A 41,557-nucleotide genomic window follows, 5' to 3' on the forward strand; every position below is an offset into this window, starting at 1 on the left:
ACGTCTTGCTCTTCGTTTACCGCAGCCGTTTTTGTTTCTGTGGCTGGCTCATCATTTCCGATGGCGGGTGGCATTGTAGCCTGCTCATTGCTGGTCTGTTCCAGAGAGTCTTGCTGCAGCGGCATATCGCCGCTGTTTTCAGAGTATTCCTCAGTTGCCTTTGAAGCTTCTGCCATCACTTCAGTGGATTCGGTTGGCTCAATGCTGACATTTGCAGGACTGTCATCGGGAGAAGGAATGTTTATCGGGGCGCTGGCAGGCAATTCCTTGTTATCTGCGAGTACGGCTTTGGGGTACAGGCGTGCCCGGGTTGCCTGCAGTTCTTCATTTGCCTGCGCCAACATGGGTGTCAGTCCCAGATGAGAGTCGGGGGTGAAAAAACTGTGGCCGGTTAGCACTCGTTGAGGTTCAAGCTTTCGTGCAAACTGCTTGCGAAGCCGGGTGACAAGTGAATCAAGATTGGCTTCACTGTCCACGAACGCAAGCAGTATTATCTGATCGTCCACCCGGGCAGCCAAATCCGCTTCACGTAGATTATCGAATACCACCTGAGCCAGTGCTCTCATGCTGTCTTCTTTAGCATGCCCCTGGTACTGGGTACCGTTTTCCATTACGACCAGTCCGGCGTGAGAACCCAGTCGGCGACTAAGATTCAATTGCCTTGGCGCCATGAGGTTAAAGCCATGGCTGTTGAGCATTTGTGTGGCGTCGTCCTGTAGTGACAATCGCTCCATTTGTTTGGCCTGGCGATATAGTTTTAATTGCGCCTGCATAAAATCAACGATGGGCGCAGCGAGAGTCTGACAGGTTTCAATATTGGGCGGCAATCTGTCACATACCAGCAACACGGCACCGAACATCTGACCACCGGGCCAGTACAAAGGCAGTTGTATTAGTCCGTGCTGCCAAATTCCTTCAGATGGCAGTGACGGATTGGCCAGACGTGACATCAGACTTTCAACGGATTCAATGGAACCTTGGGTAAGCCCAACGTTTTTGTTTTGTTTGACAGACAATAATCTGGCATCGCCATCTTGATACTGTGCCAGTGCGCCGGCACTGGCTTTGAATAACTGACACAGCAACTGTGTCAGCTGATGCCAACGGGTTTCATCTATGGCCGAATGGGGGGTAATAAACATCCATTCGGGAGCTGGGGTTGAAGACATGAGAATTCACATAATCTAATTTTCGTTATTGCACCATAAGTTAGCTATCAAATTGTTAAAAATCCAGCTTAAAAACAACTGCAACTTATTCGACCAGTGTTTCTGTAGTGTTTTCTGTCGCTGCTTGCGCCTTTATTTTTTGCTCTTGCTGCCAGCTGTGCAGGTTCTCTTTAGCAAGTGTCAGCATAGGTCCGAGCTTGGTGCTGGTATCCGGTGTAAAGAACCGGAAGCTGTGATCTACTTTCAGATTGGGATCCTGTTGTTCCAGTTGTTTTTCTACTCTGTGAACAATATGCCGAAGGTCCCGCTCGTTATCCAAAAAGGCCAAAACGACGAACAGAGTTTCGGTATAGTGAGCTGCTATATCTGCGGTTCTGATAGTGTGCTGCACTATATTACCCAGCATTCGGTGGTGTCTTTCAGTAATGGTCTGTGATTTGTTTGGCTCGCTAAGCAATTCAAAAAAGATAATCCCTGCATGGGCTCCGAAACGCCTGCCCAAATTCAATTGTCTGGGCGCCATCATGATAAAACCGTAATGGTTGAGCATGCCGGTTTCCCGGTCTCGCATCGACAGCGACTCTACCCGATGGCTTTGACACAGCAGAGCCAGATCCTGTTGTAACAAAATCTGGAAAGGCTCCAGCATCAGGCTGTTCAGACTTTGGTTTTCTACCTTGTTATGGGATAGAACACACAGACAACCAAAAATCGAACCATCTGGCCACAGAATTGGCCTGGCGAGCAGTCCAACGCAGTCATCAAATTCCACTGGCAGTTCGCCGGTGGCGTAGCGGCTGAGATCCAGCGACACACCATCTGGCATGGCATTAACCAAATCGAGAAACAAGGGGGTATCCCGGTCGAAGGTTTGCCCTGACGTAAAGTGTGGAATTTCGCTGATGGCGCTGACGAGAATTTCAAAGCCTGAGGTGATTTTCTGTACAACGAATACATAATCGGCTTCGTAGTATCGTTTGATAAGTTCGCATTGATGCATCCAGCGAACCAAATTTATCTGAGGGCTGTCCGATTCGAGTAAGCTTGCATGGGGATTGACTGTTTCTGGCAGCATAAAGGATAGCGCCTAATTTGTTTGAGACTCAGTAAAGTGTGGTTGCCAAGTGGCAAAACCGCAAATATTACGTGTATTTCTCTGTGACACAGTAATGCTCAGGAACTCAGGTATAATGCGTTTTTTACCCTGAGGATAAGACTGATGATTCGACCGGCCACGCAGAATGATGTCTGTGCATTGTTAGCCTTGGAGCAGCGCCATGGCCGGGATGAGCTTGATAGTGATAACCCGTCACTGGAAGCGCAGTTGTTCGACCAGAGCGACTTCATAAAGCTGATTGATAATGAGCTTTTATTGCTGGCATTGCATGACGACACTATTGTTGGTTATGCCATCGTAGTGGGTGAAACCTTTTATCGGGGAATTCCATTTTATCGACGGCTGTTTTCCAGGGCGCGACGAGTCGCACAGGAATCGAATATACGCTGTGCCAGTTTTGGCTGTTATGGCCCTGTGTGGGTAGACCCCAAATATCGTGGCAAAGGCGTTTTTAGGCCGCTGGTGTCGGAAGTGATTTCGCTCGCTGCACGAAGATATGAGAGTCTGTTTACCTTTATTGCTGAAGAAAATGAGCATTCCCTTAATGCCCATGTTCAGGGGGCAAAAATGCAGGTAGTGGATTTTTTTGAAGATGATCAAAGGGGCTTTTATCTGTTGTTTAAATCATGCTGAAGTGTTTACCTTCCCTAAGCCTATTATAGTTAGGAGTATTGCTATCTGGGTGAGGCTCTTTTGCAATGGCGGGCAGGTTTCAGTTAGTCGACCGTAGCTTTCTTCTGGCGGTGCGCGAATCCTTTATTGCGCTGCTGCCGTGTATTAACGTGATCTTGGGGTGGTCAGTCATTCAAACCGGATTGTTGCATTTTGAAGGTAAGATCTTCCCTTGGGTGACACCCATATTTCTCAATGGCTGGATTGCTTCAGGTGGGATTGAAGTGGTGTTGGTGCAGATGCTGTTGCTGGTAATCGGCGTACTTGTCTATCGTCCCTTTATCAGGCAGTACAATGTTTTTGCCGATGCCGGCGATTTTGACAAGGAACTGATAAAGCGCGCCGAACTCCAGTATGATTTTGAGCGTCTGTCCGAGCGACAATATAGTCGTAATCAATCAGAAGCCCTTGCCGCAAATCGAAACCTGGAAAAAACAGTTAAAGAAGTGCTTTCAGGTGAACTACAGGTTTATTACCAGCCAAAATTGACGTTGCCAGACTGTTCCGTGGTGGGCTTTGAGGCCTTGTTGCGTCTGCAGGATGCACAGGGGCAGATAAAAGGGCCATGGTTTATTGATGCTTTTCAAAAAGCGGGTTACTCCCACGTCATTGATCGTTTTGTCACAGCGGCTGTGGCGGATGATCTGCAACAATGGAAGCAGTTGGGTTTCACCCCCAGGGTGAGCATTAATCTGGATCCCAATAACCTGAATGATGTCCAGGTAATGGAGCGATTACGGACTACTCTGGGGGAGTTTGCTTCGCAGGTTGAAGTGGAAATTCTGGAAACAGCTTTTATGAGGGATTTAGACGGCATAAATAAATCCATCCGTGATTTACAATCCCTGGGCTTTCGCTTTCTATTGGATGATTTTGGTACCGGCTTTTCGAGTTTGAGTTTACTCAGCCAAATCAGGGTAGACGGGATCAAATTGGATCGCACTATTCTGGCAAAGGCAGAAACAGAAAAAGGACAGGTACTTTATCAGCAGGTCTGCAATTTATGTCTCAATCTGGGTTTTACCCTGGTGGCGGAAGGGGGGGAAACTGACAAGGAGGCGCAATTTGTAGCAGATGCCGGCGTCAATTATGTGCAGGGCTGGTTGTATGCCAAGGCAATGCCAGCGAAGATGGCGATGGATTTTGCATTGGAACATAACAAGGGAAAAATGTCCGGTCGAATGTTGAATAGCGGAGCATGATGAGTATCAACGTTGAGAGTTTACTGCAGCCCTTTAATCACCACCCTCTTAGTGCCTGGGATAAACTCAGGTTTGCTTATAGTTTGTGTCATCATAACGGCATAAGCGTAAAGGCTTTTCAGGGGGGTGAACCCAGGGAGGGTTATTGGTTAGAGGCGCATGGAATGACTGTGTTTTGTGGCCATGTAAACCATTGGTCGGGGTGTTGGGACTTTCGGGCGCTGCCGGCCAATATTCAGCTGACTGAGTTGGAGCTCAGTGCAGTACCTGAGTCACAACTGGCATTTATGCTGGTGGAAACGGCGCATTTTGATCACTGCTGAAGTAACCTGGATATCTGTTGCAGGTACAAAAAAACCGCCTTTCGGCGGTTTTTTTTCGGGCAAAACCGGATTACAGACCTGAGTCTGAGCGCAGGGCTTCGGCTTTGTCGGTTTGCTCCCAAGGGAACTCGTTGCGGCCGAAGTGGCCGTATGCGGCGGTCGCCTGGTAAATCGGACGCGTCAGGTTCAGCATTTCAGTCAGACCATATGGGCGCAGGTCGAAGTGCTGGCGTACCAGTTGAATAAGCTTTTCTTCTGGCAGTCTGCCGGTACCAAAGGTTTCGATACTGATAGAGGTTGGCTCGGCCACGCCAATGGCATAAGAAACCTGAATTTCACAGCGGTCAGCCAGACCGGCTGCAACCAGGTTTTTGGCAACATAACGGGCCGCATAGGCTGCAGAGCGGTCAACCTTGGATGGGTCTTTACCGGAGAAAGCGCCACCGCCGTGACGGGCCATACCGCCGTAGGTGTCAACGATGATCTTGCGGCCAGTCAGACCACAGTCACCCATTGGGCCACCAATTACGAAACGGCCGGTTGGGTTGATAAAGAACTTGGTGTCCTTGTTCAGCCACTGGGCAGGTACCACAGGCTTGATGATGGTTTCCATCACGCCTTCTACCAGGTCGGCCTGAGATACTGTATCGCAGTGCTGGGTAGACAACACGATGGCATCGATACCGACAATCTTGCCTTCATCGTAAGCAAAAGTGACCTGTGACTTGGCGTCTGGGCGCAACCATGGCAGGGTGCCATCTTTACGTACTTCTGATTGACGTTTCACCAGTGCATGAGCATAGGTAATTGGGGCTGGCATCAGTACGTCAGTTTCGTTGCTGGCGTAGCCGAACATCAGACCCTGGTCACCGGCGCCCTGTTCACGAGGGTCGGCACGGTCAACACCCTGGTTGATGTCAGGAGACTGCTTACCGATGGCGCTCAGTACCGCGCAGGAATCGGCATCGAAGCCCATGTCTGAATGCACATAACCGATTTCACGTACGGTTTTACGGGTCAGCTCTTCGATATCAACCCAGGCGGAGGTAGTGATTTCACCACCTACCATCACCATACCGGTTTTTACGTAAGTTTCGCAGGCAACGCGGGCCTTTGGATCCTGAGCCAGGATGGCGTCGAGTACTGCATCGGAGATCTGGTCTGCGATTTTATCGGGATGACCTTCTGAGACCGACTCAGAGGTAAACAAGTGTTTTGCCATGTTTGGAAAATCTCGTCTTTAAGCGTTAAACGTGTAGAAGCATCTACATCTAGACGGCCATTTTAGTTGAATTTCTCTCCACAATCATCCCCCGTATGGGAAAATTAGTATCATTTGTGACCCTGATGCCAGAGTCTTATGCAGCTGTTTTGATTGTGACACTTATTAATCGTAATAAATTCATGCTGATACACTGCATTGTTATCGGAGGGGGGGTGGGGGAGTTTGCTATAGCGACCGTTGAAAGCTGGGAGTTGTGGTTTTTATACAGCATTGGTGGAAATTTAAATTTGCGTCCACAACCCCTGTTAAGGGAAAATATGTGCCCACAATTGCCCGAAACGCCTCAATACAAGCAGGAGAGAGCATGTCTCGTAAAGAACTCGCCAACGCTATCCGTGTCCTCAGCATGGACGCCGTTCAAAAGGCCAACTCCGGTCACCCCGGTGCCCCAATGGGGATGGCTGATATTGCCGAAGTCCTTTGGCGCGGTCATCTGAAGCACAACCCCACCAACCCACAGTGGGCCGATCGCGACCGTTTCATCCTCTCCAATGGCCACGGCTCCATGCTGCACTACTCGCTGCTGCACCTGGCCGGCTATGACCTGTCTATTGAAGATCTCAAGCAGTTCCGTCAGTTGCACTCCCGTACCCCGGGTCACCCTGAGTACGGTTATGCCCCAGGCATCGAAACCACCACGGGTCCTCTGGGTCAGGGCATCACCAACGGTGTGGGTATGGCGATTGCTGAGAAAGTGCTGGCTGCCCAGTTCAACCGTGACGGCCACGACATCGTTGACCACTACACCTACGTATTCATGGGCGATGGCTGCTTGATGGAAGGTATCTCCCACGAGGCTTGCTCTTTGGCTGGCACTCTGGGTCTGGGCAAACTGATTGCCTTCTGGGATGACAACGGCATCTCTATCGACGGTCACGTTGAAGGTTGGTTCACCGACGACACGCCAAAGCGTTTCGAATCTTACGGCTGGCACGTGATTGCCGCTGTTGACGGTCACGATGCCGACGCCATCGATGCTGCCATCAAGGCGGCCAAGGCTGACCCTCGTCCAACCCTCATCTGCTGTAAGACTGTGATTGGTTACGGCTCTCCCAACAAGTCAGGTTCACACGACTGCCACGGCGCGCCACTGGGCGATGCTGAAATCGCAGCCGCCCGTGAATTCCTTGGCTGGAAGCACGACCCGTTCGTTATTCCTGCTGACGTATATGCCGAGTGGGATGCCAAAGAAGCCGGTAGCGCTTCTGAAAAAGCCTGGGATGCCAAGTTTGCCGCTTACGCCGCTGCTTACCCAGAGCTGGCTGCTGAATACCAGCGCCGCGTGAACGGTGAACTGCCTGCCAACTTCGGCGCACAAGCTCAGGCCTACATCGAGAAGCTGCAGAACAACCCTGCCAACATCGCTTCCCGTAAAGCCTCACAAAACGCCCTGGAAGCCTTCGGCGCCATGCTGCCTGAATTCCTCGGCGGCAGTGCTGACCTGGCCCCATCCAACCTGACCATGTACTCGGCTTCCAAGTCCATCACAGGTGACGACGCCAGCGGTAACTACCTGCACTACGGTGTGCGTGAGTTCGGTATGACCGCCATCATCAACGGTATCGCTCTGCACGGCGGCTTCGTGCCTTACGGCGCTACCTTCCTGATGTTTATGGAATATGCCCGTAACGCCATGCGTATGGCTGCACTGATGAAGGTGCAGAACATCCAGGTTTACACCCACGACTCAATCGGTCTGGGTGAAGACGGCCCGACTCACCAGCCTGTTGAGCAAATCGCTTCTCTGCGCGTGACCCCGAACATGAGCACCTGGCGCCCATGTGACCAGGTTGAGTCTGCCGTTGCCTGGAAATACGCCATCGAGCGCAAAGACGGCCCGACTTCGCTTATCTTCTCCCGTCAGAACCTGGCACAAATGCCACGTACTGCAGAGCAGCTGGCGAACGTCACCAAGGGCGGATATGTGCTGGTAGACAGCGCTGCTGCGCCTGAGCTCATCATCATCGCCACTGGCTCTGAAGTTGAGCTGGCCGTGAAAGCCCAGGCCGAACTGACCGCCAAGGGCAAACAGGTGCGCGTGGTGTCCATGCCATCTACTGATGCCTTCGACAAGCAGGATGCGGCCTATAAAGAAGCCGTTCTGCCCGCCGGCGTCACAAAACGCGTGGCCGTGGAAGCGGGTATTGCCGATTACTGGTATAAGTATGTGGGTCTGAACGGCCGCATCATCGGCATGACCAGCTTCGGCGAGTCAGCACCAGCCAATCAGCTGTTTGAAATGTTCGGCTTCACCGTCGACAAGGTGGTTGCCGCCGCCGAAGAGCTGCTGGGTTAATACTGACGCGAGCAAGGTGGCAGCCTGGCTGCCACCAGTCTGACCGGCGTTGCCGGTCAGCCTCTGTCGGCAGGGGAGCCGACAGGGTTTTCACCCTCCCCAGAGGAATTGCTCACCACTATGATCCGTGTTGCTATCAATGGTTATGGCCGTATCGGTCGCTCCGTGCTTCGGGCGCTTTATGAGTCCGGCAAACGGGGGCAGATACAGCTGGTCGCCATTAATGAACTGGCCAAGCCCGAGGCCATAGTTCACCTGACCAATTACGACACCACCCACGGCCGTTTCCATACCCGTGCCAGCCTCGATGAAGGCATGATGCACCTTGGAGATGACGCCATCCGCTTGCTGGCCATTGAAGATGCCGCCACGCTGCCCTGGCACGAGCTGGATGTGGATTTGGTGTTTGAATGCACTGGCGCCCTCAATGACAGGCAAAGCGCCGAAGCGCATATTCAGGCTGGTGCCGGCAAGGTACTGATAAGCCACCCGTCCTCTGCTGATGTTGATGCCACCATTGTGTATGGGGTTAACGATGCCAGCCTAAAAGCCACAGATACCGTTGTCTCCAACGCCTCCTGTACCACCAATTGTCTGGTACCGGTCATCGACGTACTTGACCGCCACTTTGGGGTGAAGAGCGGCGCCATCACCACCATTCACTCGGCCATGAACGATCAGCAGGTAATTGATGCCTACCATGACGACCTGCGTCGTACCCGCGCTGCCAGTCAGTCGATTATTCCGGTGGACACCAAACTTGCCAGAGGGATTGAGCGCATCCTGCCGCAGATGAAAGACAAGTTTGAGGCGATTTCGGTACGGGTGCCTACAATAAATGTCACTGCCATCGACCTCTCAGTGACCCTGGATACCCGGGTGGATATCGCCACCATCAACGCCGCGCTCAAGGCCGCCGCCGATGGCAGTGCCAGCGGCATACTGGGCTATACAGATGAGCCTCTGGTATCATGTGACTTTAACCATGACCCGCGCTCCAGCGTGGTGGATGGTACCCAGACCCGTGTCAGTGCCGGGCATCTGGTGAAAATGCTGCTGTGGTGCGACAACGAGTGGGGTTTTGCCAACCGCATGCTCGATACTGCCCTGGCCATGGCCGCCACAGAAGCTGATTGACCTTACAGAATAATTGAAGAAGAGCAGGGACAGGCTTTTCTCACAAGAATTTGTTTTTGATTAAAAATAAGGAAGCAATACCATGACAATTATCAAAATGTCAGACCTGGATCTTAACGGCAAGCGCGTGCTTATCCGTGAAGATCTGAACGTGCCTGTGGCCGATGGCGTTGTCACCAGTGATGCCCGCTTGCGTGCATCCCTGCCAACTATCAGGCTGGCACTGGAAAAAGGCGCAGCGGTAATGGTGATGTCTCACCTGGGCCGTCCGACCGAAGGCGAGTACAACGAAGAGTTCTCCATGAAGCCTGTGGTGAACTACCTGACTGCCGCGCTGGATTGCCCTGTGCGTCTGGTCAGCGACTACCTCGATGGCGTCGATGTTGCCGTTGGCGAAGTGGTTGTGTTCGAAAACGTGCGCTTTAACAAAGGCGAGAAGAAGAACGACGAGGCGCTGTCGAAGAAGATGGCAGCCCTGTGTGACGTTTACGTGATGGATGCCTTCGGTACTGCACACCGCGCCGAAGCCTCCACCAACGGTGTTGGCCTGTATGCGCCAATCGCCTGCGCGGGCCCTTTGCTTGCTGCTGAGCTTGACGCCCTGGGTAAGGCGCTGGACAACCCGGCCCGTCCGCTGGTGGCTATCGTGGGTGGTTCCAAGGTATCAACCAAGCTGACCGTGCTCGAGTCACTTTCCGGCATCGTTGACCAGTTGGTGGTTGGCGGCGGTATCGCCAACACCTTTATTGCCGCTGCCGGTAATCAGGTAGGCAAGTCGCTGTATGAAGCCGACCTGATTGATGAAGCCAAGCGTCTGGTGGCCAATGCCCAGAGCCGCGGCGGCGATATCCCTGTGCCTACTGATGTGGTAGTGGGTAAAGAGTTCAGCCCAACCGCCGTTGCTACTCTGAAAGATGTGAGCGACGTGGCCGCAGACGATATGATTTTCGATATCGGCCCAGACAGCGCCGAGGCCCTGGCCGCCATCCTCAAGAACGCCGGTACCATAGTCTGGAACGGCCCTGTGGGTGTGTTCGAGTTTGACCAGTTCGGTGAAGGTACCAAGCGTATCGCCCAGGCGATTGCTGAGTCTTCAGCGTTTTCTATCGCCGGTGGTGGCGATACCCTGGCGGCCGTGGACAAGTACGGCATTGCCGACAAGGTGTCTTACATCTCTACCGGTGGCGGCGCCTTCCTTGAGTTCCTCGAAGGCAAGGAGCTGCCCGCCGTGGCCATGCTCACCGCCCGTGGTGCCAAGGCATAACACTGCAACACATTACTATTATTAGAAGAAACCGCCTCCCGGGACACCGGGAGGCATAAAAATCAGTCCAAACGATAGCGACCTCGGTGACCCTCATTCAGCATGGATGTCACCCTATTAATGGAGTAAAAAATGGCCCTTATTTCCCTACGTCAACTGCTGGACCACGCTGCAGAGCATGGTTACGGTGTGCCTGCGTTCAACGTGAACAACCTTGAGCAGATGCGCGCCATCATGCAGGCGGCCGAAGCCACCGACAGCCCTGTGATTGTTCAGGCCTCTGCCGGTGCCCGCAAGTACGCCCGTCCTCAGTTCCTCAAGTATCTGATGAACGCCGCCCTCGAGCAGTATCCTGATATCCCTGTGTGTATTCACCAGGACCACGGCACCCACCCCGACGTGTGCCAGCGTTCTATCCAGCTGGGTATGAGCTCAGTGATGATGGATGGCTCTTTGATGTCAGACGGTAAAACCCCGGCTTCTTACGATTACAACGTTGATGTGACCCGCAAGACTGTGGCATTTGCCCACGCCTGTGGTGTGTCTGTTGAAGGTGAAATCGGCTGTCTGGGTAGCCTGGAAACCGGTACTGCCGGTGAAGAAGATGGTATCGGTGCCGCTGGCGTACTGAGCCACGACCAGCTGCTCACCACCGCCGAAGAAGCTGCCCGCTTTGTAGCCGACACCCACGTGGATGCCCTGGCCATTGCCATCGGTACCAGCCACGGTGCCTACAAGTTCAGCCGTAAGCCTACCGGCGATGTGCTGCGTATCGACCGCATCAAAGAAATCCACGCCCGCATCCCCAACACTCACCTAGTAATGCACGGCTCTTCTTCTGTGCCCCAGTACTGGCTGGAAATCATCAACCAATACGGTGGTGACATCCCTGAGACCTATGGTGTGCCGCTGGAAGAAATCGTGGAAGGCATCAAGCACGGCGTGCGTAAGGTGAACATCGATACCGACCTGCGTCTGGCCTCTACCGGCGCGGTACGTAAGTTCCTCGCAGAGAACCCAAGTGAGTTCGACCCACGTAAGTTCCTCAAGGCCTCCATGGAAGCCATGGCCGATATCTGTACCGAGCGCTACGAAGCCTTTGGCTGTGCCGGTATGGCATCGAAAATCAAGCCGCTGTCACTGCAGGCCATGTACAAGCGTTATCAGACCGGCGAGCTGGATCCGAAGATCAACCTCTAATTCCGCTGATAACAACAAGCCCGCAATTGCGGGCTTTTTTACTGTTTAACAATACCCCCTGGATGGACTAAGCGAGAGTACTGTCGCACACTTTGTGCTGCAAGCCTTTGTCTTTGGAGTCTTTAATGACGCAAGAATTTGCCCCTTTTTCTTTTGATAACAGTTTTGTACGTGAACTTCCCGAATGTTACGAACGCTGGCAGGGAGCAAGGGTGCCGGATCCGGCGCTGGTGTGTTTTAACCTGCAGCTTGCTGAATCATTGGGAATGGACTTGACTCTGGCGCCGGATCCAAGATTGCCGGCATTTTTTGCTGGTATGTTGCCGGCACAGGGCAGCGAACCTGTGGCATTGATTTATGCCGGACACCAATTTGGCGGTTTTTCACCGCGGCTTGGTGATGGGCGTGCACTCCTGTTGGGTGAGGTGATTGATAACCAGGGGCAACGTAAAGATATACATCTGAAAGGTTCGGGGCGAACAAACTTTTCCCGTGGCGGCGACGGTAAGGCGGTATTGGGGCCGGTGCTGCGTGAGTATTTAATGGGGGAGGCCATGTACGCCCTTGGCATTCCAACGACCCGGGCCCTTGCGGCCATGAGAACCGGCGAAAATGTACATCGTGATGGTATTAAACCGGGGGCAATACTGGTACGGGTGGCCGCCAGTCATATACGAGTGGGGACCTTTGAATATTTTGCGGCCAGGGGCGAGTTTGAAGTGGTTGAGCAGTTGGTTGCATACAGTCTCAGGCGTCATTATCCCCAACGACAGCATGACCCGCTACCGGCGATGTCGTTGCTCGAGGAAGTGTCAAAAGCTCAGGCCAAACTGGTAGCGCAGTGGATGGGAGTCGGCTTTATCCATGGGGTGATGAATACCGACAATGTAACCATTTCCGGCGAAACCATCGACTATGGTCCCTGCGCCTTTATGGACAGGTACGATGCCCGCACCGTGTTCAGTTCCATCGATCATCAGGGGCGCTATGCGTACGGAAACCAGCCCGGGATCGCCCGTTGGAATTTAGCGCGTTTTGCAGAAGCCTTGCTGCCATTGTTATCGACCAATGAAGCCGAGGCTCAGGCAAGGGCTCATGGGGTGTTGGATGCATTCGCCGAGGACTATACACAGGCATGGCTTGAGGTATTTGCGGCTAAATTTGGCCTTGTCGATACCCAGGATGGCGACCTGGATCTGTTCATGGATTTTCTTAAGCTGTTGGGGGAGCTTAATTTGGACTTTACCCAGGCTTTCAGAGCACTGTCCAAGAGTCTGATACCGGGCGATGACCATGGAATAGTGAGCCTGAGTGGGCAAGACTCTGCAAGTCTCGAGTCCTGGCTGGAACGTTGGCGTTTGCGTTTGGCTGGAAGCTCTCCAGATAAGGTGCAACAGCGCCTGCTTGCCAATAATCCGGTTTACATTCCCCGGAATCACCTGTTGCAGGCGGCATTGGATGCTGCCGAAAGCGGCGATATGATGCCATTTGAACAATTGCTTAAGTTGGTGTCCCATCCTTTTACAGAGCAAGAAGGTTTCCAGTCATTTGCATTGCCTGCACCCGATGATTTTGGTTCATTCCAAACGTTTTGTGGTACCTGATGGTGGCGATGTTTTCTGACGTTTTCACTTAATCTGGCATTGATGGCTGTTGGTTTAATGTGAGGAATTTTTCATTCTCTGGCTCAGGTGTTACCATGTGCGCCGATTTTTGAAGCGAAAACATCTGATAAGGAAAAGAGAATGATGAACAAACTGCTGATTGCCGCGGCCTTGTCAGCGGCAATGCCTTTAACCGCCATTGCCGGTGCAGACTTTGTGGAAGGGGATAAGACTTTCGCCGGTGAAGCTGAGCTTGGTGCCACTCTTACCACGGGTAATACCGATACTTCATCACTGAAAGGCCGCCTTGGCTTGAAACATGAGTTGGGTAACTGGGAAAACCAGTACACATTAGAAGCGCTTTACAAAGAAGATACCGATGAGGTGACTGCCGAGCGTTACTTCGCTGGTGCTCAGGGTAACTACAAGTTTGATGATGACGACTATCTGTTTGTTAATGCCAACTACGAGCAGGATCCCTTTACCGGTTATGACTACAAGTTCACTGCCGCCATGGGTTATGGTCACCACCTGATAGATACAGATAAAACGACTCTCTCACTAGAAGCAGGTCCGGGTTTTCAATACAAACGCCTTGATGATGTGCAGGCTGCGCTGCTGGGCGATACATCTGAAAGCAATGTAGTTGCCCACGGTGTAATGAATTTTGAGACTGAAATCAGTGAATCTTCCAAGTTTAAGCAGCTCATTGTGGCCGACTATGGTGACAAGCTGGAGGCTCGTTCAGAGTCATCGTTGACTGCGAATATTATAGGTTCGCTGGCGATGAAATTTGCTGTGGTGGTTCGATATAACAGCGATCCATTAGACGGTAAAAAGAGCACAGATACTGAAACCAATATGACTCTGCTTTACGCATTCTGAAAATAGTTCGCGATGGATTAAAAGGCGCCCTCAGGCGCCTTTTTGTTTTTTTATTACCACCTTGTGGGTAAATGTTAAAAATAACTGCAAATTTTTGTGATTCAGGCAAAGCTTATTCTATGAAAGTTGCGCTCAATCAACATTTGTACCACGTCCGGCATGCTACTTTCTGCGCAGTTTCCACCGAGTAAGGCTAACTATGAGAACAAAGCATTTGGTTGGGGGAGTCCAGCGCACAGCGGGACTTGCGATTGCATTATTAATGACGACATTGTTTGCACCCATGGCATGGGCGAGCAGTGGCGGTGGCGGCGAGTGGCTGGATCTGACCCACTCGGGCGTAGGGTATGTTGCATTGGTTATTTTTGTGCTGGCTTACACCCTGGTGATGCTGGAAGAAAAGTTACACCTGCGCAAGTCAAAGCCGGTACTGGTTGCTGCGGGTATTATCTGGGGTATGCTGGGGTTTGTGTACAGCCAAAATGGCATGTCAGATGTTGCTGAGATGGCGTTTAAGCATAACTTGCTGGAGTATGCCGAGTTATTGCTGTTTTTGCTGGTTGCCATGACCTACATTAACGCCATGGAGGAACGCAGCTTGTTTGATGCACTGCGTGCCTGGATGGTGAGCCGGGGCTTCAGTCTCAGGCAGGTATTCTGGCTTTCTGGTATTCTGGCATTCTTTATCTCTCCTGTGGCCGACAACCTGACCACGGCACTGCTGATGTGTGCCGTTGTGATGAAGGTGGGGGGAGAAAATCACCGTTTTATTACGCTGTCGTGTATCAATATTGTGGTGGCGGCAAATGCCGGCGGTGCTTTCAGTCCCTTCGGTGATATCACCACCCTGATGGTCTGGCAAAAAGGTATAGTGCCTTTTGTAGAGTTCTTCGACCTCTTTGTCCCGTCTGCGGTGAATTTCCTCGTGCCTGCATTTATCATGAGCTTTTTCATCGGCAACGAGCGTCCGGCAGCCATGTCGGAGCGGGTCTACATGCGCCGTGGGGCAAAACGTATTGTCGGTCTGTTTTTGCTGACTATTGCGTCCGCTGTGATGGCTCACTCTTTCCTGGGCATGCCACCGGTACTGGGCATGATGACAGGTTTGGGATTACTGCAGTTTTTCGGTTACTTCCTGCGTAAAACCTTTAACCATTCGGTTGAAAAGGCCAAAGCACTGGCTGAAGCGCGTCAGGATCAAGAACGCCTGAAGTATCTGGGTAACGTTGTGCCATTTGATGTGTTCAGCCGGGTTGCCCGTGCTGAATGGGATACACTGCTGTTTTTCTACGGTGTGGTGCTCTGTGTAGGCGGCCTTGGTTTTATGGGATACCTGACCCTGGTATCTGAGGCCATGTACACCCACTGGGATCCAACCTATGCCAATATTGCAGTTGGTGTGTTGTCAGCGATTGTTGATAACATCCCCGTGATGTTTGCCGTGCTGACCATGAATCCTGACATGGCATTGGGTCAGTGGCTGCTCGTGACCCTGACCGCAGGGGTAGGCGGCAGCATGCTTTCTATTGGCAGTGCCGCTGGTGTGGCCCTGATGGGGCAAGCCCGGGGGATTTATACCTTTGGAGCGCACCTGAAGTGGACGCCGGTGATAGCCCTGGGTTATGTCGCCAGCATTCTGGTGCACCTGTGGATAAATTCAGGCACCTTCTGATCACATTTACATTATCGTGGTTACTTTTGTAAGTGATTGAATCAACAGTAATCCATTATCGCTCACGTTTTTGAATGATATCTCTGTTCAGGCCGTGCGGATCACATATCCGCGCGGCCTTTGCCTTTTATACTGCCCCACCTTTTTCTTATTCAAGATGGCGGTATGCAGATAGGTCAGGCCCGCTTTTCTCCAAACACGCTCACACTTGTATTTATTGATGGCCGGGAGCAAAGGCTTTCTGCATCTCAGGGGGCGTTGCTGTTGATGCTTGTGAATGAACGTGACCGGGTAGTATCACGTTCGAGCTTGCATGCTGCGCTGCTGTGTATTGGCGTTGACGAACCCAGACTCGACAGGGAAATAAATGCGCTGGGAAAAGTGATGGGTAAGGATTGGCCCATGTTGTTCGAAACTGTCGGCTGTCAGGGATTTATCTTGCATTCACAACCAAAACGGGGGCGTCTGCGTTTTGGAAGTCCTGTCGGCGAAGTGCCAATAGTGGCGTTTTTGGGAGTAGTCAGCGCAGTTGTGCTGGTTCTGGGCTTGGTGATGCAGGCTATGCCTGCCAGTGTTGGGCTGCCTTTTGAGACAGTTCATACATTTCCCCTGGCTGGCGGAAATTCAGTAGAGTTACGCCGTTATGGTCAGCAAGAAGCGATGTTACAACAACTCGAATCAGCGTTATCCGAGTGCAGCCAGCGCCATTGGGAGCAAATATCCGTGTCCGCTTCGAGCGCTGGCGACGTGCTTCATTTGGTGATTCAGGGCGGTGATGTCACCGGGGCTACTAACGTCAAGTTGCTGGGATTGAACCAAGCGTCAGATCAAAAAACCTTGGAGATGCTGCGGGAGGCCGGGATTTGTGATTAACAGAAACACCGCTGTTCGTGTCGGTCTTATTTCCATCGTGCTGGCAGTTTTGTTCACTTTTGCCATTCTGTCGCTTTTGCGAAGCTGGAGTGAGCAGCGGGGAAATCTTAACCTGAAATGTCACGCTCAGATGTATGTGGCAGCAGAGCCCGGAGTGAAGCAATTAGAGCTTGAGGTGAATATCAGGGATGGCCAGGTTTTGCTTTTATACGGTATGAATCACGAAGGTAAAACGCGTGAACAGCTGCAACTGAAAGGTGCATTGACGCACTGGGAACCTGCTTCGTTAACGTACCATATGGCACTCGACCAAGGTCAATTGCTGGTGGATGTTACTCAGGCAGAATTATCAACGCATCTGCAGCAAGTCATGCTGGCCGGGCGGGCTCCGTTACTGCGGGGCGAAGCTATTATTTTGAGCTTTCAGTTACTTGAAAAGCTTGCTGACAGAGCGCTGCTGGGATTTCCTGACAGCAGCGCCCTGTGGAATTGTGACGTTAAAAAAAGCGGGGGCTTATGATTTGGATGGATACTGATTAAGCCCCCGATGTCGCATTACGGCGCTTCTGCGACAAATTGCATGTCACTGCTGGCCTTGGCTCCGTGGAAGGTGATGGCAAGCCGGTATCGGGCAAGCGTGCCATCAGGTGCGTCCTGGCTCCAATCCAGACCCTGTGCCCGGAACAGATATCGGCCCTTGGTATTGGATTCTGTCAGAACGCCTTCGCAATTTGCCGGAATATCGGCGCATGCGAAGCTTTGGGTTACATGCCAGCGTTTCCAGGCTTTGGGATTATTCGATGCCTTACCTTCAGCAGGCAGACCAAAATAAATCAGCTCGTACTGTTTGGCTTCGGTCACGGCAAGGCCGTTGTTATCTTTGAGAGTAAACTCCACCTCTCCGGTCTGAGGCTCAAAGCTGACAACCTCAAGACTCAGTGCTTCAGCTTCATCAATGTGAACCGTGGTCGCGACAGGCGGCTCTGGCGGAGTCACCTCGGGACTGTCGTTATCACTGCCACAGGCGCCCAGCAGTAAGGTGCCCAGCAGGGGATAGAGTAATTTTGCGTTCATGGCGCCTCCTTAGTTGAAGTGGCCGGTGTGACAGGTGGTGCATTCCATGTCTGTCTTAACGCTGGCCGCCGGCCCCATGGTTTCTGTGGTGCCATGACAGGTCTGGCAACGCTGGGCTTCATCAGAAGGTTTGGCTTCCGGCGTACCGGCAATCACTTCGCCTTTGTAAGCACGGTTAAGCAGTTCCACCAGGTGGTAGGCCATGGAAGCCGACAACCGATAACAGCGCTCGCCTTTTTGGCTGAAGGTTTTACCCGATGCCTTGGACCAGTTACTGATGGAAGAGTGGCACATGACACTGTTGGCGACAGAGGAGCTGCCAACCAATGCTGTCTTCTCAGCGGTTGAACCAATACCAGCAATAAATTCAGGGGTTTCCAGCGGTAGCATGGTATTTTCATACCAACGGAAGGCAGCGCCAATCACGGCTGAATTCTGACCGTTGATGTCATCGAGCAGGTTAACCAGCATACCAATAGCATTGAGGTTGCCGCATAGGGTGCCCTGACCTGTCACTCCGGCAAAGCCATATCCGGCCAGCGCAGTGGGGATGGACTTGAACTTGTCGGCGTCGACACTGGCTGATGCGGCCAGCATGGTGACTGTTGCGTGGAATACCTGATGCATACAGCCACCGCCTGTCTCATAAGCCAGCTTGGCCGTTGCCATGGGATCTAAAGGTACATATTTAAGCTTTTCACCAAGGGCGAGGCGGTAGTTGCCGTTTTCGTCAGTTGCCGCCATCAGAGAGGTGCTGACCAGACCAAGACCGGCTGCACTGCCGAGGCCGATGATTTGTCCAAGTGCCTGTCGTCTGTCGATTTTCATATTGTTATTCCTTTTATTGTGATGCCAGGGCCGGATGGCCATTGGGGGCAGTATGGCTTGCTCATCTGTGAAGACTGTGATTTGCCTCCCTTGAACCCGGCTGATTGCAAATCGGGGTTGTTATCGGTAACTGCGGGCGGCGAGATGTTGATTAATAGGAAAAAGCGGGTAAGAAAGGGGCTGGATCACGGCATTTGTAATATTCATGTAAATTTATCGGCTTTTATTTCTATTCATTGGCATCACCGGCGGTATTCAACCTTTTGCCGGGAATCACAATTTGCATTAATACCTCTTAAGGGATGGGGAAAGGTGCTGGTCTTAATCCAGATCACAGTTGATTTGTGCCCGCTCCGTTACAATCTTCCCATGCAACTGTTGAGGATTTGGAATGCAATTGGGAGATTGCTGGTTTGATGAGGCCAGAGGTGAGTTGACCAAGAGCAGCTCAGGAGACGTTTGGCATCTCCCCCGAGCTGAACTACAGGTACTTCGAATGTTGGTTCAGCATCCCGAACAGGTTGTAGCAAAATCGGATTTGCGTCGTGGTGATGAATCTCATGACGATTTAAGTGATTCCTCTGTCGCCAGGGCAATTTTTATGATCCGCTCCTTTATTGGTCCCGGCAGCGAACTCTTGATTGAAACGGTAAAGGGGCAGGGATATGTGCTGCGGATGCCTAAAATAGGCCCGCCGGGTGCCAGGCCTTCCTCCCCGTACAGACTATCGGGGCGTTTCAGCAGCATGCCGTTATGGTTATTGGCGTTAATGATGTTACTCGCCGTTTGTGCCAGTGCCTATTACGTCTACCGTATAGGTGAGATGTCGCCCACAGCGCCATTGAGAGTACAGACCCTGACTCAGATGGATGGCCAGTTGGTTAAATTGGTACTCTTTGCTCATTCGCGCAGTAACAACACCTTACTGCTGGAAAAGGCGACTCTGATAGGCAGCGCACTGACTCAATGTCGCGGATCGCGATGGCGTGATGTGTTTGTTTCTTTAAGCCATGATTCCCGGGTACTGAATCTGACTATGCGGGGTGACTATATGGGCCAGGCTGTAGTGAGAAATCTCAAAATCAGCGATGGTCGTGAACCCAGAACCTTTATCAGTCAGGCTTGGCTTGAGGAGGTTGATATCTGTGACTAGAACCTGGATTTGGGGCATTAATATCAGTGTCCTGGCCGTGCTGTTTATCGCCCTGGGTACTATTTATACCTTGACCCGCGGCGCCGAGACCAGCTTGCTCAATTGTTCATCAGAACTCTACGAGCCCGGTGATGGCGGCAAGGCTCGTCAATACCTGCTGGTGGATTTGGTGACCAAGGGGAAGAGGGCGCAAATGCACTATCGCTATTTCAACCTCGATGGCAGTCTCGCGGGCAGTATCAGTATGGAGGGCAAGTTAAATACCTCTCCGGGGGCGGGTAACAGGTATGATATTTCGATTCACAGCAAAGAAGAAAAGCCTGGTAAGCAAGGTTCACCCTGGCCGATGCATATGAATTATGTTTCGTACGTAAGTGAGCTTAATTTGTCCGCTAAAGGTTTGCATCAAATCGAACTTGAGATCCTCGAGTTGGATACAGCCCGTGATTATGCTGTGGTGTTATTCCAACCCAGCAATACTGTCTGTGGCTGCCGGTTGATACATTGAAGTTTTTTTTGGCAACCTGAGCAGCAATACTTTCTGTTAAGCTAATGCCTTCAAAGATTTTTTCTATCCTGATTTTGCACTTTTGATCTTTTAAGGAGGCTTGTGGCCAACGTTCAGTTAAAACAGGAAGATGCGCTTTCGGTGAAGTTTTCGCATCAGCTCGGGGTGGGTGAAGCCTGCAGGCTGGATCTCTATTTTGCCCTGCCCAAGGAAATGGGGATAGGTCCGGAAAGTCTGGATGAAGAGGAGTACTTTCACAGCGCCATTGTTGGGCGGCGGGCGTACTATTCCGATGGCCTGCACCTGCCGCTGGTACAAAGTCGCTTTGTCAGCCTCAACAAGCGCACCATGGAAGAGTTTCGACTGTATCTGAACCTGTTTGCCTACCAGTTTTCCGTGGCGATGGATAATGACACCAAGGAGCTGCTGCAACTGAAGTCTGCCGAGACGTTTTACCCTGCTTTGGCAGAACTTGATGAGCAGGTTGCCGGGATTTTGAAGAAATTTCGCCGTAACGAACCCACAGAATCCAAGTGGAAGCCCTGGTTCGAGCACGCCGATAACTACCTGTCATGGCACTGTGAACAAAAATTGCTGCAGCTGTTGAAGCAAGCGCCTGCTTTGCCTGCTGAAGACAGTGAAACCTTTGAGCTCATCCGTCAGACGACCCTGCAGTTGTGTCGAAGTGAGTCAGAATACCGGGATGGCAAACGCTACAATTCCGAAAAGACCAAATTTGATCACAACCGTATATCCAACAAGATGTTACTGCTCAGACGTCTGATTCAGCAGGGGGTGGTTCTCAAAGAAGAACTCAAACCGCTGGGGGTGGGACTTAAAAAGTTTGTTACCGGTCTTGCCACTGGTCTGGTGATGTTGGTGGTATCGGCACTTATCATTAAGGCTCAGGGGGTGTTCAGTGGTTTTACCATGAGCCTCATAGTTACCCTGGCCGTGATTTACGGCTTTCGGGAAATATTCAAAGAAGATATGCGTAATGTGATGTGGCGGGCCATTCAGCGCGGCCGTCCTCGCTGGAGCCGGTTGCTCAGCGATACGACCAGTCATAAGCTTATTGCCCGTCAGCAGGTATGGCTTGATTTTGTGCGCAGTAAAGATCTGCCCAAAGCGGTAACAGAAATTTTAAGCCGGCGGCACCAACAAAACCGTATTGAGGCGGAATACCTGCATTATGGTATCTCTACCCGGGTCAGTGAGGAGGATTTTCTGGCAGGTTACGATACCCTGTCTGAGCAGGTGTCGTTCAGTCTGGTGCCCTTTGTCCGCTATCTGGAGCGTGGCAAGGTACGGGTGTACAGCGAGCTTGATGGCAAAATCAGTGCAGAAACGGCTGAGCGCCGCTATCAAATCAACGTGGTATTGGTGTACCGCGAGGGACGTAAAGCCCCCCGTTATGCCAGATACAAGATCACCTTAAATCGTTCAGGGATTATCAGCGTAAGTGAAAAATCCCTGCCGGATCAGCTCTTGGGGGTCAGCGGGTAAAGGCCTGGCAAATTTTCTGATCGCCCGTTTGCTTGGCGCGCTTGAGGGCAATTTCAGCATGGCTGATATAGGCTTCCAGATCCTGGCCATCCTGATAAGCAGCAATACCGATGGAAATACCCTCTCCTAAACCATGGGAATTGAGCTCTGACATGGCATCGGTCGCGTACTTATGCGCATCATTGTTGCCGGTGAAGGGCAGGATAATGACCAGCTTACCGAGTTGCCAATGAGAAATCTGGAAATTGGAAGGCAACTCTTTGAGCAGCAGCATTTCCACTTCCTGCTGGCGTTTCTCCAACTGTCCAATATCACTCATGTGACTCAGCATGCCTGAAGGACTGATGTCCATCAGCATGAGACAGGAGTTCACCCTGCTTGCTTCACCAAGGGCTTCAAAGTAACGTTGCAAATCTTCTATATTGGCCAGAATGGTGCTTCGGTTTGGGATCAGGTGGCCACTTTCCCGGTTGCGTCTGTTTGTCGCCTGTTCAAGCGTACATACCAGATATTCCACATCCCCTTCATCATCCAGATGGCCTTTAAGTGTCGCCTGTAAACAGCTTGCGGCATTATTGGTGCACAGGATTTGCCCCTGCCAGCTTCCTTGCATTGCCACCATTTGGCTGATGCGGGCCCACTGATTGCCCAAATCATTTTCCAGAATATCCGCCAGATTACCGCTGATGGGTTCAGCCATATCCAGCAATTGCTCAAAGGCGTTATTGTACTTAAGCAAGTGACCTTCAGCATCGGTCAAGGCCGTGGCAACTGCGCTGTCTGCCAGCAATCGGTGCAACGATTCTTCACGGCGGCATTTGGCGAGTTCACCTATGTCGGTCAGTCCGACCAGAAAATAACGCTGGCGATCGCGGTTGGCTCTGGTATAGCGGATTTGAATGGTAAGCAGGGTGTCTGGCCTGTTATCCAGCGCCATTTCGCCTCGCCACTCCCCCTTGTCCTGCACTGATTGAATGATGGCCTGGTAGTTTTGGTCATCCAACTGCAGACATCGCTGCAGGCTGCGGTCAGTCAGCTGATCTGAGGCCAGCCTGAGCAATGCACCTGCTGTGGCGTTGGCGCTGAGCACTCTGCCCTTATCGTTGACCAGCAACATGCCCTCATCGCCGCCAAACAAATCGGCAGCGAGCTGAATACTATTTTGGCGCGCCCTTTGTTCGAGGCGATAAAGGTGGCTCAACACCACGGCCGCCGCAGCGAGCAAAGTGAGAATAATTGTGCCGACGGTAAGAATGGCTTGCCAGTAGGCAAAACGACTTTTGATATCGGAGTTACGTATGTATGAAACCAAAAAATATTCTCTGCGGGTTTCATATTGCGTAGTCAGATCCACCTTCAAATAAACGAAGGTCGCGTCATCACCATGAAACTGGCCAAAGTTACTCATGGCCATCTGACGCCACAATGCAGGATAGCTTTGCTTTAAACTGGCATTGAGAGCCTCTGGCAATCTGGGAAGCGGGTCATCAGTTGCGCCCGAATACATCAATCCCTGAGTATCAAACATCATCATTGGCGATTGCCCGGAGCTGATGGCGGGTTTAACCAGTTCCAGAGTGCGCATCATCGAGTTGTAAGTGACCAGATACCCGCGTACCGTTTGATCCGGGTTTTCGAGCCAGGCGAGCTGATACATGTAGGGTTCCAGACCGCCATCTACAGACAAAAACTCCATCGGCGAGCTGTAAATTTCATTACCGCCCATATTGCGGGTTCCCCCAAGCAGTGAGGGAGGTAATGTTTGGCTGCTGAATAAATCTGTCGAGGCAAACATCAATTCACCGCGAGTATCAAACAGTGCTATGCCCATTAATTCGGGCATGTTTTTCTGCAGGCTGCCCCATTGTTCTATGAGTTTGTTTGCCATTGCTTCATTGCCTGTATCCAGGTATTGGCGCAGCAGCTCTCCACGGGCTAAAGTCTGGGTTCTGAATTGCTGAAAGGTGACCTTGTCGGCAATCATGGTGCCAACCGTTTGCAGCTCAGTGTATCTCTGTGTGGCCCATTCTTCCTGCAAGCGACGCTCACCCAGGGTAATAATGACGTTGGTGACCAACACAACACTAATCACCAGCATTGCCAGTTGGCTGGCAATGGCCAATATACGTTGATGCGACCAGCGAACGCCCTGAGCATCAGTCAGCAGCGAAGTAATAGGTGAGAGTCCGGTATTGAGTTTGAGCATGCCAAATCAGGTCGGGCCAAAAGTGGTCAACATGTTAACACGAATTGGAGGCCAAAACAGACCCGCATTATTCAGCCCATTACATCCAGTTTTCGGTGTTTGAACTGGCATCCTGCCGCCTCGACAAGCACCCGGCATGCGTCTATATCAACGCCTTCCAGGCCTTCAATGGCAGATACCTCAACCCGGGGAATGTAGTGGGGAGCCGCTGCGATAAATTCGTTAACTGCCTGCCATGAACCTTTGAGTTTGGGCTGACAGTGACGGTTATAGACTATTTCGTTATGGGCATTGAGTGACACCGACAGGGCATCCACACAGGTGGCAAGCTCAGGCAGTATATTGCGGCGATGAAACAGATTGCCAAGACCATCGGTATTGACCCTGACCTTTCCCCCCCGGGACTTTATTTCCCGCGCCACGCCCAGCAGGGTGGTCAGATTAAGTGTTGGCTCACCGTAACCACAGAACACATACTCATCAAAGTCTTTTGCGTCACCGAGCAGTGCCAGAAAATCATCGGTTACTGGTTGGCAGCTAAGCGCCAACTGATACTGGTGGATTTGCCGGCTGCCCTGTTGCTTGGGGCAAAAATTGCAGCGCAGGGTACAGCGGCCGGTAATATTGAGATAACGATTCTGACGTATGTCGTAGACCAGTGTTGTGTCAGAGATATTGGATAGAGTTTCCATGGAGCTTGAGTGCCGCAGCGCTTCCTTATCCAGAAGTGAAGCAGGCAGTCTAGCAAAGTGAACAGTCTGAAAATGTCTGCCTGATCAAAAAGGGAGAGCCGAGGCCCTCCCTTTTCATTCAACTTATGACTGGTACTACAGCGGATCGTGCTTGCTGCTCAAAGATGCGCTGCTGGTATCTGCGCTGACATCATGCGGCGACTCATTGTCAGGACGCCACCACCAGTTGAAGAAGCGGCGCCACAGTGACCCTAAGTCAGCCAGAATGACATACAACAGCGGCACCAGGATAAGGGTTACCACGGTTGAGAACAGGATCCCGAAGGCAAGGGAGGTGGCCATGGGGATCACAATCTGCGCCTGCAGACTGCGCTCAAGAATAATGGGCACCAGACCAAAGAAGGTGGTCAGCGAGGTCAGGATAATCGCACGGAAGCGGAAACAACCTGCATTCACTGCCGCTTCCTTGATGGAATAGCCCTGAGCTCGGGCGCGGTTAACGAAGTCCACCAAAATCAGCGAGTCGTTCACCACTACCCCGGCCAGCGCGATGATGCCGCACAGGCTGAGTACGCTCAGTGACAGCCCAAGCAGCAGGTGACCTATGATGGCGCCAATCATACCGAAGGGAATAACCGACATAATAATCAGCGGCTGGCTGTAGGACTTAAGCGGAATCGCCATCAGCGCATAGATGGTGAAGAGCGCGAAGAACAGACCCTGCAGCAAGCTGAACATGGCGCTGGCTTCTTCCTGACTCTGGCCATCGAGCGCACTGGAAATATGGGGGTACTTGCGCTTGAGCTGCGGCATAAAGTCTTTTTCAATCTCGGCCACTACTTTGCCGGGCTCGACTTTATCCTTGTTGGCGGCGGCGGTGATGCTGATGGCACGGCGACCGTCAACCCGGGTGATGGCGGAGTAGGAATCGCCCACTTCGAAATCGGCCACGGTGGCAAAGGGCACCGCATTGCCATCCGGGGTCCGGATCAGCATGTTTTCAAGATGCCCGAGGGTGCGGCGCTGCTCCAGCGGATAGCGCACCATCACCTTCACTTCTTCTTTGTTACGCAGAATACGCTGGGCCTCATAGCCGTAGAAGCCATAACGCACCTGACGCGCCAGATCCGACAGGGTCAGACCCATGGCTTCAGCTTCAGGGCGGATTTTCAGGCGGATTTCATGGCTGCCGGAGGAGTAGTTGTCGGCAATGTCGTACAGCCCTTCGTAGGTGCCGAGCTTGGCTTTAAGCTCCTTGGCCGCCAGCGCCAGTTGCTCAAGGTCGCTCGATTGCAGACGGAAGGCCACATCGGCGCCCCCATCTCCGGTGGTGGCGTTCATCGACAGTTTCTTCACCCCAACCATTTCAGGTACCGCATCACGCCAGGCTTCGGTAATGGCATTGCCGTCCAGCTGGCGATCTTCGCCTTTGGTCAGTTCAGAGAAAATAAAGGCACTGGTACGGGAGTTGAGGGCAAAAAAGCTGTGTTTCACCACGGGTTCACCGTACTTTTGCTCCATCTCGCCGTTCATGCGATACAGCGCATCTTCGATGTCCTGCAGTGCCTTGAGGGTGGTTTCTTCCGAGGTGCCTTCTTCCATTTCCAGCTGCACCTGTACAAAGTCAGATGGAATACTGGGGAAGAATACCCAGCGCACCATGCCGCTGCCCACCAGGGCTACAGACAGGAACAATACGCCGACAAAGCCCGCCAGCCAGCTGTATCTGTTATAGATAGCGCGCTCAAGGAAGTCTTTGTAACTGTGATGAATAAAGTGGGCAACCCGCTCGTTGAATCTTTGCTTCATCAGTCCCAGGCGGCTGGTGGGGGCTTTGGTGTTCACCTTCATATGGCCAAGGTGAGCGGGCAGGATAAGCTTGGACTCCACCAGTGAGAATGCCAGACAGAGAATGACCACCATACCTATGGATTTCCAGATGATACCCATGGGGCCATCCACCATCAGCATGGGAATGAAAGCGGCAATGGTAGTCAGCACCCCGAAGGTAGCGGGCATGGCAACTTTTTGGGCGCCGCGAATGACGTTATCCATGCTGTGGCCGTGGCGCTCCACCTCAGTGTGCACACTTTCACCTATTACAATGGCATCGTCCACCAAGATCCCGAGTACCAGAATAAAGGCGAACAGGGTGAGCATATTGATGGTAAGACCGAAGGGACCCATTGGCATCACCAGCACAGTGCCAAGGAAGCACACCGGAATACCCACCATCACCCAGAAGGCGAGCTTGAGGTCGAGGAACAAGGCCAGGATCACAAATACCAGCGCCGCTCCCATCAGCATGTTCGACAACATCATGTTGAGACGGCCATTGAGGTAGTGGGTCAAATCCCCCCAGTAGTCGAGCTCCGCGCCTGCAGGCAGGGTGAGTTTACGCTCGGCGAGGTAAGATTTAACGTCGTTGGCAATGGCCACGGCGTCCTGGCCTTTCAGGCTCAGTACTTCCACAATTACCGCAGGTTTACCGTTAAAGCGGGTATACTCGAGGCGCTCTTCAAAGTCATCTTTGATGGTTGCCACATCGCTCAGCATTACCCGACTGCCATCCAGACCTGAGGCAACCACGATGCTTGAAAAGTCATCGCCAGTGTAAGCCTGGCCCTTGGTACGCAGCAGTATGTCACCGTCTTTGGCACGGATGGCGCCGCCGGGCAGATCCAATGATGAGTTTTTAACAGCGGTCGCGACCTGGGTAAAGGTAAGGCCATATTCTCTGAGTTTATCTTCAGAGAGTTCGATGCCGATTTCATAATCACGTGAACCGGCAACCTGAGCGCGGGTCACCGAAGGCAAGGTCGCCACTTCATCACGGATGTTCTTGGCCAGCTCTTTCATCTCGTGGGGATTGATATCGCCATAAACCGACAGCCAGATCACGTTGTTTTCGGGCTTTCGCTGATAAATGTTGGGCTTTTCAATGTTGGCCGGAAAGGTGGAAATGGCATCGATGCGCAGCTTGGCTTCATCGAGCACGGTTTTGGGATCTACCCCGTCTTCCACCTCCACGGTAATGTTGCCAAAGCCATCGCTGGCAACAGAGGTGACCTTCTTGATGCCGGTAACATCCTGAATGGCTTCTTCAATCTTGATGTTAATCCCTTCTTCAATTTCCTGCGGCGCCGCACCCGGGTAGGCGACGGAAATCTGCAGCAGGTTCAATTCGAAGCTGGGAAAGATTTCTTTATTGATGATTTGGGTGCTGAACAGACCGCCAATCAGCAGCACTATCATCAGCAGGTTTGCCGCGACGCTGTTGCGGGCAAACCATGCAATGATGCCTTTATGGGTGTCCATGATTACTTATCCCCTGCCTGTGCCAGACGCTCATCGGAAGGTGCAGTGTCGTCCTTGCTGCTGTCAGGTTTGTCTTCGCCCTGGATTTTAACCATCTGGCCAGTGCCCATGTTACCTATATTGGTAATGGATACCCGCTCGCCATTCTTGAGGCTGTCTTTGATAAAGGCGTATTCCACATCAGTGCGAACCACTTTTACTTCACGCAGTTCGAGGGTGTTATCGGGGCGCACAACCGGAACCTTATGGTCGCGCACTATATGGCGCGGCAGTCTGACTATGCCATCGACTGTACGGCCTTTGATGATGGCGTTCACGAAGGTACCAAACTTAAGTGGCAGCTCGCCGCTGCTTTTGTGTTGGCGCAGATAAGGATCTTTCACCTCGGCCACCAGATACACCATGCGGTTGCTCTGATCGATAACCCCTTCGCTGCGGACAATCTCGCCCTGCCATACCACATCACGACCGGCCAGGGTGGCGCTTAAGGTCACTTCAGTATCCGGATTATCGACCGATTCAAGGTAGGCCAAATCGGCATTGGTAATTGGCAGGCGGATTTCGGCGATGCCGGTATCAAACAGTTCACCAAGCTTGGTGCCAAGGGTGACATATTGGCCCAGATCCACGCTGCGCGCCTTAACGATGCCGTCGAAGGGGGCGCGGATCACGGTACGCTCCAGATTACGTTTGGCGCGGGCAAGTGCTGCCTCGGCATACTTGACGTTGGCCTGCTCTTTTTTAAGCTGAGGAATACGCAGGCCAAGCTCTGGTGGCACGCCCTTGTCGTAGCCCTTGAACTCGGTCTTGGCCACTTCACCGCGAGCAATTTCTTCATTGAGTGCGGCAGTGGCCTGTGCCAGTGATGCCTCGGTCTGCATCAAATCGGCCTGATAATCTGAAGGTTCAATCACCGCCAGCTCATCGCCTTTTTTCACCACACCACCGGAAACGAAGTTAGCCGACACGCTGAGCAGGCGCCCCTGCACTTCAGCAACCAATTGGGTCTTGTGCTTGGGAGCAACCATTCCGTAGGAAGGCAGATTGAGTGATACAGTTTCCTGTTGCACTTGCGTCACTTCAATGATTGGCAGTGGCAACTCTTCAGTTTTCTGCTCGGGTGCTTCCTTCATGCCGAGCAAGACAACAGCAGCAACTATGAACAGGAACAGGATGACTGGAGGGAGAATTCTTCTTTTTAATTTTGCACTCATAACGGCCCGCTTATCCATTTTCAGGTAACGGTGCCTAAGTTACCAAATGCGGCCTGCTATACCAATCAGTTTTTGTAACGGAAATGTATCTGATTTTGTTTGGACTATTCTTTGACCTGATTGGAAAAATGCGGCTTTAAGTGGCAGCTTTTCAGCACCTGGGCGTGAACCAAATGGCCATTAAAAAGGGAGCTTAAAAGCTCCCTTTTCCGTAAATGACAAAGAATGATAACGGCGGTTATTTCTTGGTCGATTTTTTAGGCTTCTTGGCCTTGGTGTCTTTGGCTTTGACTTTCTTCTTGCCCGGTACCTTGGCTTCTTTGTGCTTGGGGCGTAGCCCTTCAATCACACGGCGCTTGAGTGACTGCTCGGTATAGCGCTCAATTTTACCCAGAATACGCATGTCGTGGGCTTCAACCAGTGAGATCGCGGTGCCTTTGGCGCCGGCACGGCCGGTGCGGCCGATGCGGTGCACATAGGTGTCGGCTGAGCGTGGCATGTCGAAGTTAATCACATGGCTGATATCGTCAATATCGATACCTCGGGCTGCCACATCGGTGGCCAGCAGTACATTGACTTCACCCTTGGTAAAGCGGCCCAGAGCCTGGAAGCGCTTCTTCTGATCCATGTCGCCGCGCATAAAGGCGCAGGCAATGCCTTCCTGTTGCAGCAGGCCATCGAGGCTGGCCACCACTTCGCGGGTCTTACAGAACACAATGGCGCGGGTCACTTCTTCCTGTTTGAGCAGGTGGCACAGCAGGGCGAACTTGTGGTTCTTATCATCGGCCAGGTGGATCCACTGATGGATTTTGGCTTTTTCGCTGCGTGGAGGTTCAGACTCCACAAACACAGGGTCGTTCAGCAGTTCACGGGCAAAGGCGCCGACACCACCGCCTTCGAGGGTGGCGGAAAACAGCATGGCCTGCTTGCGGCCCTGGGCTTCCAAAGCCAGGGTTTTCACTACATCGCCAAAGCCCATGTCCAGCATACGGTCGGCTTCGTCAATCACCAGTGTCTCAACCAGTTCGGCGCTGAACAGCCCCTTGTCGAGGTACTCGAGCAAGCGGCCGGGGGTGGCCACCAGAATATCCACGTTCTGTTTCAGCATGGCTTCCTGGGGCTGGTAAGGTACACCGCCGGTGATAATCTTGATATCCAGTTCAAGGTCGGTGGCAAGGTGACAGGCATAGCGATGTACCTGGCTTGCCAATTCCCGGGTGGGAGTAAGGATAAGCACCCGCGCCTGACCGGGACGGCGGCGAGGGAAGTCGATAAGGTGCTGCAGTGCAGGCAGCAGGAAGCTGGCTGTCTTACCGGTACCAGTCGGTGCGCGCGCCAGTATGTCCCTTGCTTCCAGTGCAAGGGGGACAGTCATGCGTTGAACTGTGGTGGGGGACTCGTGCCCCATGGCTTTCAGGGACTCCAGCAGTGCGGTGTCCAGTTGGAAATCTTCAAATTGCATGGCGGCGTTCCTAGGAAATCAGGCGCGGTATTATAGGCGCTTTGTTTGCACTTCGATACCTTGTCTTACAGTTTCAGATAAAAGTCTCTGGTGAGCTCAGTCATGGCTTGGGTGTATTGGCCATCAATGTCCCGGATTGCCAGCTGGGTTTCTGTTGGCTGGCTCGGTGTTTTAGTCAGTGCTATCAATAGCCTGCGTGGTGCTTTGCCTTCAACGGTACTTACGGCCACCCTGCGACTGACAAAGAGTTCAGCGTGAGTGAGTGCTTGCAAAAAAGCGGCTTCGCTCTCGGTAGGCATGATAACACTGGCAACGCCATTATCGCTTAAATAACTGGCAAACAGCTGACACAGGGCGGTAAAACTCAGACTGCCTGTGTGTCTTGCCCGGGCGCGTCCGGGTTTATCGCTGAGCGGGCCAGTCTCGAAATAGGGGGGGTTACACAGAATGTGAGTGAACACTTCGCCGGATAATGCTGAAGATTCGGTTGCATCGGCCTCGATTACCCTGAGTCTTTCTGCCCATGGACTGGCATTGAAATTGTGCAGGCAGGCCTTCGCGGCAGCACTGTCGATTTCGATGGCAGTAATCATGGCGTCACAGCGCTGCGCTGCCATCAACGATAGCAAACCGCTGCCGGCGCCCAAATCCAGTACATTGTTCGCGCCAGACAGTTCAGCCCAGGCACCCAGCAACACGCCATCGGTGCTCACTGGCATGCCGCAGCCTGCGTCATCGATGTGAAACGACTTAAAGCTGAATCCCATAATCTGAATGCCTGTTAATGCTGTGTCTGCTTTGCCGGGCATAGTAGCAGAGCCCTTGGTTAATTGCCGGAAAATCCCCTGGCAGGTCTTACCTCTGGGAAACTCCATGTCTTGTTGGTTAGGGGAATGTGACGCAGGAAGCCCAGAAAATGGGGGGATTGTGATCCCAGGCAACATGACGTTAGCGCCGATGTTGCATCCGCAGGCTTTTTTACCAATTGAACGGTCGTTTCCTTGCGCTGTGAGGGCGGCTTTGGTAATAGTCTCTGTCCTTCCCCGGGGTTTTTGCAAGACGTCGGGTTCCTCGACGGTGATTTCTGTCTGAAATGGCCACTCGAGTGCGGTTTTTATGAGCAAATCATGCCAAATTTACCGGTTTTTTCCTGTAAGCATGGCTTTACAAGTCCGATTGTTTCACTGTAAGTCGGTAGCCAAGCGAAGGATAATCACTTAAGTTTGTTAACAAAACACTAATAAGATGGGGCTTCTTGTGCAAAACAAGCAGATGAGTTTCTCAGACACACTGAGTCTGGGATTTATGACCTTTGCGTTCTTTTTGGGGGCTGGCAACCTGATATTTCCGCCGTTTGCGGGGATGCTTGCCGGAGAAAACATGCCTCTGGCCATGATGGGCTTTTTGGTGACTGCCGTGGGATTGCCGCTGGTGGGCCTGATTGCCGTGGCCAAAACCCAGGGTAAGGTTATGGCCTACCTGCCCGCGGTGGCCGCCACGGCGCTGGCGGTTGCCATTTATATCATCATCGGCCCAGCCTTTGCTGCGCCCCGCACTGGCTTGGTGGCGTTTGAGATAGGTGCCAAGCCCTTTCTTGGCGATACCAGCGCCGTTTGGATGTTGGGCAATATAAGCCTGAATGTGGCTCAGCTGCTGTTTACCCTGGGATTTTTTATTGTGACCATGTTGCTGGCACTCTTCCCCGGTAAGCTGATGGACAGTGTAGGTAAGGTGCTGACGCCGGTGCTTATGGTACTGCTGGTAGCGCTGGCGGTATCCGTTATTCTGCTGCCCGGCGGCGAAACCGCAGCGCCTCAGGGGGATTACGCTGAAAGTCCGCTGATCAAGGGGGTGATTGAAGGCTATAACACCATGGACACCCTGGCGTCGCTAATGTTCGGTATGCTGATTATTGACCTGCTGCGTAAAAAAGGCGTAGATGACCCCAAGGCTCAGACCCATGCGCTGGTGCGTGCGGCCATTATTGCTGCTTCCGGCCTGGCGTTTGTGTATATCTCGCTGTTTTTCCTGGGTGCTACTGCCGGTGATATCGCCGTTGGCGCCGATAATGGTGGCCAGATCCTGACCCGATATGTTGACCGTGAATTCGGCACACTCGGTGCCGCCATGCTGGCAACCGTGGTATCGCTGGCGTGTCTGACCACGGCGGTGGGCCTGGTGAGTGCCTGCTCCGATTACTTCAACGAGCTGTTCCCGCGCATCAAGTATCGTCAGTTTGTGATCCTGTTTTCGGCCATTTGTGCCCTGGTGGCCAACGTGGGGCTGGCGCAGCTTATCAGCATCAGTATTCCTGTGCTGGTGAGTATTTATCCGGTGGTGATTGCACTGGTAGCGGTGACCTTCCTCACCGAGCGGATGCCAAACCCTGCATTAGGCCACAGACTGGTGTTGGCGGTGGCGCTGCTGTTTGGTGCCATTGATGGCCTGAAAGCTGCCGGTGTTGATATGAGTCTGGTGGACTTTATGCCACTGTACGCCGAGGGTATGGCCTGGTTGTTGCCAACACTCGCGACCATGGTAATCTGCCTCTTTATCGGTAATCGCCAGGCTGAGGCGGCTTAACTGAAATCGATTTGGAAAAGCCGGGCCTGCCCGGTTTTTTTGTGCTTTTGATTTTGTTGTGCTGGGAGGCTTTTTGTTAATAACCCAGTCATGGAGAGTGTTTTGAGCGTCAATGCCACCCCCAGGTCCGGCCAGAGGATTTCCAGTAGCGCAAAGGCTGGGCGCACGGCGTCTCGTCGCAGGGCGTCCAAAGGCACGGCAGTAAAGCCCAGCGCCGAAGGCGCCATGCTCATTGATGCCTTTGTGGATGAGCTTTGGTCGCTGCATGGGCTGTCGGACAATACCCTCAGTGCCTATCGAACCGACCTGGCGCAGTTTGAGGTGTTTTTGGGAAGTCGGGGCATGACACTACTGACGCTGGACACTCTGACATTGCGTGAGTATCTGGCGTTTCGGGTCGAAAAAGGCCTGGCCAAAACCTCAACCGCGCGCATGCTCTCGAGTTTGAGGCGTTTTTACCGCCATTTATTGGTATCGGGGCAGATAAGCACAGACCCCACCGCGCTGGTTGAATCGCCAAAGCTCGCCAAGCCGTTGCCGGGCAGCCTTTCTGAAGCTGAAGTAGAGCGACTGTTGGCTGAGCCTAATACAGACGATCCGATAGAGTGTCGTGATAAAGCCATGCTCGAGCTCTTGTATGCGACAGGCCTGCGGGTCAGTGAGCTGGTGGCGCTGGGCATGTCAGAGCTTAGCCTGCGCCAGGGGCTGGTTCGTATAATCGGAAAAGGTGGTAAGGAGCGGCTGGTGCCCATGGGAGAGGTGGCTCAGGACGCATTGGAGCTGTTCTTCAAGGCAGGGCGTGGAGAGTTGCTTAAACAGGGCGCTACAGAAGTGGTGTTTCCGTCTAGCCGTGGCCAGCAGATGACCCGCCAGACCTTTTGGCACCGTATCAAGCTGTATGCGCTAAGGGCGGGTATTTCCACTGAACTGTCGCCCCATACCTTAAGGCACGCCTTTGCCACTCACCTTTTGAACCATGGTGCCGATTTGCGGGTGGTACAATTGCTGCTGGGCCACAGTTCCCTGTCTACCACCCAAATTTATACCCATGTGGCCAGAACCCGCCTCGCTGACCTGCATGGCCTGCACCATCCGCGTGGCTGAGGTTACAGCAGAAACATTAACTGATACAAAATCGATGGCAGTCGATTTGCTTTTGTCGACATTAGTCGGTAACTTTTCAGGCCATTCACGGGTCTAAGTCTTTAGGTGACTGTGAACCTCAGTGTTTATCAAGGAATAATCATGAAATTGTCTCGTACCCTGACTATGTTGCTCACCCTGGCCCTGGCGCCAATGGCTTTTGCCAGCTCGCCGACACCAAACGATATGCTTAAGAAAAAGGTAGAAGATACCCTTGGCCTGGAAGTGAGCTCAGTTTCAGCTGCACCTGTTTCCGGGTTATATCAGGTGATCACCAACCGCGGTGTGCTCTATATCACCCAGGATGGCAGCAAGCTTATTCACGGTAATATTTACGATCTCGACAGTTCGATGAAAAACCTCACTGAGGCGGCACTGGCTGGTCCTCGTCTGGAAATGCTGAAGAACTTCGAAGACAAGATGCTGGTTTACAAAGCCCAGAATGAAAAGCATGTGGTAACTGTATTTACCGATATCACCTGTGGTTACTGCCGCAAGTTGCATCGCGAGATGGCCGACTACAACAAGCTTGGCATCACGGTGCGTTACCTCGCATTCCCACGTCAGGGGGTGCCGTCACCCAACGCCGATGAAATGGAAGCCGTGTGGTGCGCCAAGGATCCACTCAAGGCCATGGACGATGCCAAAGCCGGTAACGCCATTGCCGCAGCCAAGTGTGACGCCGACATCGCTGGTCAGTACAATCTGGGGGGCTCTTTCGGTGTGAATGGTACTCCTGCCATTGTGCTGGAGGATGGCTCTATGATCCCAGGCTATCAGCCTGCCAGTGCACTTTATGATATGCTCGAGCGTAATGTTGCCCGTTAATAGCGGTTGCTCAGGTGTTACAAGGTGAGCCCAGGCTCACCTTTTTGTTTTAGACGTTTTTCAAGGAGTTTCCGGCGTGAAGTACAAGCTTTCCAGACGCCCCTCTGTGGATGATTCCCACCTGCCTGCACATTTGCATCCGTTGCTGAAACAGCTGCTGGCTCGCCGTGGAGTGGCGGCCGAGCAATGTGAGCAGGAATTGGCGTCTCTGCTGCGGCCGGAAACTATGCTGGGACTGCCCGAGGCTGCTGTCATTTTGGCTGATGCAGCCGAAGCGGGAAAGCGGCTGCTGATTGTCGGTGACTTTGATGCAGACGGCGCCACCTCCACCTCAGTTTGTCTGTTGGCGCTGGCGATGATGGGCATTGAAGGCGCCGATTTTCTTATTCCTAACCGTTTTGATTATGGCTATGGCCTGAGCGTGCCTTTGGTGGCACTCGCTGCACAAAAAGGGGCAGAAGTGCTCATTACCGTTGATAACGGTATCAGCAGCATCGATGGTGTGGCTGCGGCCAAGGTCGCTGGCATGCAGGTGGTGATTACTGACCACCATTTGCCCGGGCATGAGTTGCCGGCAGCCGATGCCATAGTGAATCCCAATCAGCCAGGCTGCCAATTTGCCAGTAAATCCATAGCCGGTGTCGGCGTTGCCTTTTACCTGATGCTGGCGCTGCGTGCAGAGCTTAGAAACCGCGGCTGGTTTGAGCGCCTTGGCAGGAGCGAGCCCAATCTTGCCACTCTGGTTGACATAGTGGCTTTGGGTACAGTCGCCGACGTGGTGAGCCTGGATGCCAACAACCGTATTTTGGTGGATGCCGGTCTCAAGCGGGTGCGGGCAGGGCGCTGCCGCCCCGGAATTACCGCGCTACTGGAAGTGGCCAAACGTAACCCTGCCCGCGCCGTGGCTGCAGATTTTGGCTTTGCCGTGGGGCCAAGGCTCAATGCAGCAGGCCGGCTCGATGAAATGTCCCTCGGGGTTGAGACTCTGATGTGCAGTGACATCATGTATGCCCGCCGCATGGCCGCCGAGCTTGACGGTCTTAACCTTGAGCGTCGTGAGCTTGAAACCGGTATGCAGGCAGAAGCCTTAAAGAGTCTTGAGCGTCTTGAGCTGAAAGAAGATGAGCTGCCCTGGGGGATAGCCCTTTATCAGGATGACTGGCATCAGGGGGTGATAGGTATTCTGGCCTCGCGCATTAAAGACCGATATCACAGACCCGTTATCGCTTTTGCCGAGGCGTCGGACACTGAAATCAAAGGCTCAGCCCGCTCCATTAAGGGGCTGCATATGCGCGACCTGCTTGAACTGATTTCAAGTCGCCACCCCGGGCTGATTTTAAAGTTTGGCGGCCATGCCATGGCGGCGGGTTTGAGTCTTGGTAAAGCTGATTTCGCGCGCTTTAACGCCATCTTCGATGCCACAGTGAGGGAGATATTGGCACCTGAGCTGTTAACCGGTGAAATCCTTTCAGACGGCGAACTGCCGCTGGAGTTTATGACCCTGGAAACTGCCGGGCTGCTGCGTGCCAGTGGCCCCTGGGGGCAGGGTTTTGAGGAGCCGCTGTTTGACGGTCATTTCCGTTTGCTGCAACAGCGCCTTGTGGGTGAGAAGCACCTGAAAATGATGGTGGAAACCGAATGTGGCCGGCTGATGCTGGATGCCATCGCCTTTAATGTTGACCTCAATGTGTGGCCTGATGCTACGGTGCGCCATGTGCAGCTTGCCTACCGCCTCGATGTAAACGAGTTTCGCGGCAATCAAAGCCTGCAGTTGCTCGTTGAGCAAATTGAACCCATGTAGTTTTTCGCTTTATTTGCAAATAAAACAAAAAGCCACCTTGAGGTGGCTTTTCAGTCATCGAGCTGAAGCTATCAGGCGGTAACGGTTTTTACGCCTTCCGGTGTGCCTACAAGCAACACATCGGCGCCACGATGGGCGAACAGGCCATTGGTGACCACGCCTACTATGCCGTTGATTTGCGCCTCAAGCTTCTTGGGCTCCATGATCTTCATGTTGTGCACATCGAGGATCACGTTGCCGTTGTCGGTGACCACACCTTCGCGGTACACAGGGTCACCGCCCAGTTTTACCAGTTCACGGGCCACGTAGGAGCGGGCCATCGGGATGACTTCAACCGGCAGAGGGAACTCGCCGAGAATCGCCACTTCCTTGGTGTTATCCACGATACAGATAAACTTGTCGGCAACGGCCGCGACAATTTTTTCGCGGGTCAGGGCTGCGCCACCGCCTTTGATCATATCCATCTGGCCGTTGATTTCATCGGCGCCGTCAACGTACACCGACAGCCTGTCGACACTGTTTAAATCATACACAGGAATACCCAGCGCCTTGAGCTTGGCGGTGGATGCCTCAGAGGACGATACAGCGCCTTCAATATCAGCCTTAATGGTGCCCAGAGCATCGATAAAGTGGTTTACGGTGGAGCCGGTACCCACGCCGACAATGCTGTCTTTCTCTACATATTGGAGTGCGGCCCAGGCTGCGGCCTTTTTCATTTCGTCTTGAGTCATGGTGAGGTCCTGTAAAAGACGTTAATGCGAAAAAAATTGTCCTTATTATACCTGCAAGTGTGACTAAAAGTGGTTTGCGCTTAACAAAATTCAATCCCGATATCGGAATTATGTTCTTAAGTCGCTGAGGGCTGCGCTTTGGAATTGCGATAGATTAGGATAGCCTTTGAAAATTCAGGATAGTTTCTCAAGGAGTTGTTATGGCCGGAGCCAGTTTGCTTACCTTACTCGATGATATTGCCACCATTCTCGATGATGTATCGGTAATGAGTAAGGTCGCTGCCAAAAAGACGGCAGGGGTGCTGGGGGACGACCTGGCTCTCAATGCCCAGCAGGTCACCGGGGTGAGTGCCGATCGGGAGCTTCCTGTGGTGTGGGCTGTTGCCAAGGGCTCGTTTTTTAACAAACTGATTTTGGTGCCAGCGGCACTGCTCATCAGCGCCTTTGTGCCCTGGTTGGTGACGCCGCTGTTGATGTTCGGTGGCCTGTTTTTATGCTTCGAGGGTTTCGAGAAACTCTGGCATGCCAGAGAAAAACATGTGCCGGTGGCGGGTGAAGATGCCCATGAGGCGTTGGTGCCAAAGGGCATGACTCCCGAAGAGTATGAAAAGCAAAAGGTGAAAGGTGCGATTCGTACCGATTTTGTGCTCTCGGCAGAGATTATTGCCATCACCCTCGGGGTGGTGGCCGAGCACCCTTTTATGACTCAGGTAGCAACTTTGTCCATTATTGCCGTCGTGATGACCATAGGCGTTTATGGTCTGGTGGCGGGCATAGTCAAGCTGGATGATTTGGGGCTGTGGCTCACTAAAAAGACATCCAGTGTTGCTCAAATCATTGGTAGCTGGATTTTGGCGGCAGCCCCCAAATTGATGAAACTCCTGTCCGTGGTGGGTACGGCTGCAATGTTTATGGTGGGGGGCGGTATTCTGACCCACGGCGTGGCAGTGCTGCATCATGGTATCGAGGCTGCGGCCGAACATGTGGCTGCTATCGCAGGGATAGGCCAGGTACTGGAATTTTTTACCCCGAGTTTGCTGAATCTGCTTTTTGGCATAGTCGCGGGGGCTGCCGCCGTGCTACTCATGACCTTGATGTCAAAATTTAAACCCGCCAAGTCGACTATTGATTAATAGCCATTGGATTGTCTTTGGCAGTCTTTTTCAGGGTGAATATGAAGGCGTGGACTTGGTTTACTGACTAAGCTGCAGGAGGTGTTTGGGTGGTCATCGACTAAGCCCCGGGCAATCTCGGTGTATGCAGCGAGTAACCACCGGGAGTGGCGATGAGTAGAAAATTGCAGCCGTGTCTCGGCAGCGTGTGATCTATCATTCAGGCCACCATGGCCAGTCGTAAGCCTTTAAGCCATCGGGTAGCTGATATGACAGAAGCGGCCGGGCCTGCTTGTGTCAGCTGTCATTTCAGGTTTCCGGACAAGGCCATATTAGGGCGCGTAATAAGTTCGGTCACCATGGTACTGTCGTCGGCGACTCACCTTGATTGGGCGCGGTGGCTGGACGCTGGCATCTGCTCAGGGGCTTGAAGCCGGTGTCGACAGAGGCATGTTTTTTTCGATGGATTTGGCTGCTGCGCTGGCATTGGTCAAGTACAAACTGACAGAGCCCGTGATTGCTGCAGGTGACCCTGGCGGTACCATGAGCACTGACTTTGTTCCTCACGGCCTAGGGGATGTTCAGAGTCTGGTTAAGGTGAAAGGCAATACACGGGGCTAAGGAGTGAATATGTACATAGGTGAGGCGGCCAGGGTGACAGGGCTTTCTATCAAGGCCATTCGATTTTATGAGCAAAAAGGCTTGTTACCCGCTCCTAAGCGTGATGGGCGATATCGGGTCTATTCGTCACAGGATCTCGAGCTGTTGCGCCTCATTCGCGATGCCAAAGCCTTAGGTGTACCCTTGACCAAACTCATGGCCGTAGTCCCTGCCAGAGGGGATACGATTGACTGGCAGCAAATACGCCGGTTTCTTGAGGGGGTTAAACAGGACATCAGGGCGCAACAGCTGAGACTCAGGCTACAACTGGCAACGGTAGATAAGTGTCTGTCGGCTATGGACGATTGCCCAGGCCTTAGTGATTAAGCACTTGACTCTGCCCTTAAGGGGAGACTTTAGAATCGTCCTCGTTAACCTTGATAAGGAGTACGGGGATGAAAAATATTCTGATAATAAACGCTAATCCGAAAGCCGACAGCCTGTGCAAACATTTGGCCGATATCTATGAAATCGAAGCTCGGGAGTATCACAGGGTAAGGCGTTTTAACCTGTCACAGATGGTCTTTGATGCCAATTTGAGAGAGGGATATGGGATGCAGCCACTGGAGCCTTGCCTGGAGGACTTCCAGCAGGCGCTCATCTGGGCCGGGCATCTGGTTATTGTGAGCCCTATCTGGTGGGGGAGTCTGCCAGCCGCATTTAAAGGGCTGCTCGACCGCAGTCTTTTGCCTGGTTTTGCTTTTCGCTATGACGCCAATAACGAAGCCGTTATCCCGCTGCTTCAGGGCAAAAGCGCGCGACTTATGTTCACCATGGATTCGCCAGCTGACTTTGCCGAGGAGCAAGCAGCGGCTGTCGTGACTCAGCTGAACCGGTTTACCTTGCAGTTTTGTGGCTTTTCCCCGGCAAACATATCGTATTTCCCATCTGCCTCCTGGGTGACGGAAGATCTTATTGCACGCTGGCAACAGAATATTAAAGTCTTTGGCCGACAGGGGCAGTGATAGTCTTGCCGACTTGCCCGGGATATCGCCTGAATCTCGGTATCCTGGGCTGTCTTGCCATCGCATCGTCTTATTTAAGGCAACAGAAGCGATTTTTTATCCGGGACTGTCTTTGAGTGGTGTCCCGGCCGTTTGAGTGGTGTCCCGGCCGTTAAAGATAATCTACTTATCAATCAATTTACTGAAGTAGTTTTATGTCGCTTTCCTTGGTGAGGTGTTCAAGCGTGGGACGGGCGAACAGATACCCTTGTAAATAGCGAATACCCATTGCGGTCAGACAGCTGAGTTCGTCATAAGTTTCAATGCCTTCTGCCAGAACCTGGGTGCCCTGAAGCTGACAGTGGGCAATGATGTCTTTGATGTGGGCCTGTTTATGGGGGGCTTTGTCAATGTCACGAATAAGGGACATGTCCAGTTTGAGCAAATTGGGCTTAAGTTCTGCCAGCCAACTGATGTGAGTGTAGCCAGCGCCATAATCGTCGATGGCAGTGAGAAAGCCAAATTTGGCGTAGCTCTGGAAGATATTCTTCAGGTGCGCCTTATCGATAATATCTTCCCCTTCAGTGACTTCGAAAATCAGTTTCTTTAAATCAAAACCGTAAAGCTGCGCCGCTTCAATGGTGGCCTTGATACAGCTTTTGGGGTTGTAGACCGCATTAGGTAAAAAATTAATGGTGAGGAAGGTATCGCAGCCAAGGTCGGCGGCGGTTTTGATGGCACTGACCCGGCAGGCCTGGTCGAAATAGTATTTATTGGCATCGTTTACCCGCTCAAATACCCAGGGAGCTCCCTGGCCTTGCGGGCCCCTGACCAGAGCTTCATAAGCAAAAATCGTTTGGGTTTGCCAATCGATAATCGGCTGAAAGGCCATGCGGATATCAAAGCCAAGTGAGACGCCGCTCAGACAGTCGGCGCAGGTCTGTTGTTTGATTTCGCTGGGGAAGTCCACGTTTTCGTCTCAGCATTTGATTGGGAAGGGGGCGTGACTTCACTGTAGACTCTGGCCTGCCGGAAGTCCAAAAATCGGCGCTGCAGACTTTTGATTATTTGCCACAAAAGTACATGCCACAAAAG

37 protein-coding genes are annotated in these 41,557 nt (G+C 52.5%); 23 read left to right on the top strand and 14 right to left on the bottom strand.

Annotation, left to right across the window (positions count from 1 at the left end; all coding sequences use genetic code 11):
* Together ABYK60_RS10580 and ABYK60_RS10585 are read right to left on the bottom strand one after the other, a co-directional pair.
* On the bottom strand, nt 1-1,169 hold a 1,169-nt coding region (locus ABYK60_RS10580), incomplete at its 3' end, for a GGDEF domain-containing protein (protein ID WP_372871988.1).
* Between the two features lie 85 nt (nt 1,170-1,254).
* Nucleotides 1,255-2,244, bottom strand: a complete 990-nt coding sequence (locus tag ABYK60_RS10585; protein ID WP_372871989.1) for a GGDEF domain-containing protein — start codon at nt 2,242-2,244, stop codon at nt 1,255-1,257.
* A gap of 144 nt (nt 2,245-2,388) precedes the next feature.
* Between ABYK60_RS10585 and ABYK60_RS10590 the strand changes: the two genes are divergently transcribed.
* The 3 genes from ABYK60_RS10590 to ABYK60_RS10600 all read left to right on the top strand — a co-directional run bounded on the left by ABYK60_RS10590 (nt 2,389) and on the right by ABYK60_RS10600 (nt 4,483).
* Nucleotides 2,389-2,919 carry an N-acetyltransferase family protein gene (locus tag ABYK60_RS10590; protein WP_372871990.1) on the top strand — a complete coding sequence of 177 codons (531 nt, stop codon included), beginning with the start codon at nt 2,389-2,391 and terminating at the stop codon, nt 2,917-2,919.
* A gap of 65 nt (nt 2,920-2,984) precedes the next feature.
* Nucleotides 2,985-4,160: an EAL domain-containing protein gene (locus ABYK60_RS10595; protein WP_372871991.1), complete on the top strand. Its 1,176-nt coding sequence runs from the start codon at nt 2,985-2,987 to the stop codon at nt 4,158-4,160.
* 164 nt (nt 4,161-4,324) lie between these two features.
* Complete coding sequence (locus ABYK60_RS10600; protein WP_372871992.1) at nt 4,325-4,483, top strand: hypothetical protein; 159 nt, start codon at nt 4,325-4,327, stop codon at nt 4,481-4,483.
* Between the two features lie 70 nt (nt 4,484-4,553).
* Here the strand turns inward: ABYK60_RS10600 and metK are convergent, their stop codons facing one another.
* Complete coding sequence (gene metK / locus ABYK60_RS10605) at nt 4,554-5,705, bottom strand: methionine adenosyltransferase (RefSeq protein ID WP_372871993.1); 1,152 nt, start codon at nt 5,703-5,705, stop codon at nt 4,554-4,556.
* A 367-nt stretch (nt 5,706-6,072) separates the two neighbouring features.
* On the opposite strand from metK, the gene tkt reads away from it, so the two are divergent.
* The 9 genes from tkt to ABYK60_RS10650 all read left to right on the top strand — a co-directional run bounded on the left by tkt (nt 6,073) and on the right by ABYK60_RS10650 (nt 17,219).
* Nucleotides 6,073-8,064 carry a transketolase gene (gene tkt, locus ABYK60_RS10610; protein WP_372871994.1) on the top strand — a complete coding sequence of 664 codons (1,992 nt, stop codon included), beginning with the start codon at nt 6,073-6,075 and terminating at the stop codon, nt 8,062-8,064.
* A 120-nt stretch (nt 8,065-8,184) separates the two neighbouring features.
* On the top strand, nt 8,185-9,201 hold the full coding sequence (gene epd, locus ABYK60_RS10615) for an erythrose-4-phosphate dehydrogenase (RefSeq protein WP_372871995.1): 1,017 nt from the start codon (nt 8,185-8,187) through the stop codon (nt 9,199-9,201).
* A gap of 82 nt (nt 9,202-9,283) precedes the next feature.
* Complete coding sequence (locus ABYK60_RS10620) at nt 9,284-10,465, top strand: phosphoglycerate kinase (protein WP_372871996.1); 1,182 nt, start codon at nt 9,284-9,286, stop codon at nt 10,463-10,465.
* A 132-nt stretch (nt 10,466-10,597) separates the two neighbouring features.
* Complete coding sequence (gene fba / locus ABYK60_RS10625) at nt 10,598-11,665, top strand: class II fructose-bisphosphate aldolase (RefSeq protein WP_372871997.1); 1,068 nt, start codon at nt 10,598-10,600, stop codon at nt 11,663-11,665.
* Between the two features lie 125 nt (nt 11,666-11,790).
* Nucleotides 11,791-13,269: a YdiU family protein gene (locus ABYK60_RS10630; RefSeq protein WP_372871998.1), complete on the top strand. Its 1,479-nt coding sequence runs from the start codon at nt 11,791-11,793 to the stop codon at nt 13,267-13,269.
* 144 nt (nt 13,270-13,413) lie between these two features.
* Nucleotides 13,414-14,154, top strand: a complete 741-nt coding sequence (locus tag ABYK60_RS10635) for a YdiY family protein (protein WP_372872023.1) — start codon at nt 13,414-13,416, stop codon at nt 14,152-14,154.
* A gap of 199 nt (nt 14,155-14,353) precedes the next feature.
* On the top strand, nt 14,354-15,826 hold the full coding sequence (nhaD, locus tag ABYK60_RS10640; RefSeq protein WP_372871999.1) for a sodium:proton antiporter NhaD: 1,473 nt from the start codon (nt 14,354-14,356) through the stop codon (nt 15,824-15,826).
* 165 nt (nt 15,827-15,991) lie between these two features.
* The gene (locus tag ABYK60_RS10645; RefSeq protein ID WP_372872000.1) at nt 15,992-16,699 is read left to right on the top strand and encodes a hypothetical protein; all 708 of its coding nucleotides are present in this window, start codon (nt 15,992-15,994) and stop codon (nt 16,697-16,699) included.
* Nucleotides 16,700-16,853: 154 nt separating this feature from the next.
* Nucleotides 16,854-17,219: a hypothetical protein gene (locus ABYK60_RS10650; protein WP_372872001.1), complete on the top strand. Its 366-nt coding sequence runs from the start codon at nt 16,854-16,856 to the stop codon at nt 17,217-17,219.
* Between the two features lie 35 nt (nt 17,220-17,254).
* On the opposite strand, the gene ABYK60_RS10655 is transcribed toward ABYK60_RS10650, so the two are convergent.
* Both ABYK60_RS10655 and ABYK60_RS10660 read right to left on the bottom strand, forming a co-directional pair.
* A complete protein-coding gene (locus ABYK60_RS10655; RefSeq protein WP_372872002.1) occupies nt 17,255-17,773 on the bottom strand; it encodes a hypothetical protein in 519 nt (172 codons plus the stop codon).
* Nucleotides 17,774-17,782: 9 nt separating this feature from the next.
* Nucleotides 17,783-18,601, bottom strand: a complete 819-nt coding sequence (locus ABYK60_RS10660) for a cytochrome C (RefSeq protein ID WP_372872003.1) — start codon at nt 18,599-18,601, stop codon at nt 17,783-17,785.
* A 391-nt stretch (nt 18,602-18,992) separates the two neighbouring features.
* Here ABYK60_RS10660 and ABYK60_RS10665 point away from each other — a divergent pair, with 391 nt between their 5' ends.
* From ABYK60_RS10665 to ABYK60_RS10675, 3 genes are all read left to right on the top strand, one after another.
* Nucleotides 18,993-19,754, top strand: a complete 762-nt coding sequence (locus tag ABYK60_RS10665; RefSeq protein WP_372872004.1) for a transcriptional regulator — start codon at nt 18,993-18,995, stop codon at nt 19,752-19,754.
* The gene (locus tag ABYK60_RS10670; RefSeq protein WP_372872005.1) at nt 19,747-20,262 is read left to right on the top strand and encodes a hypothetical protein; all 516 of its coding nucleotides are present in this window, start codon (nt 19,747-19,749) and stop codon (nt 20,260-20,262) included. Before ABYK60_RS10665 ends, ABYK60_RS10670 begins: the two co-directional genes overlap by 8 nt.
* 102 nt (nt 20,263-20,364) lie before the next feature.
* Nucleotides 20,365-21,768, top strand: a complete 1,404-nt coding sequence (locus tag ABYK60_RS10675) for a hypothetical protein (protein WP_372872006.1) — start codon at nt 20,365-20,367, stop codon at nt 21,766-21,768.
* On the opposite strand, the gene ABYK60_RS10680 is transcribed toward ABYK60_RS10675, so the two are convergent.
* The 6 genes from ABYK60_RS10680 to ABYK60_RS10705 form a co-directional block, all read right to left on the bottom strand.
* On the bottom strand, nt 21,758-23,974 hold the full coding sequence (locus tag ABYK60_RS10680) for a PAS domain-containing protein (protein WP_372872007.1): 2,217 nt from the start codon (nt 23,972-23,974) through the stop codon (nt 21,758-21,760). The two genes, ABYK60_RS10675 and ABYK60_RS10680, sit on opposite strands and share 11 nt — an antisense overlap.
* Before the next feature lie 71 nt (nt 23,975-24,045).
* Nucleotides 24,046-24,666, bottom strand: coding sequence for a TatD family nuclease-associated radical SAM protein (locus ABYK60_RS10685; protein WP_372872008.1), 621 nt, complete (start codon nt 24,664-24,666; stop codon nt 24,046-24,048).
* A gap of 135 nt (nt 24,667-24,801) precedes the next feature.
* Nucleotides 24,802-27,984: an efflux RND transporter permease subunit gene (locus tag ABYK60_RS10690; protein WP_372872009.1), complete on the bottom strand. Its 3,183-nt coding sequence runs from the start codon at nt 27,982-27,984 to the stop codon at nt 24,802-24,804.
* Between the two features lie 2 nt (nt 27,985-27,986).
* Nucleotides 27,987-29,198 carry an efflux RND transporter periplasmic adaptor subunit gene (locus ABYK60_RS10695; protein WP_372872010.1) on the bottom strand — a complete coding sequence of 404 codons (1,212 nt, stop codon included), beginning with the start codon at nt 29,196-29,198 and terminating at the stop codon, nt 27,987-27,989.
* A gap of 238 nt (nt 29,199-29,436) precedes the next feature.
* Nucleotides 29,437-30,660, bottom strand: a complete 1,224-nt coding sequence (srmB, locus tag ABYK60_RS10700) for an ATP-dependent RNA helicase SrmB (protein ID WP_372872011.1) — start codon at nt 30,658-30,660, stop codon at nt 29,437-29,439.
* A 65-nt stretch (nt 30,661-30,725) separates the two neighbouring features.
* Nucleotides 30,726-31,427 (bottom strand): tRNA1(Val) (adenine(37)-N6)-methyltransferase, encoded by a 702-nt coding sequence (locus ABYK60_RS10705; RefSeq protein WP_372872024.1) that lies wholly within the window; start codon nt 31,425-31,427, stop codon nt 30,726-30,728.
* 478 nt (nt 31,428-31,905) lie between these two features.
* Here ABYK60_RS10705 and brnQ point away from each other — a divergent pair, with 478 nt between their 5' ends.
* The gene (brnQ, locus tag ABYK60_RS10710; RefSeq protein WP_372872012.1) at nt 31,906-33,243 is read left to right on the top strand and encodes a branched-chain amino acid transport system II carrier protein; all 1,338 of its coding nucleotides are present in this window, start codon (nt 31,906-31,908) and stop codon (nt 33,241-33,243) included.
* On the opposite strand, the gene ABYK60_RS10715 is transcribed toward brnQ, so the two are convergent.
* Entirely contained in the window at nt 33,240-33,470 is a 231-nt protein-coding gene (locus tag ABYK60_RS10715) for a hypothetical protein (protein ID WP_372872013.1), read from the bottom strand. The two genes, brnQ and ABYK60_RS10715, sit on opposite strands and share 4 nt — an antisense overlap.
* Here ABYK60_RS10715 and xerD point away from each other — a divergent pair.
* The 3 genes from xerD to recJ all read left to right on the top strand — a co-directional run bounded on the left by xerD (nt 33,469) and on the right by recJ (nt 37,015).
* Nucleotides 33,469-34,347, top strand: a complete 879-nt coding sequence (gene xerD / locus ABYK60_RS10720) for a site-specific tyrosine recombinase XerD (protein WP_372872014.1) — start codon at nt 33,469-33,471, stop codon at nt 34,345-34,347. The genes ABYK60_RS10715 and xerD overlap by 2 nt on opposite strands.
* A 141-nt stretch (nt 34,348-34,488) precedes the next feature.
* The gene (gene dsbC, locus ABYK60_RS10725) at nt 34,489-35,214 is read left to right on the top strand and encodes a bifunctional protein-disulfide isomerase/oxidoreductase DsbC (RefSeq protein ID WP_372872015.1); all 726 of its coding nucleotides are present in this window, start codon (nt 34,489-34,491) and stop codon (nt 35,212-35,214) included.
* A gap of 76 nt (nt 35,215-35,290) precedes the next feature.
* Entirely contained in the window at nt 35,291-37,015 is a 1,725-nt protein-coding gene (gene recJ, locus ABYK60_RS10730) for a single-stranded-DNA-specific exonuclease RecJ (protein WP_372872016.1), read from the top strand.
* Nucleotides 37,016-37,086: 71 nt separating this feature from the next.
* Here the strand turns inward: recJ and rpiA are convergent, their stop codons facing one another.
* Nucleotides 37,087-37,746 (bottom strand): ribose-5-phosphate isomerase RpiA, encoded by a 660-nt coding sequence (gene rpiA / locus ABYK60_RS10735; protein WP_372872017.1) that lies wholly within the window; start codon nt 37,744-37,746, stop codon nt 37,087-37,089.
* A 200-nt stretch (nt 37,747-37,946) separates the two neighbouring features.
* On the opposite strand from rpiA, the gene ABYK60_RS10740 reads away from it, so the two are divergent.
* From ABYK60_RS10740 to ABYK60_RS10755, 4 genes are all read left to right on the top strand, one after another.
* Entirely contained in the window at nt 37,947-38,879 is a 933-nt protein-coding gene (locus tag ABYK60_RS10740; RefSeq protein WP_372872018.1) for a DUF808 domain-containing protein, read from the top strand.
* A gap of 363 nt (nt 38,880-39,242) precedes the next feature.
* The gene (locus ABYK60_RS10745; protein ID WP_372872019.1) at nt 39,243-39,479 is read left to right on the top strand and encodes a hypothetical protein; all 237 of its coding nucleotides are present in this window, start codon (nt 39,243-39,245) and stop codon (nt 39,477-39,479) included.
* A gap of 9 nt (nt 39,480-39,488) precedes the next feature.
* Nucleotides 39,489-39,845, top strand: a complete 357-nt coding sequence (locus ABYK60_RS10750; protein ID WP_372872020.1) for a MerR family transcriptional regulator — start codon at nt 39,489-39,491, stop codon at nt 39,843-39,845.
* 68 nt (nt 39,846-39,913) lie between these two features.
* A complete protein-coding gene (locus ABYK60_RS10755; RefSeq protein WP_372872021.1) occupies nt 39,914-40,483 on the top strand; it encodes an NAD(P)H-dependent oxidoreductase in 570 nt (189 codons plus the stop codon).
* A 178-nt stretch (nt 40,484-40,661) separates the two neighbouring features.
* Here the strand turns inward: ABYK60_RS10755 and ABYK60_RS10760 are convergent, their stop codons facing one another.
* Nucleotides 40,662-41,432: an EAL domain-containing protein gene (locus tag ABYK60_RS10760; protein ID WP_372872022.1), complete on the bottom strand. Its 771-nt coding sequence runs from the start codon at nt 41,430-41,432 to the stop codon at nt 40,662-40,664.
* Nucleotides 41,433-41,557: the final 125 nt, after the last annotated feature.

The organism is Shewanella sp. (assembly GCF_041630135.1).
In the GTDB taxonomy this organism is placed as follows: Bacteria; Pseudomonadota; Gammaproteobacteria; order Enterobacterales; family Shewanellaceae; genus Shewanella.

Coding starts and splice junctions, on each gene's coding strand:
- ABYK60_RS10585 (WP_372871989.1), bottom strand. CDS start 2,244: ATGCTGCCAGAAACAGTCAATCCCCATGCAAGCTTACTCGAATCGGAC.
- ABYK60_RS10590 (WP_372871990.1), top strand. CDS start 2,389: ATGATTCGACCGGCCACGCAGAATGATGTCTGTGCATTGTTAGCCTTG.
- ABYK60_RS10595 (WP_372871991.1), top strand. CDS start 2,985: ATGGCGGGCAGGTTTCAGTTAGTCGACCGTAGCTTTCTTCTGGCGGTG.
- ABYK60_RS10600 (WP_372871992.1), top strand. CDS start 4,325: ATGACTGTGTTTTGTGGCCATGTAAACCATTGGTCGGGGTGTTGGGAC.
- metK (WP_372871993.1), bottom strand. CDS start 5,705: ATGGCAAAACACTTGTTTACCTCTGAGTCGGTCTCAGAAGGTCATCCC.
- tkt (WP_372871994.1), top strand. CDS start 6,073: ATGTCTCGTAAAGAACTCGCCAACGCTATCCGTGTCCTCAGCATGGAC.
- epd (WP_372871995.1), top strand. CDS start 8,185: ATGATCCGTGTTGCTATCAATGGTTATGGCCGTATCGGTCGCTCCGTG.
- ABYK60_RS10620 (WP_372871996.1), top strand. CDS start 9,284: ATGACAATTATCAAAATGTCAGACCTGGATCTTAACGGCAAGCGCGTG.
- fba (WP_372871997.1), top strand. CDS start 10,598: ATGGCCCTTATTTCCCTACGTCAACTGCTGGACCACGCTGCAGAGCAT.
- ABYK60_RS10630 (WP_372871998.1), top strand. CDS start 11,791: ATGACGCAAGAATTTGCCCCTTTTTCTTTTGATAACAGTTTTGTACGT.
- ABYK60_RS10635 (WP_372872023.1), top strand. CDS start 13,414: ATGAACAAACTGCTGATTGCCGCGGCCTTGTCAGCGGCAATGCCTTTA.
- nhaD (WP_372871999.1), top strand. CDS start 14,354: ATGAGAACAAAGCATTTGGTTGGGGGAGTCCAGCGCACAGCGGGACTT.
- ABYK60_RS10645 (WP_372872000.1), top strand. CDS start 15,992: ATGCAGATAGGTCAGGCCCGCTTTTCTCCAAACACGCTCACACTTGTA.
- ABYK60_RS10655 (WP_372872002.1), bottom strand. CDS start 17,773: ATGAACGCAAAATTACTCTATCCCCTGCTGGGCACCTTACTGCTGGGC.
- ABYK60_RS10660 (WP_372872003.1), bottom strand. CDS start 18,601: ATGAAAATCGACAGACGACAGGCACTTGGACAAATCATCGGCCTCGGC.
- ABYK60_RS10665 (WP_372872004.1), top strand. CDS start 18,993: ATGCAATTGGGAGATTGCTGGTTTGATGAGGCCAGAGGTGAGTTGACC.
- ABYK60_RS10680 (WP_372872007.1), bottom strand. CDS start 23,974: ATGCTCAAACTCAATACCGGACTCTCACCTATTACTTCGCTGCTGACT.
- ABYK60_RS10685 (WP_372872008.1), bottom strand. CDS start 24,666: ATGGAAACTCTATCCAATATCTCTGACACAACACTGGTCTACGACATA.
- ABYK60_RS10690 (WP_372872009.1), bottom strand. CDS start 27,984: ATGGACACCCATAAAGGCATCATTGCATGGTTTGCCCGCAACAGCGTC.
- ABYK60_RS10695 (WP_372872010.1), bottom strand. CDS start 29,198: ATGAGTGCAAAATTAAAAAGAAGAATTCTCCCTCCAGTCATCCTGTTC.
- srmB (WP_372872011.1), bottom strand. CDS start 30,660: ATGCAATTTGAAGATTTCCAACTGGACACCGCACTGCTGGAGTCCCTG.
- ABYK60_RS10705 (WP_372872024.1), bottom strand. CDS start 31,427: ATGGGATTCAGCTTTAAGTCGTTTCACATCGATGACGCAGGCTGCGGC.
- brnQ (WP_372872012.1), top strand. CDS start 31,906: ATGGGGCTTCTTGTGCAAAACAAGCAGATGAGTTTCTCAGACACACTG.
- xerD (WP_372872014.1), top strand. CDS start 33,469: ATGCTCATTGATGCCTTTGTGGATGAGCTTTGGTCGCTGCATGGGCTG.
- ABYK60_RS10715 (WP_372872013.1), bottom strand. CDS start 33,470: ATGGCGCCTTCGGCGCTGGGCTTTACTGCCGTGCCTTTGGACGCCCTG.
- dsbC (WP_372872015.1), top strand. CDS start 34,489: ATGAAATTGTCTCGTACCCTGACTATGTTGCTCACCCTGGCCCTGGCG.
- rpiA (WP_372872017.1), bottom strand. CDS start 37,746: ATGACTCAAGACGAAATGAAAAAGGCCGCAGCCTGGGCCGCACTCCAA.
- ABYK60_RS10740 (WP_372872018.1), top strand. CDS start 37,947: ATGGCCGGAGCCAGTTTGCTTACCTTACTCGATGATATTGCCACCATT.
- ABYK60_RS10750 (WP_372872020.1), top strand. CDS start 39,489: ATGTACATAGGTGAGGCGGCCAGGGTGACAGGGCTTTCTATCAAGGCC.
- ABYK60_RS10755 (WP_372872021.1), top strand. CDS start 39,914: ATGAAAAATATTCTGATAATAAACGCTAATCCGAAAGCCGACAGCCTG.